The following is a 57671-nucleotide window of genomic DNA, read 5'->3' as shown; positions in this document are numbered from 1 at the left end:
ATCATATTTTATAGACCAAGAAAAAGATTTATCTGCTGAAGATTTTAAAACTATCAACAAATATCAAGATTTTTATATTAATAAAGATGGAAATCTTGTAATCAGTTTTGATGAATATGAAGTAGCACCTGGTTATATGGGAGCAGTAGAATTTGTAATACCATATAAAGTAATAAAAGATTTGTAAATTGAATAGTAGTTTATATATAAATACATTAAGGAGGTCAACATGAATACATGTAAAAAACTTAAAAAATCTATATTTAAAATTGCTATAGTTTCAATATGTTTATTAATATCATTAGTAAATATAAAACCTATATTTGCAAGTTCTTCTAATGAGACTCTAAACAATAATACAATAAAGGTTGTAGATGCTAAGAATCTCAATTTTAAGCAAGGTAATTATGAAGTGAAAATTAGTATTCCCAAAATAGAGGGTTTAAAAGATAAAGATTTAGAGAATAAATTAAATAATGAGTTTTTGCAAGATGGGAAAAAACTTTACAATCAATTTAAAAATGAAATGAAAAAAGAAAATAATAAAGGTCATAGATATTTAAATGCAAGTTATAATGTTAAAAACAATTCTAAGGACTTTTTATCCATAGAAATGAAAAAAGAAGAGATAGAAGCTTCTTCAACTGTAACTAAAAAGCACTATACTATTGATAAAAATAGAGAAATACTATTAAATTTGCCAATATTTTTTAAAGATAGTAGATATATAAGAGCTATAAGTGATAATATAAAAGAGCAGATGAGAAATCAAATTAAAAAGGATAATACAAAATCCTATTTTATTGACCAAGGAAAAGATTCACCAGTAAAGGATTTCGAATCTATAAATAAGTATCAAGATTTTTATATTAATAAAAGTGGAAATCTTATAATTAGTTTTGATGAATATGAAGTAGCTCCTGGTTATATGGGAGCAGTGGAATTTGTAATACCAAATAAGGTGATAAAAAACCTAAGATAGATATATAGAAGATTTTTAGATAGACTTGGTAAGGAGAATTATATGAATATATATGAACAAGCTATACAGTTAATAGAAAATAAGGAGGATTTTGCATTTGCTACTATAACCTCTCACTCAGGTTCAACACCACGTGAAACTGGAGCCATGATGATTGTAAAAAATGATGGTAAAATATTTGGTTCAGTAGGTGGAGGAAGTGTAGAAGCTACATGTATAAAACATGCACTTAATGTCATAAGAGATAGAAAATCAATGTTGTATAAATTTACTTTAAATAAATCTGATGTAGCAAAACTTGGAATGATATGTGGTGGCAATGGAGAGATACAAATAGATTTTATTGACAGTGAATTAGAGAGTAATATAGAAAGATTTAATAGAAGTTTAAAAGAGAATACAAGTAAAGCGTATATATTTGGGGCAGGTCATATCTCAAGAGATGTGGCTGTAATATTATCCCTTTTAGAATTTAGAACAGTAGTAATAGATGATAGAGAAGAATTTGCCAACTCTGAAAGATTTCCAGATTCAGAAGTAGTAGTTTTAGATTCTTTTGAAGATATACCAGATTTTTCAATTGATGAAAATAGTTATATAATTATTTTGACAAGGGGGCACTTATATGATTCAAGTGCTTTAGAATGGGCTCTTAAAAGAAATTCTGGGTATATTGGTATGATTGGAAGTAGAACCAAGATTGGGCTAACATATGAAAAACTTATGAAAAAAGGTTTCAAAAAGGAAGAACTTGAAAAAGTTCATGCACCAATAGGTATAAAATTGGATGCTCAGACACCAGCTGAAATAGCTGTATGTATAGCTGCTGAACTTATAAATTGTAGAGCAAATAAGGAAAAAAGAAACTGATGAATACAGTAAGTAAAGACACTGACATTTTAAATGTAACTTTTAGAGGTAATGAGATAAAGGTGATTTTGTTGTATAAAGATAGAAAAAATATTTCTATAAAAATAGACTCATTTGGTAAAATAATTGTAACAAGTCCTCCTAAAATCTCTAAAAAAATAATAAAAGACATAATAATTGAAAAGGGAGACTGGATACTTAAAAAGTCTGAAAAATATAAGAACAGAGAAGAATCATACAGACAAAGAATGTTTATAAATGGCGAGAAATTTCTTTATTTAGGTAAAGAATACTATTTAGTTATAAAAGAAATATTAGATGATTGTGTCTCAAAAAGTAACTGTACAATAAATCTTGATGAATCTCAAATAATTATTCAAACAAATGATACCAGTAAAGACTTCATTAGAACATCTTTGAAGGAATGGTATAAAACAGAAAGCCAAAGAATAGTTTTAGAAAGAATAGATTTTCTTAAATCAACTTGTGAAATAATGAAGCAATTGATTCCAAAAAGTGTTAAGGTAAAAGAGCAAAAAAAGAGATGGGGAAGTTGCACATCTCAAAAAAATATTTATATAAATTCAAAAATATCTATGGCAAGATTAGATGTAATTGATTATATAATAATACATGAATTTAGTCATTTAATACATATGAATCATTCTAAAAAATTTTATGATTTGGTAAAATCTATTATGCCAGATTATAGAGAAAAAGAAAATTGGCTAAAAATAAATGGATATAAAATAATAATATGAAAACGGTTATTCCAAAAGTTGTATTTAGAATATAGAAAACATATTATTGTGAAAAAAATAAATAATCTGAAAATTTTAAAAAAAGTCGTTGACATTATAAAAGATAGAGAATATAATCTATATTAACAACAAAACAGATAGAAAATATAAAATTAAAAAAATTAAAAGCGATGACAGAGACAATGATGCTAATGGTGTTATCCACAGAGAACCAATGTTGCTGAGAATTGGTGTTAACAGTAGTATAATTATCACTCTGGAGCTTTTGTACTGAATATTTTTAGTAAGTACAAACGTCTGCCAACGTTACATGGCTAAGGTTAAGGTAATCAATTACCCGACCTGAAAAAAGAGGGGTAGATGTATTTTTATATCTACAAATAAGGTGGTACCGCGGAATATAACTTTCGTCCTTATAAGTAATATTTATATTGCTTATAAAGATGAAAGTTTTTTTATTTTAAGCAATATAAAAAGTTCAATCCATATAAAATTAATAAAAAATAATAAAAATAAGGAGGAATTTTTATGGAAAATACTGTATATGCTAAATTAAACCAAGGGATAGATTCTTTTTTAAGAGTGGCTATGACTCTTAGAAGGAGAGAAGTTGATATACAATCAATAAGTATGACTGTAGATAACATGAATAATTCAGGAATAAAACTAATAGTAAATGAAGAAAAAACATCTCTAGATTGTGTTTTAAATCATATGAAGAAGCTACATGATATAAGAGAAATAACTGTTGAGAAAGTAAGACATTAATTAAATGTGTTTTATAAAAATAGAAACTAATGATAAATCTATTTATGTTAAAATGAAAAACTAAAGATAAATATTAAATGAGAAAAATCTTAGAATGAAAATACAAATATCATTGAATTTATTAGTTTTCTGCAATTTATAAAGACTGAAAATTCTAAAAATACAATTTTGAAATCATGTAAATTTAGAAATATAATCTGTTAAGTAGCATAGAATCAATGATAATGAGTATAAATTTCTAATAAAAATAAATATCATAAAAATGAGAGAAAGTATTGGGAGGAAATAAAGATGGCAAAGATGTATTATGAAAATGATGTAAATTTAGAGGTTTTAAAAAATAAAAAGGTTGCAGTTTTAGGTTATGGGAGCCAAGGACATGCACATGCACAAAATCTTAGAGATAATGGTGTAGATGTAGTAGTAGGACTTTATGATGGAAGTAAATCAGCACAAAAAGCAAGAGAAGATGGATTTGAAGTTAAAAGTGTAGCAGAAGCGACAAGAGAAAGTGATTTGACAATGTTACTAATGCCAGATGAAAAGCAAAAAAAAGTTTATGAAGAGAGTGTAAGGGATAACTTAAAAGAAGGTCAGACATTAGCATTTGCACATGGATTCAATATACATTATAACCAAGTACAACCACCAGAATTTGTTGATGTTGTAATGGTAGCTCCTAAAGGACCTGGTCACCTAGTTAGAAATGTATTTACAAAAGGAAGTGGAGTTCCTGCACTATTTGCGGTATATCAGGACTACACTAAAAAAGCTACAGAGACAGTTTTAGCATATGCAAAAGGTATTGGAGCAACAAGAGCAGGAGTTTTAGAAACTACTTTTAAAGAAGAAACAGAAACAGATTTATTTGGAGAGCAGTCAGTACTTTGTGGTGGAATAAGTGAACTTATAAAATTAGGATATAAAACACTTGTAGATGCAGGATATCAAAAAGAAGTAGCATATTTTGAATGTCTACATGAAATGAAACTAATAGTTGACCTTATATATGAAGGTGGATTTGAAAGAATGAGATATAGCATAAGTGATACAGCAGAATATGGAGATTATGTATCTGGTAAAAGAGTAATAACTGATGCAGCAAAGCAAGGTATGCAAGAAGTTTTAGAAGATATACAAAATGGAAAATTTGCGAAGGCATGGATTAAAGAGAATGAAGAAGGTCGTGAAAACTTCCTTAAAACTAGAGAAGCAGAATATGCTACAGAAATAGCAGAAGTTGGAAGAAATCTAAGAAGTATGATGTCATTCTTAAAATAAATATATTAAATGGATTAGTTTGAGGGAAAGAGTGGTGCATGGTAGTGCGTATGAATGGAGCAAAAGTAATTTTAGAATGCTTGAAGAAAGAGGGAGTTGACACAGTATTTGGATATCCTGGTGGAGCAGTGATACCTCTTTATGATGCTCTATATGATTATCAAGATGATTTCAAACATATAAGGACATCTCATGAACAAGGTTTAGTTCATGCATCAGATGGGTATGCAAGAAGTACTAACACAGTGGGGGTTTGCTTTACAACATCTGGTCCAGGAGCAACAAATGCTATAACTGGAATAGCAACAGCTTTTATGGATTCATCTCCTATGGTTGTGATTTCAGGGCAAGTTCCAACAAGTTTATTAGGCAAAGATTCTTTTCAAGAAATTGATATAACAGGAGCGACCTTGTCTATGACAAAACATAATTATCTAGTTAGAAGTACCAAAGAATTGATTCCTACAATAAAGGAAGCTTTTAAGGTTGCAAATTCAGGAAGAAAAGGGCCTGTACTTGTAGATGTACCAAAGGATTTATTTTTGGCAGAAATGGATTTTAACGATGAGGATTATGATTCATGCCAAATAGATGATTATATGGATTATAAGAATGATTTTGATTTAGAAGATGAAATAAATATTAAACTTTTAAGTGATGCAATAGATATAATAAAAGATTCTAAAAGACCTATAATATATGCTGGTGGAGGTGTTAAGTCTTCAGATAGTGAGGAAATTCTTGAAAAATTTGCATCCAAAATAGATACACCTGTATTAAATACACTTATGGGACTTGGTAATATAGATAGAAAAAATGAGTTATCTCTTGGTATGGTTGGAATGCATGGAAGTAGAGAAAGTAATTTAGCTCTTTCTAATTCAGATTTGGTTATAGCTATAGGTGCAAGATTTAGTGATAGAGTAATAAGTAAAAGTTCTGAATTTGCTAAAAATGCAAAAGTAATACACATAGACATAGACCCATCTGAAATAAGTAAAAACATAAAATCAAATGTATCTCTAGTTGGAGATGTGAAATTTATTCTTAGCTTACTACTAAAGAAAGTGGATAGTAAGAATAATAGTAACTGGAAAGAAGAAATAAAGACTTTTAGAAAGAGTGAGGGTGTACAAGAAGGTGAATTTCATCCACAAAATATACTTAGAAAAATAAATGAGAAGTATGAAAAATTAGATAATCCTACTGTAGTGGTAACTGATGTTGGTCAGCATCAAATGTGGGCTGCTAAATACTGGGATTTTAAAGGTAATAAAAGCTTTATAACATCAGCAGGACTAGGAACAATGGGCTTTGGTTTAGGTGCAGCTATAGGAACTAAAGTTGGTAATGTAGATAAAAATGTAGTTTTGGTTACTGGTGATGGAAGTTTTAGAATGAATTGTAATGAACTAGCTACAGTTTCAAACTATAATGTACCTATACTTATTTTATTGCTTAATAATAGAACACTAGGGATGGTAAGACAATGGCAGAAATTATTTTCTAATCAAAGATACTCTCAAACTGATATTGATGAAAATGTAGACTATGTTAAGCTTGTAAATGCCTATAATATTGATGGATATAAGGTATCTGATATGGAAGGGTTAGAGAAAGTTTTAGATATGATAGATTTTAATAAACCTATGTTTTTGCAATGTGATATAGATAAGGATTATGATGTTTATCCTATTGTAGCTCCTAATGATGCATTAGAAAATTTAATATGTAACTAAGATTTATACTGAATATTGATAAAGTTTTTTATTGAAACTTTATTGATGTTCAGTTTTTTATTTAGGTGTAGATTTTTTGTCTTTGTAAATAAATTACTCAATGTATAACTAAGTATTTATTAAATCTTAATTATAGAACTTAGAATAAGATTGTATTTTAAGCAAATAATAAATTTGAATAATAATTTACGGAGGTATTCATATGTTTAAACATGATAAAGCGTTATTAAAAGAAGTAAAAGTAGAAAGACCAAATCCTCAATATGCTGTTTTGATGCAAGAACAATTAGGAGGAGGAAATGGAGAATTAAAGGCAGCAATGCAATATTTGGCTCAAAGTTTTAGAATAAAAGACCCTCAAATAAAAGATTTATTTCTTGATATAGCAGCAGAAGAGCTTAGTCATATGGAAATGGTTGCTCAAACTATAAATTTATTAAATGGTCATGATGTTGATTATAATGCAGTTGATACAGGTGAAATAGAGACTCATGTATTAACTGGATTATCACCAGTATTAATAAACTCATCAGGAGCTCCATGGACTGCTGATTATGTTACAGTTACAGGTGATTTAGTAGCTGACTTACTTTCAAATATAGCTTCAGAACAAAGAGCCAAGGTGGTTTATGAACACTTATATAGACAGATTGATGATAAACATGTAAAAGAAACAATAGATTTTTTACTTAACAGAGAAGAAGCACATAATGCTTTATTTAGAGATGCTTTAAATAAAGTCAAAGATACAGGTTCAAACAGAGATTTTGGGGTTACAGAAGATTCAAAGTTATATTTTGACTTATCAACTCCAGGACCAAATCATGATACTAAAATAGATATTAATCCTCCTTCTTTTGAAAAACCTTTAAAAAAATAATTTGATATTTTTCATGTTGTTTTGTTTTAGTAAATATATAAAAAATTATTTGCCTAGAAGAATTAAGTAGATAAAAATCTAAATATATGTAGTTAAGATGGGTATACACTTAATATAAGTGTATATCTATTTTTTTATTGCAAAATATATAATAAAACAATAATGAGGTGGTATTGTGAAAAATAATAAAAAACCTAATAATCTAATAAATGAAAAATCTCCATATCTTTTACAGCATGCGTACAATCCTATAAATTGGTATAGTTGGAATGATGAAGCTTTTAGAAAAGCAAAAGAAGAAGATAAACCAATATTTTTAAGTGTAGGGTATTCAACATGTCATTGGTGTCATGTTATGGAAAAAGAATCTTTTGAAGATAAAGAAGTTGCTGAAATAATGAACAAAAACTTTATAGCAATAAAAGTAGATAAAGAAGAAAGACCTGATATAGATAGTGTATATATGACAGTTTGTCAAGCTATGACAGGCAGTGGCGGATGGCCAATGACTATAATAATGACACCAGATAAGAAACCTTTTTTTGCAGGAACATATTTCCCAAAGTATTCAAGATATAATAGACCTGGTGTTATAGATTTATTAGAAAGTGTATCTGATAAATGGAATACAAACAAAGATATACTTATAAAATCTGGAGATGAAATAATAGAAGCTCTTAAAGATGATTTTGGAGTGAAAAATACAGATGGTGAGTTATCAAAAGAGATGTTAAAGTCATCTGTTAGGATATTTAAGGCTATCTATGATGAAAAGTATGGTGGTTTTGGAAATGCACCTAAATTTCCAAGTCCTCAAAACCTTATGTTTTTGATGAAATACTATAGTATAGAAAAAGATGAAGATGTATTAAAAATGGTGGAAAAAACTTTAGATGGAATGTATAGAGGAGGTTTGTTTGACCATATTGGATTTGGTTTTTCAAGATATTCAACTGATAAAAAATGGTTAGCACCTCATTTTGAGAAAATGTTATATGACAATGCCATGCTTACAATAGCGTATTTAGATGCATATAAAATAACAAAAAGAGAATTATATAAAGAAATTGCTATAAAGACTATAGATTATGTAATTAAAGAGATGCAAGATAAAGAAGGGGGTTTTTATTCAGCACAGGATGCTGATAGTGAAGGTGAAGAAGGAAAATTTTATACATTTAATCCTCTTGAAATAATTGATGTACTGGGTGAAGAAGATGGAAAGTTTTTTAATGATTATTTTGATATAACTAATGGTGGAAATTTTGAGGGTAAAAATATCCCAAATCTTATAAAAAACAAAGAATATGATAGATATAATGAAAAAATAGCTAATCTTAGTAAAAAGGTATTTGAATATAGAAAAGAAAGAACATCTTTGCATAAAGATGATAAGATACTTACTTCATGGAATGCATTGATGATAGTAGCTTTGGCAAAGGCTTATAATACACTAAAAAATGATGTGTACTTAGAGTATTCAAATAAATGCCTTTATTTTATAAATGACAATCTTGTAAATGAGTCAGGTAGATTGTTAGCTAGATATAGAGAAGGAAGTTCTGCTTATTTAGCTTATTTAGATGATTATGCTTTTTTAATATGGGCATATATAGAGCTTTATGATTCAACATTTGATATGAGATATTTAGAAAAGGCGTTGAATTTAAATGAAAGCTGTATTGACCTTTTCTGGGATTATGAAAAAAGTGGATTCTATATATATGGTAAGGATAGTGAAAATTTAATAGCAAGACCAAAAGATTTGTATGATGGTGCTATTCCATCAGGAAATTCTGCTCAATTATACAATCTTATAAGACTTGCAAAGATTACTGGTGATGGTAAACTTGAAGAAATATCGTATAAACAATTAAAACTATATGTAGATAATGTAAAAAATTCTCCAACTGGGTATAGTTTCTATATGCTTTCATTGATGTATGAACTTTATCCTACCAAAGAAATTATATGTATTTTAAAAGAAGACTCTGATTTGATTGGATTTAAAGAATTAATAAGTAAAAATTTTATACCAAATGCAACTTTTTTAGTAAAGAAATACAATGAAGAAAATGCCAAGATAGATTTTTTAAAGGATTATAAATTAAAGAATAATAAGACTACTTATTATGTGTGTCAAAACAATAGCTGTAGCCAACCATTTAATGATTTACAAAAACTAAATGATATGCTTTTAAGAGTACAATAACTACAAGAAAAGAACTCTATATTTATACTTAATATAGAGTTCTTTTCTTATAACTAACAAATACCACTTTAATCATTTTGTTAGCAGTATTGAGAAATTAAAATTTTTATTTTTTAAAAATTAATTTTAAATCTATATACTTCTATAAATATTTATAATATTAGTAAGTTTTGTTTATCTCATTTCTTCTTCTTGAAAACTCTTCAAGTAGTTCAGATTTGATTTTATCTAGTTCTTCATCTTCCATAAAATTAGCATCTTCTTCAAATCCATCTTGTTCTTCACCATTAAAACGGTACATTTTTTTTAGTAAACTCCATAAAGTTTCCAGTTCATCTTTACTAAATTCATGAAACACATCAGCCATAAAATTTATTCCAATTTTACTACATGTTATCATAACTTCTCTTCCTAAGTCTGTAATTTTAACATTAATAGCTCTTTTATCATGAGGACTTGGAACTACTTTAACATATCCACTTTTTTCAAGATTAGAAACTAGTCTGTTTATGTTTTGTTTACTTGTACCCATTTTTCTTGCGATATTATTTAATGTTGTTTCTTCTTCTGGTAAATGGAGGATAGATAAAATAGTCATATACTGTCTTGAAGTAAGTATACCAAAATATTTATCTCCTTCTATTTGTATTTTGTTTGTAAGGGTAAAGAGAGTAGCATAAGTTTGATTCATTAGAAAGAGTTCTTTTAATTCATTTGAATAATCCATGAAATATCTCCTTTATCTTTGGATTGTATTTTAACGAAAACAGAATATCATGAATTGATTCTAATGTCAATATGATGTCCAAGTATATCTAGGTATTGTTTTTTATATTAATATTTAAGTTGTTAAATTATTATATAACTTTGTATAGTCATTTGTATCAATGGTTAGTAAATCATAAAGCATATAGAAAGATTTTGACTTGAAAATACTTGTAATATAATATATAAGTTAATATACTGAATAAAATCAATCTGGAGGGATAATTATGAAGTGTACAAACTTTACTTTCAAAGGAGAGGAAGATTTAGATATATATACATACAAATGGGAAGATAAAAATATAAACAATCCAAAAGCTGTTATCCAAATTTCACATGGAATGGCTGAAACAGCACAAAGGTATGAGCCTTTTGCTAAAGAACTTACTAAAAATGGCTATATAGTATATATTAACGACCATAGAGGTCATGGAAAGACTGCGAAGACAATAGAAAATGTTGGTCATTTAGCTGAAAAAGAAGGATTTAGATGTCTTGTAGAAGATATGCACACTTTAACAAATATTATAAAAAAGGAAAATGGGAATTTACCAATTTATTTATTTGGACATAGTATGGGTTCGTTTGCAAGTCAAAGATACATAATGGATTACCATGATAATTTGTCTGGTCTTATACTATGCGGTTCAAATGGAAAACAAGGGACTATCTTAAATTTTGCCCATATGATAATTAATCATGAAATTAAAAAACATGGAAGAAATTCAAGAAGTAATAAAATAAATGATTTGATATTTGGTGGAGAAATCATAAAAAGAAATAAAAACTCTAAATTTGATTGGCTGAGTAGAGATAGAGAACAAGTTGAGAAATATATAAATGACCCATTTTGTGGAGTAGTGTGTAGTTGTGGTTTTTTTTATGATTTGATTCAAGGATTAAAAGAAATTGAGGATAAGCAAAATCTAAAAAAAATACCTCTTGATATTCCTATTTATATAATATCTGGCGATAAAGACCCTATAGGAAAAAATGGAAAGGGAGTATTAAGACTTAGGGATAGATATATAAATTTAGGGGTAAAAGATGTATCTTGTAAGCTTTACAAAGATGGAAGACATGAATTATTAAATGAGATAAATAAGGAAGAAGTATTTGAGGATATAATCTGTTGGCTAAATAATAAAATAGACAGATTGTAATAAAGAAATGTATATAATGTAATATTAGTCTTATAGTATTAGCTCTATAAATGATTTATTTATATTAAATGTGCTCTTTATGATAATGTCACTTATAGTATAAATAAGTGTGATTACAAATAGGTTATTAATAGCAAGTATTATTATCATTAGATGTGGAATCTACTTTAAGTAAATGAAAGAAAATTTTAGACTAAAATATAACCAACTAAAATATAACCAATGGTTAAATTATGAACATTTTATTAACTTTGCCTCGATTTACTAGTAAATACTTTTTTTATATACTTAAATTACAACAGATGTACTAGGGAGGTATATATGCAAATTAAAATAGGTAAAGTCATACAAACTCTTAGGAAAGAAAGAAATCTAACTCAAGAGCAATTGGCAAAATTTATAGGGGTTTCAACACCAGCAGTATCAAAATGGGAAAGTGGAAATTCTTATCCTGATATAGAATTATTACCACTATTAGCAGATTTTTTTAATGTATCTATTGATAAGCTTATGAATTATAAGATTGATTTAAGTGAAGAAGAAGTAATGAAAATTTATCAAGAATTAGAAGCAATTTTTGCTGGGATTGAAGTTGATTTATCAACAGAAGAACCAAAAGAAGAATGTAAAGAAGACTTAGAATCTGTGAAAAAACTTTCTAATATGTACATAGATAAGTATCCTAAATGTTATTTATTAAAATTAAAGATATGCTCACTGTACCAGATGTATTCATATAAATTTGGTAAGAATGAGTTGAACAACAAAGTAAAAGAAACAACAAATATTCTTGAAGATATAGTAAGAAATACAGATGATATTCAAATTAAAGAAACAGCACTCATTATATTATCAAATGCATATTATATGTTGGAAGATTATAAAAAGGCAGAGTTGTACTTAAGTATGATACATGAACCAATAGGAGATACAAGTGTCAATTTAGCTATGATATATTTAAATCAAAATAGGTTGGAAGAAGCAGAAATATTGCTTCAAAATAAATTGTTCACTAATGTATTCAATGTAAGTATGGATTGTAAAGGAATAATTAATATATACAAATATCAATATAAGGAATTAAAGCAAAAATTGGAGGATGGAGATTCTAATAAAAAAGTAATAGAGAAAGAAATGGAATATATAAAAGATAAGTTACTAGGGTATGCAAACTTTTCTTTAGAAATAAAAAAAATACTTAGTGAAGATAAAGGTGCATTTTTTAATATATATATGGATTATATGGAATTATCTTTAACGTTTTTATTTTTTAATATGAAAGAAGAAGCTAAAGAAGCTTTATATAGTTTAAAAGAAATATTAGAGAAATATCCCATACATGAAAATTTGGATGTTAGCCAAATGAGATTTTTTGATAAAGTAAAATCTAAAAATTCCTATACTTTTAATGTATATACGAATTTGTTAATTGTGTTTAGTGATGATAGTTACAATGAACTTAGAGACGAGCCAATTTTTGAGTCTGTAATTGAAAATCTTTTGGAATTAGAGAAATTGTTAAAAGATAAATAATAAATAAAAATTTAATATAAGGCTTAAAGATTACTTAAGTTAAAGGGAGATGTTTCAACATAAAAATTTGAATTATCTCCTTTATTGTGCGAAAATAGAAAAGAATTTCATAATATAGTCTAATTTATGGAATAATTCTTTTGTTCAAGGAAAAGGAATCTTTTATTTTATAGCATTAATTAATATTAAAAAAGCAGCTAATTATAGTGAATCAACTGCTTTATATAATTGTTATGATATTTTGCAAAGTTCAATAGAGAGGGACTGTATCTAGAAATTCATTACATGGTTCCCTAAGTATTGATTAAACTTATCATATTCCCTTTTAGATAGAATTTCTGGATAAGACATTACAACTAGATTATGACCACTAAATTTATCTTGGTATGGTGGATGAATATGTTCATAATCATTTGCCTTATATTTTACTCTCTCATAGAAAGCCTTACGTTTGATTGAAATATCATCAATAGGAGGGTCAATTTCTAGAATAACAGTTTTTCCTCTTTTATTTAGAAGTTCCAATGTTCTTTGCCCATACATATTATTACGCATTTCTGGAAAAATACAAAAATGCTCTACATAAATAAAGCTTTCTGTTTCCCAACACAAAATTATGCCAACAAACTTGTCTTTATCATAAATTAAATTGAATTGATATTCTTCATTTTCCATAATTTCTGATTGCAAAGAAGACTTTCTCTGCTCATGAAATGGGAAACTAGTTTTATATAATTCCATAGCTTTATAGTATAATCTATCTTTACTGGTTCTTAAACGTTCAAATTTCATTTTGTTCCTCCCAATCATAAAAATTTCTAATCTGCATATGAATTCATTTTATCATAGTCAATATTGGTATACAATGTGTTTTAATTTGTGTATCATCTTTCCGTTTTGTTTCCTCTATGTCCATTTTTTTAGGATGAAAGATAAATTGTTTATGATATTATTTCAAATTATTATATTAATCACTGATTATTTAAAAATAGTATGTGTGATGGCTTTTAAACTGTCTAAAAATGATTTTAATGATTTTAGAAGTTACAAAAAAGTTACATAAATTTTGAAAGCTATAATATACATATATAATATAAGATTAAATCTGTAATGAATAATACTAATTTGAAGTTTGAATAGGGAAGGAGATTATTATGGAGAAAAGAGAAAAGAGGATAATAATATCATCTTTATTGAGTGTATCAATTTTGCTGAGTTTGGTAAGTATTTATTCTATATTAAATAAAGAAGATATAAGTTTAACAGTTAAAGGTAAAGAGCAAAAAGTCTCTTCATTAAAAAAAACAGTTGAAGAACTCTTGGATGAACAGGGTATTAAGTATAATTCTGAAGATAAAATTAATCCAAGTTTAGATACAGAATTAAAAGATGATATGCAAATAAAAGTTGTAAAAGTAACTAATAATCAAAAAGAAGAAATTGAAAAGATTCCATTTGAGACAAAGCATGTGAATGATAGTAATTTATTAAAAGGAAAATCTAAGGTCTATCAAGAAGGAAAAGAAGGAGAAAAAAAACTAGTCTATAAATTAACTTACCATGATGGAAAGTTAGTCAAAAAAATCTTATCAAAAGAATTAATATCTAAGGAGCCAACTACAAAAATTATAAAATATGGAACTAAAGAAAAAGTATTGATTGCATCAAGAGGAGCAAATATAAGAGGTGGAAAACATATGAAAGTGGTTGCTACTGCATATGCAGGAGATACAATAACATCAACTGGAACGACTCCAAGATGGGGTGTTATTGCAGTTGACCCTAGTATAATACCATATGGAACAAAAGTCTATATACCTAAATTGGGTATGACTTTTGTAGCAGAAGATTGTGGAGGTGCAATTAAAGGTAACAGAATAGATATTTTTATGAATAGTGAAGGAAGTGCATCAAATTGGGGAAGAAAGAGTATAGATATATATCTACATTAAATTAGTAACTATAATAACTTTACTTGAAAGATAAAAAAGTATAAAATATGAATTAACTAAACTGTTAGATTATTCTTGAAACATAAAAATATATCTAAGGGGGGATAAGATGAAAATAGTCTGCTTAGGAGACAGTTTAACATATGGGTTTGGAGTATCACGAAGTAATTCATGGACAAACATTGTGAATAAAGAGACTCGATTAGAAATAATAAATAAGGGTATAAATGGTGATACAACAAGTGGTATGTTAGTTAGATTTAATGAAGATGTTGTAAAAAATTCTCCTGATATAGTTTTTATAATGGGTGGTACCAATGATTTGATTGTTGGAGCAGGAAATGAAGTTATTAATTCTAATATAATGGCTATGGTGCATCAAGCATATTCAAAAAATATCATACCTATAATAGGTATACCATTGAAACCAGATATTCCAAATCTTAGAGAAGATTGGAGTCGTTTTACTGATTTTAATCTAGTATCCAAAAAGTTAGAATTATATAATTGTTGGGTAAAAAAGTTTAGTGTAACATTTAATACTGAGTTTGTAGATTTTTATTCGAGATATAATAAGTGCATGGAACAAAAAGGATATAAAAACTTGTATTTTGATGGATTACATCCAACAAAAGAAGGTCATAGAGTAATGGCAGATATATTTATTAACTCAGTTAATAAATATACAGAAGAAGTATAATTATATAAAAGATATTTGTTTATACAATTATAATAAATACATAAGATAGGGAGGATTTTATTATGGATTATAGGAAAACTTATGAAGAGTGGGTAAAAAGTTCATATTTTGATGAAGATACAAAGATAGAATTAGATAAGATAAAAGGTAATGAAAAAGAAATAGAAGATAGATTTTATAAGGACTTAGAATTTGGTACTGCTGGTCTTAGGGGTATAATCGAAGCAGGTACAAATAGAATAAACAAATATACAGTTAGAAGAGCTACTTTTGGATTGGCTAACTATATATTAGAAAATACGACAGCTGAAGAAAAAAATAGAGGAGTAGTGATAGCTCATGATAATAGACACAAGTCTAGAGAATTCTGTATAGAGTCTGCAAATACTTTGGCAGCATGTGGTATAAAAGCATATATATTTGATAGTTTAAGAACCACTCCAGAATTATCTTTTGCAGTTAGAAATCTAAATGCAATAGCGGGTATAGTTATAACAGCCAGTCATAATCCTCCTGAATATAATGGATATAAGGTATACTGGGAAGATGGGGCACAAGTTATGCCAGATATAGCAAATGCAATAACTGAGAAAGTAAATAGTATACATGATTACAGTATAATACCAACTTTAAGTGAAGATAATAAAAATTTAGTTATTTTATTGGATGAATCACAGGATACTGAATTTATAGAAGCAGTAAAGAGTCAAATTATAAGAACCGACTTAGTTAAAAATGTAGGTAAAACTTTTAAAATAGTTTATACACCTCTTTGTGGAACAGGTAATATACCAATAAGAAGAACATTAAAAGAAGTTGGATTTGAAAATATAATTGTAGTTCCAGAAGAAGAAAATCCAGACCCAAATTTTGCAGGTCTTGATTATCCAAATCCAGAAGAGAAAAAAGCTTTAAATAGAGGAATATTACTTGCAAAAGAAAAAGGAGCAGACCTTGTAATAGCAACTGACCCAGACTGCGATAGAGTGGGTGTAGCTGTAAAAACTACCACAGGAGAGTATGCTCTACTTACAGGTAATCAAATCGGTGGTATGTTGACACATTATCTAATAGAAGGTTTAAAAGAAAATAATAAGTTAAAAGAAAATTCTACAATGATAAAAACTATAGTTACATCAGAGTTTGGAGCAGATATAGCCAAAGCCAATAATGTTGATGTGTTAAATGTTCTTACAGGTTTTAAGTTTATTGGTGAGAAAATAAAACTATTTGAACAAAATAAAGACAGAAATTATGTATTTGGATATGAAGAAAGTTATGGTTATTTAGTTGGTACTCATGCGAGAGATAAAGATGGAGTAGTTTCTTCATTATTAATATCTGAAATGGCAGCATTTTACTATTCAAAAGGTATGAGTTTATATGAAGGTCTAATAGAACTTTATAAGAAATATGGATTTTTTAAAGAGCAGACTATATCTTTGACTTTAAAGGGTATAGAAGGAGTAGAAAAGATAAAAGAAATAATATCTTACTTTAGAGAAAATCAAATTGATTATATAAATGATATCAAAGTAGTGGATAAAAAAGATTATAAAAAAGGTATAGATAATCTTCCTAAGTCTGACGTTTTAAAATACTTCTTGGAAGATGAATCTTGGGTAGCAATACGACCATCTGGAACAGAGCCAAAACTTAAATTCTACATAGCTGTAAAAGGAGCTAGTGAGGTTGAAGCAGATGAAAAACTAAGTGGTCTAAAAGAATATATAGATATTATGGTTGAAAAATTAAAATAAAAGATGTTTAACTATCTTATAAGATAGTTTTATGATAATATTTATTTAGCTGAAAATTATAATTTACTTTCATTGATTAGAATATAGAAATGTTAGTAGAATTGTTATTTTCAGCTTTTATTTATGTTATTTTTACTTAAATAATTATATTATGGTATGAATCTGAGTATAATTAATATTGTATAATGAAATTAATTTGAGAGAAAAGGGGATATTTATGTTTGGGATAGATAAAAAATTGATTGAATATATAGTTGCAAAATCTAATTACAGTGAATTAAGTTCAAAGTCAGCAGAAGTATCTTTTTTCTTGATGCTGTCTATATTTCCTTTTTTAATATTTACTATAAGTTCTATAGCATATATACCAGTTCTTCATTTAAATAAATATATAGAACTTTTTAGAAATATGATGCCAGAAAGTGCTTTTGATGTATTATCTTCAATTATAGTTTCTGCAATAGATAATAGAAGTTTAAATTTTTTAGCTGTCAGTTTTGGACTTACTATGTGGACATTTTCAAGAGCAGTAAAAGCTCTTATTAAAGGGATGAATAGAGCGTATAAAGTTAAAGAAACTAGGTCTTTTTTAAAAATCCTATCTATATCATTTTTATTTACAATTATGCTTTTAGTGTTAATTTTTTTATCTATGATATTTCTGGTTTATGGAGAGAAAATAGGCTATTTTATTTTTAATTTTATAGGATTAGATAAGATATTTATAAGGATATGGGATATTTTAAGATACTCTGTGGGTATTTTAACAATAATAGTTATATTTACAGCTTTGTATAAGTATACACCAAATAAAAAGTTGACTCTGAAAGAATCTGCACCAGGTGCTATTTTTGCTACATTTTCTTGGTTTTTAGTGTCATTTTTGTACTCTTATTATACAAATTATTATGCTAACTATGAAGTAATCTATGGAAGTATAGCTGAAATAATTGTACTTATGACATGGATGTATTTTAGCAGTTGGTCTATTGTTATAGGCTATGAAGTAAATTCAAGACTGTATTTTAGAAAGATAAGAAATGAAAGTTTAAAGTAAACTTTAAAAAAAGAAACATTGTTTAATATAACAAATGTAAATTTTGTAAAAACGTTTTCTAAAAATAATTTACATTTGTTATTACATATGATAATATTGAATCAAGATATTAATAAGGAGATGGTTCAATGTTATCAACTACTACATGGAAAAAAATGTTGATAAGTGCAGCGGAAATATTAAAGGAAAATAAGATATATTTATGTGAATTAGATAGTGTAGTTGGAGATGGTGACCATGGGGTTACTATAGATAGAATAGCAGATTGTATGAAAAAAAGAGCATTAGAAGAAAATAAAAATGATAGCATAAAATCAATTAATGAAGATTTAAGTACTTTATGTATGAATGTAAATGGTGGTTCAGCAGGACCTTTATGGGGGACTATATTTGAGGGAATGGCTGAAGGAATAGATGATAAAGATGAACTTGAAATAGAAGAAATAAAAGGTATGTTTAATGAAGCAAGAGAAAATTTATCTCTTATTTCTACTGCTAAAATAGGTCAAAAAACTTTGGTAGATGCATTATATCCAGCCATAGATGCTATTTATAATGTACAGAGTAATGACATAGTAGATATCTTTAGATTAGCTTATGAAAAAGCAGTAGAAGGTGCTGAGAATACTAAAACTTACATAGCAAAATTTGGACGAGCAAAAAGTATAGGAGAAAGAAGTCTAGGACATATGGACCCAGGTGCTGTTTCTATATCACTGATGTTTAAAGGTTTATATAACGCATTATAAATTAGATTAACAAATTAAATAATAAATATAACAAATTTAATAGGGGGAATTTATCATGCCAATGAAAAAATTTATTAACCAGTCAGAAGATTTAACTAGAGAAGTTTTAGAAGGTTTAGAACTTGCAAATTCAGACTTACTGAGAGTTACAGATTCAAATTTAGTAATAAATAAAAAATTAGAAGAAGCAGAAAGAGTAACAATAGTCACTCTAGGTGGAGCAGGTCATGAACCAGCATTGAGTGGATTTGTTGGTGATGGAATGGTCGATATAGCTGTAGTTGGAGATGTATTTGCAGCTCCAGGTCCAAATTCTTGTTTAGAAGCTATAAAAATGGCTGACAGAGGCAAAGGTGTACTGTTTGTAGTCCTTAATCATGCAGGAGATATGTTGACAGGAAATCTTGTTATGAAACAAGTTAAAAAAGAAGGACTTAATGTTAAAAAAGTTGTTACTCAAGAAGATGTAGCAAATGCACTAAGAGAAAATAGTGATGATAGAAGAGGTTTGGTTGGTTGTATACCTTTATATAAAATAGCTGCAGGAGCTGCTAAAGAAGGAAAATCTTTAGATGAAGTTGCAGAAATAGCACAAAAATTTGCTGATAATATGGCGACTATAGCTGTTGCATGTAAGGGAGCTACTCATCCTTCTACAGGAATGGTTATTTCTGAGCTTGGAGAAAATGAAATGGAAATAGGAATGGGGCAACATGGAGAAGGTGGAGGTGGACGTATGGAAATGAAGTCTGCTGATGAAACTGCTGAAATAATGACACAAGCTTTGATTAAAGATTTAGACATTAAAGATGGGGAAAAAGTAATGTTAATAGTTAATGGCTCAGGAGCTACTACTTTGATGGAAATGCTAATAGTGTATAGAAAATGTCATAAAATATTGCAAGAAAAAAATATAGAAGTACTTTCAAATCATGTTGGAGAGCTTTTAACTACTCAAGAAACAGCTGGATTCCAACTATTTATAGCTAGAATGAATGAGGAATTGTTAAGATATTTCAATTCACCATGTAATACACCTTACTTTAAAAAAAATTAGATTGAATTAAAGGGAGATAAAAAATGGCAGATAAAGATGGAATAATACTACCAAAAGATTACGGAGTAGGTATAAAGCCTCCAGAACAAAGCTTTTATTTAAAAGGAATGGATAATGTGGATTGGGGAATGAAAAATAGATTGTCAAAAATATTCAATCCTAAAACAGGAAAATCACTTATGTTAGCCTTTGACCATGGGTATATCATGGGTCCTACTCAAGGGTTAGAGAGATTAGACCTTTCAATACCTGACCTTATAGAAGATGCAGACTGTCTTATGGCTACAAGAGGAGCTTTGAGAACATGTATAAGTCCAATTCAAGATAAGGCTATAGCGCTTAGATGTTCAGCAGGAAGTTCAGTTCTTAGAGAAGATATGAGTAGGGAAGTAATTGGAGTTGATATAGAAGATGCTATAAGAATGAATGCATCTTGTCTAGCTATACAGACATTTATGGGTGCTGAAGGTGAATGTAAAGCTATAGAAAATTTAGTTAAAACAATAGATATGGGAAATAGATATTCTATACCTGTTTTGGGTGTTGTTGCAGTAGGTAAAGAAATGGAAAGAACAGCAAAATACTTCTTGTTAGCCACTAGGATGCTAGCTGAATTTGGAGCAAGTATAGTAAAAAGTTACTACTGTGAAGATTTTGAGAAAATAACAGCTGCTTGTCCAGTACCTATAGTTATAGCAGGAGGAAAAAAAGTCCCAGAAAAAGAAGCATTAGAGATGGCTTATAGAGCTATAAACGAAGGTGCAGCAGGTGTTGATATGGGAAGAAATGTATTCCAATCAGAAAGTCCAAAAGCAATGATAAAAGCAATAAAAGCTATTGTTCACGAGAACAATACACCAGAACAAGCATATAAGTTATTTGAAGAATTAAAGAAGGAGTATAAGTAATATATACTAAGTTAAGTATATAAATATCAATATAATACATAAATTTCAATATATTGGAGGTAAATTTATGGAATTTGTACATATAGGTGTTATAACAGACAAACCACAAGAACATGAGGAATTTAATGAAGAATTAAAGGTTTATATAACAGACCCAAAATATACAGAGTTTAAATATGAATACTTGAGATTTGTTGAAGGAAGTCCACTTCCAGAAATAATGCAAAAGAATCCTCATGTTGCATATAAAGTAAAAAATATGGATAAATACTTGAGTGAGAATGAAGTAATTGTAGAACCTTTTAATGTAGGAGATAACTTGAAATGTGCATTTATAATTAATGGTGGTTTTATAATTGAATTAATGCAAGAATGTTGATATTTAAGCTAAAAAGTCTAGGATTTTTCTAGACTTTTTTTATTATTAATACAACTTGACAAAATTTATTTAATGATATAATTTTAATTTATAATCAACTTTGAAAGGATGAAAATATGACTATTGATAATGAAATGTTGAAATTGGTAGAAGTATCAAAAATGTATTATGAAGAAAATAAAACTCAAGCAGAAATTGCAAAAATCTTAGGTGTATCAAGACCCTTAGTAAGTAAGATGCTAAATAGAGCAAAAGAGATTGGAATAGTAAAAATAGAAATTAGAGAATTGTTTTCTAGTAATGATTTATTGATGAATCAAATAAAAGATATTTTTAGTATTAAAGGCGGGTTAATAGTTCCTGAAGCTAAAACTGAATATATAACTCAACAAACTATACTAAGTCATGGAATAAAGTATATAAAAGAAGAATTAAATAAGGTCAGTAATGTAGGAATAGGGTGGGGTTATATTATAGGTAATATAATGGAAGAAATGCAAAAGAGTGATGATAATTGTATTTTTAAAGGAGAGGTATATCCATTAGTTGGGATGGCAAATATACCAAACAAAGGATATCATCCTAATGAGTTAATATCTGTATTTTCAAATAGTACAGGATTTAGTCCTGTATTTTTATATGCGCCTGCATTCCCAACTAGTAGTGAAGAAAGAGATATATATTTGAAAACTGAAAATTATCAAAGTATGGAGAAAAAATGGGATAATATTGACACAATAATTTTATCCATAGATAATTACCCACAGGTACCAGACCAAGCTACTGCAATTAGATTTGGGAAAAAGCTTACAAAAGAGAAGGTAGTAGGTTCATTTTTATCTTATTATTTTAATAAGTATGGGGAAATAATTAAAAGTGATAATGACTATGTTATACAAATACCTCTTGAAAAATTAAAAAAAGCAAAAAAAGTTATAGCCATATGTTCAGATTCTAGTGTAAGTGCAATAACAGGTGCATTGAAGACTGGATACATAACACACATAATAACTGATGAGAAAAAAGCGACACAAATAATTATAAACAAATAATAAATTACATAAAATTAAATTTATTTACAAGAAAATTTTATAAAATATGTTATAATTAATAGAAAATTGTCATATAATTACTTAAAGAGTACTATTGTAAATAACATTGAGAGGTAGTGGTTAGGATATGGATACCCATAATAAATATGTAAATTTTATAAAAAATATACCTGTTCCTTTTTTATATTGTAAAGTTATAAAGGAACAAGAAAATATAGAGTATCGAGTAGAATATATAAGTAAAGGTATGGGGAAAATATTAAAATTAGAAGAAGGACTTTGTGACGAAAATATATTGGATTTATTACCTGTATTTAAAGCCAAGAAATATTTTAATGAGTTATTTTCAGATAATGTAAACTGTGTAAAAAGATATATACCAACACTCAAAAATTGGATAAACATAAAAAAACAAATAATAGGAGAATCACATATAATTTTGTATTTTTGCAAGATTGTATTTGATTACAGACAAGTAATCGATTCTTTTAATAAAAAAGAAAAAATAGCCTATATAAAAGATGAAGAAGGCATATACATAGATTGTAGCGAAAATTTAGTTCCAATATTAAATAATAATATTAAAACAACAAAAGATATATTTGGGAAGAATGATGTAGAAGTATGGGGAGAAAGCACCGGAAAATTATTTAGGAATGATTATATAGAGGGTGTATCGAGTAAAAAAAGATTTTTACAAAATCTATTTGAATACAAAGAAACATTCTTCATGGTTGAAAAATATTTTTTGTATGATGAAGATGAACTTTTGGGAACTATAGGAATAATAGATAATATAATATATAGTGGAAATAGTAACAAAAACTATAATTCAAAAAACTTAATGAAGATGATTGAACATTCAATTCCAGAGAATATGTTTTATAAAGATGTGTATGGAAATTACATTGGATTTAATTCAGGTTTTTTAAATTTAGCTTGTATGAATAAAGAAGAATTATTAGGAAAGAATAGTTATAAAACATCAACAGAAGAATCTTTAATAGATACGATACTTAAAAGTGATAAAGATGTAGTTGAAAATAAAAAGGTGGTTACATTCGAATCAAATATAAGTATGAACAATGAAAATAAGTGTATTGAGATTACAAAAAGACCATTTTTTGATAGTTATGGAAGTGTTATTGGAATAATTGGAACAGCAAGAGATATAAGCAGAAGAAAAAAATTAGAAGAAGAAATGGATAAAAATAAAATGGAGTTCTTTGCAAATTTGTCTCATGAACTTAGAACCCCCATAAATTTAATCTCGTCTTCATTACAATTAATAGAAAGAAAAGAAGCAGATTTAATAGAATCAAATGATACTTTAAAAAGAAATCTAGGTATGATAAAACAGAATGGAAATAGAATATTAAGATTGGTTAATAATTTTATAGACTTTACAAAAATGCAGTCAGGATATTTAGATTTCAAACCAGAAGAATCCGATATAATTTCATTTATAGAGGATATATGTATGTCTGTAGCTGATTTCGCAAGTCAAAATAACATACAACTTACATTTGATACAGAAATAGAAGAATTTACTATGTTATTTGATTCAGAAAAATTGGAAAGAATAATATTAAATTTGCTCTCTAATGGAATTAAGTATAATAAAGAAAATGGAGAGATAAATATATTTCTATGTGTGAAAGATGATATGTTTAAAATGAAAATATCTGACAGTGGAATAGGTATACCAAAAGAAAAAATAGATAAGATATTTAATAGATTTGAACAAATTGATAATGAACTTTCTTATAGGGTTAAAGGAAGTGGAATTGGCCTTTCACTAGTGAAATCTTTAGTTGAATTACATGATGGAAGTATATGTTTAAAGAGTCAACTTGGGATTGGAAGTGAATTTATTGTTTCATTGCCAATTAGAAGAGAAAATAATACTGAAAAATGCAATTATAAAAGAGAAGTTAGCGATGAACTAAGTAAAAAATTAGAAATAGAATTTTCGGATTTATAATTTAAGTGTAAATAGATAAAATTTTAAAAAACTATTGACAATTGTTTTAGAAGGGTTTAAAATAAATTACAACATAATAAATAAAAAGCGATGAATAGGAAGAGTAAATCTAATTCGATTGCCAGAGAGAAGAGTCCATCGGCTGAAAGACTTTTTAAATTAGAGAGATTGAAAACTACCTAGGAGCTACTTTCTGAAGTTATCTATATTAATAGATTTTAGTAAGAATAGTCGTTAACTGCGTTAAAGTGTAAAGTGAGTTTTCATAATATATGAAAACTAAGTTAGGTGGAACCGCGGGAATAATACTCTCGTCCTTATGTTATAAGGATGGGAGTTTTTTGTTATTTAAAAATATAAATAGTAATTATAATAATCATAAAAAATATAAAAGCGATGAATAGGAAGAGTAGATTTAGTTCGACTATCAGAGAGGAAAGTTCAAAGGCTGAAAGACTTTCTAAGTTTGAAAAATTGAAAACTACCTAGGAGCTGTGGTCTGAAGTTACCTTGAAAGGTTTTAGTAAGATTAACCGTTAACTGCGTTAAAGTATAAAGTGGATTTTATCAATAAATGATGAAATTAAATTGGGTGGAACCGCGAGCATAGACTCGTCCCTTTATCTAGGGATGAGTCTATTTTTATTGCAATAAAAGATTGAAAATAAAAAAAAATCGGAAAATTATAAATTTTAGGAGGATAATAAAATGGAGAATAAAGTGAAAATTGGAGTACTAGGATATGGAACTGTAGGAAGTGGACTTATAGATATAATAGATAATAATAAAGAAAAAAGAAATATAGAAATAGTTGGAATTTTAGTTAACAATCTAGAAAAACATAAAGGTAAAAAATACTCTAATATAATAACTAATAATATAGATGATATATTTGAAAAAGATATAGATATACTTGTAGAAGTTATGGGTGGTTTAGAACCAACATTATCTTATATTAAAAAAGCTTTAAATAATAAAATTCATGTTGTTACAGCAAATAAAGATTTGCTAGCTGAATGTGGAGATGAGCTTGCAAAATTAGCAAGTGAAAATAAGGTAAGTATAAAATTTGAAGCTTCAGTTGCTGGAGGGATACCAGTATTAAAACCAATAATAGAGTCATTAGAAGGAAATAACATAGATAGTATAAATGCTATTTTAAATGGAACTACTAACTTTATATTATCTAAAATGTATGACGAGAATTTATCTTATGATATGGCGTTAAAGCAAGCTCAGGAATTAGGTTTTGCTGAAGCCAATCCAGAGTCAGATGTATTAGGATATGATGCTGCTAGAAAACTATCAATATTATCAACTCTAGCTTATGATAATAGAGTGTATTGGAAAGATGTATATTTAGAGGGAATTACAGATATAGATGAAAAAGATATTGAATATGCAAAAAAATTAAATTGTAAGATAAAATTAATTGGTCAAAGTAAGTATGAAAATGATAAAGTAAGTGCTTTTGTTAGACCTGTCCTAGTAGAAAAAGATAATATACTTGCTAGAATAGACAATGAATTTAATGCTGTTATAGTAAATGGCGATTCAGTAGGAGAAGTTTCTTTTGTAGGTAAGGGAGCTGGAAGTCTAGCAACAGGAAGTGCAGTTTATTCAGATGTGATTGATATAATAGATAATAGAGTTTCAAGTATAGATTCTTTTACTAAAGATAAAATACAGGTTAATAAGATAGTTAGAGAAAAATGTGGAGCACTTCTTAGATTTAAAAAATGTAATAAAGATGAAATATTGAATATAGTTGAGAATTGCTTAGTAAATTATGATGTTTTAAATGATGATGATGAGCTTGCTATTATGGTTTATGCTGATTCTGAGTATGAAATAAATAACAGTTTATGTCTAATAAAAGATAAGGGATATTGCGAAAAAATGAATAAAATGTTGAAAATAAGTTAAAAAAGGGAAAAAATAAGTTTATATGTAACATATTTTGATAATTTTAATACTATATACTATGAGATAAAACAAAACATCTCATAAAAAATTAAAATTAAAAGGAGAGATATGTTATATGGAAAATAAAAAATATGCAAATGGTGGTTATCCAGAAGATTGGTATGAAAGAGGAGAAGCTACAGCTAAATGGTTCCAAAATGATGGAGAAGAATATGAAAGAGCAGCATACGATGAAGATAGAGAAAGAAGAGGTTCAAACTGTGGATGTTCAAATCAAGAAGAAAATAGACCTAGAAACTGTGAAAGATTTAGAAGAGAAGCTGAAATAAGAGAAAGAGAAGCTAGAGAAGCATTCTGCGAATCTGCAGAAAGAAAAAAAGAAGCATTAGCATATGAATGTGAAGCTAGAAAATTATGGGAAAAAGCAGAAAAATACTGGGATGAATATTCTGAGTTCAATTATAGAGGAATAGAATATTTAGCAGAAGCTACTAGATTATTTGATAAAGGTATGGAATGTGAAGCTAGAAGAAATGGAAATAATGGTGGAAACAACAATTGTTGCCATAAATGCCATAAACCTAACTGTAACTGTGGTAGAAAATAAAAGAATTTCATTGACAAATCAATAGTTAAAATATATCATATTATGTATAATAAAGAGAAAATTCAGAAAAAAATTAATGATTAGAAGAAATATAAGTATAGTTATTAGACAAATAGTGCTCAGTTAGTGAGGTGAGTACAATATGATTAGACTCCCATCCTCTAGCTTTTAATAGAGGGTGGGAGTTTTTATTTATTGATGTATCTTAAATGAGAATAATATTGTAAAACTAGGAGGTAAAAAATGAAAAGCATCAAAACATCAAGCACAAAAGAAAAGGTAGATGAAAAGGTTTTAAGAGAGCAAGTAAGTTCTATAATAGAAGATATAAGAAGAAATAAGGATGTTGCACTTAGAAAATACAATGATAAGTTTGATAAAAATACAAGATATGAATTTAGAATTACTAAAGAAGAGATAAAAGAAGCTTATAAACATGTAGATAATGAATTTATAAATAATCTGAAGATTGCTGCTGAAAATATAAGAGAATTTGCTAAAGCTCAAAAATCAAGTTTTGAAAATTCTTTTGAAAAAGAAATTTATCCAGGTGTAATCTTAGGTCAAACTAATATTCCAATAGAATCATGCCTTGCATATGTTCCAGGTGGGCAATATCCATTATTTTCAACAGCACTTATGCTTATAATACCTGCAAAAGTTGCAGGTGTAAAAAGAATAGTAGCATGTTCGCCAACTATGAAAAATACTGAAGATATAAATCCTAAAACGTTGGTAGCTATGGACATAGCAGGGGCTGATGAAATATATGCAACTGGAGGTGTCCAAGCTATAGCAGCATTTACATATGGTACAGAAAAGATTAATCCAGTTGACATAATTGTAGGACCAGGAAATAAATTTGTAACTGAAGCTAAAAGACAGTGTTATGGTCAAGTGGGAATTGATTTTGTAGCTGGTCCAAGTGAAGTTCTTATAATAGCTGATGAAACTTCAAATCCAGTTTATATTGCAGCTGATTTATTAGCACAATGTGAGCATGATTTAAATGCAAGAGGTATATTATTGACAAATAGCTTAGAAATAGCAAATGAAGTTGAGAAAAATATAAAAATTATGTTAGAAGATTTACCAACAAAGGATATAGCATATAGTTCATGGGAGAATAATGGAGAGATAATTTTAGTTGATGATATTGAGGAAGCTATTAAAATAAGTAATTTTTATGCACCAGAACATTTAGAAGTTGCAGTAGAGAAGTATGATGAGATTTGTGATAAATTAATTAACTATGGTTCTCTATTTATTGGAAATCTTTCTGCAGAAGTATTTGGTGACTATGTTTCAGGTACAAATCATACATTACCAACACTTAAAGCATCAAGATACACTGGTGGTGTTTGGGTTGGTACATTTATAAAAACTTGTACAAAGCAGATATTGAATGAAAAGGCTATAAAAGCATTAGCTCCTGTTGCAGAAAAGTTAGCAAAAGAAGAGGGACTGTATGCTCATGCAAAGGCAGCTGAAGTTAGGTTAAAAAAATAGATTTTAAAAGACTTGTTTTTAAATCAGCTATTTCAATAGAAACGTCATTTCATAATAATTTTGGATTATATTGAAATGGCTTTTTTATTGAAAATTTATTGACAAACTTGTATTACAGATATTATACTAAACTTAATAAATAAAGTTTATAAAGTAAGGTGTTGTTTATGAAAAATATAGTTGGAAAGCCACAAACGATAAAAAAAGTAAATGAAGATTTAATAAAAAACATTATAAAAAATGAAGGTCCTATAACGAAGCCAGAAATTTCAAGTATTACTGAATTGAGTTTAGCTACAGTTAATAAAATTGTAGAACAATTAGCTTTAAAAAATGAGGTCAAAGTAAGTGGATTAAGTGAGTCTACTGGAGGAAGAAGAGCACAATTATTTGAAATAAATGCAAATTTGGAACACATAATAGCTTTATATTATTATAGAAATAGCTGTATAGGAGTAGTTGCAAATTTATTAGGGGAGATAACTTATCAAGAGGAATTTGACATAAGAATGGATACCTATGAAAACGTTAACCAAGATACTTTTTTTGTTATAGATACTTTAATAGAAAAAGTAAGAGAAAACAGTATAAGAGCTATTGGGATTGGAGTTCCAGGAGTTGTAAAAAATGGTGTGGTTAAGAATATACCAACTATAAAAAGTTGGGAAGGTATAAACCTAGAGACTTTAATAAAGAGTAAATACAATACTAAAGTATTTATAGAAAATGATACAAATATTACTACTATTGGAATTTACCAAAAACAGTATAAAGATGAATATAAAAATATGGCTCTTATGTATTTAGAAGATGGTATTGGTTCAGGGATAGTTATAAATGGCGAGTTATATTTAGGTTCCACAAATTTTGCTGGAGAATTAAGTTATTTAAATATGGAGTTTAATAAGTATAATTATGAAAACTTAAATATTGAAGATTATATTTTAAGTTTAAGAAAAAGATATTTGGAGAGCAAGGATAATAATTTTAAAAAAGAAGTCTTATCAATAATATCAAATTTTGTAAGAACTCTTGTATGTGTCTTAAATCCACAAGCTATGATTATACAATGCAGTATATTAACTGAGGCTGATATGGAATTTATAGAGAAAGATGTAAGTAAGAGTGTGGGAGAAGAAAATTTCCCTAAATTAATAAAAGTAGAGTCACTGAGAGAAGGAAGTATAAATGGAGTAATTAGTATGTGTTTAAAAGAAACTGACTATCAATATTCCTTGTCTAATAAAAAAGGAGGATATTAATGTGAGATATTTGATTTCAATAGATGGAGGAGGAACAAAAACAAAATTTTGTGTAAGTGATTTAGATGGAAACATACTTAAAGAGTACACTACTGGTTCAACTAATTACAAGTCAGTTGGAATACAAAAAACATATGAAAATATTAATAATGGGTTTGAGAAAATATTAAAAGATTTGCATATTAATTATGATGATATTGAGTACACTGTATTTGGGATATCAGGATGTGATTCTCCTAATGATTATAAAATTATAATGGATGAAATATTAAAAATTGGACTTAATAAAGAAAAAATGTATCTAGTAAATGATGCAGTGTTAGCCTTTTATGCACAAACTGATACTCCTGGTTTAGTAATTGTAGCTGGGACAGGTTCGATTGTATTAGGAATTAGAGAAGATGGAGAAATATATAGAGTTGGTGGATGGGGATATAATTTTAGTGATTTAGGCTCTGGATATGATATAGGAAGAAAATTATTAAAGAAGGTCTTACTTTATTGTGATGAGTGTCATGAGTATAGTGATTTATTTAATTGTGTCTTATATTTCTTTAATGCAGATAGCTTTGAAAAACTTACATATATGATTACTGAAATAAATAACAATGTTGAAATAGCAAATTTAGCTTCATTAGTGATTGATTGCGCTGAACAAGGAGATAAATTAGCTATTGAAATATTAAGAGAGTCATCAATTGAATTATCTAAATTAGCTCAAGTAATATTAAGTAAAATCTATAATTCAATGAAAAAGGATAAAAATGAAATAAATATAGTCTTGTCTGGTGGAACATTAAACAGAACTATATATGCTCAAATGTTAATGAATAATTTAAAAGCAGAAAACATAGATAAAAAATTAAACTTTATACTTCAAGAAAATCAGCCTGTATATGGAGGTATAAGACTTGCTATGGCATTAGCTGATAGGAGGGTCAAACATGGATAGAAAAAAAGTGATAGTACAAATTTTTACAGGTGGATTTAAAAATAAAGAAATAAAATTTAATGATATAAAATGTAAGCTATTAGAATTGATGGAATATATTGATGTAGAAAAGGTTATCATGGGTTGGAATGTAGATAAAGAGTTATATATAAAAACTAAAAAATTGTTAAATAAATATAGTGTTGAATTATATCTTTGGTTACCATGCTTTTCGGAAATAGGATTGCTTGAAAAAAGTAATTTACTAATTGATTATACTGGAAAAGAAGTTAAGGGATATACTTTACAAGAAGATGAGAACTTTGAATTTTATTGCCCAAATAATAAGGAAAATATAGAAAATGTAAAGAAAATATATAGTACTTATTTTAGTGAAATTGAATTTGATGGAATTTTTCTAGATAAGATAAGGTATGCTTCTTTTTCGAATAAGTTAAATGGTGTTTTTAATTGTTTTTGTAAAGATTGTTTAAATATATATGAAAAAAATAATATAGATAAAAAGTCATTAATAATAGAAATGAATAATGTATCTAACAAAGTGATAAGTAATAAAGATACTCCATTTGGCATAACAGAATACATTAATGGAAAATACAAATTTAAAAATAAAATATGGGAAAATTTTTTCGAAATAAAAAATCAAAGTATATACAATGCATTAGTAGATATAAGTAGTTATTTTAAAGATAAAGGATTGAAAATAGGCATAGATACTTTTTCTCCCTTTATTTCTTACTTTACAGGTCAAGATTTAGAAAGGCTACAAGAGGTAGCTGATTTTATAAAACCGATGATGTATAGAATTACAAAAGCTCCAGCAGGTTTACCATTTGAATTTGAAAAACTTATTGATGAATCTGTACAGGAAAATAAAGAGATTGTAAAACAAAAATTCTTAGATATTTTAGGGATTACAGAGTATGAAGGGGATGTATATCCCATAAAATTTGTACTAGAAGAAATAAATTTTATGACAAAAAATCTTACTAAAGATATATATGTAGGCATTGAAATTAATAAAAAAGAAATTATAGCTCCTGTTACACCTAAATATATAAGTGAAAATATTTTAAATATAAATAAGACAGCAGTAAAAGGATATGTTTTATCTTGGGACTTGTTATCAGCACCAAAAGAAAATATTGATGAAATTATAAAATGGTTTAGGAATTAGTGGGGTGATATAGTGAGTAAAATATTGGAAATGCAACAAATATTTAAAAGTTTTGGAAAAGTAGATGTTTTAAATGGTATAGATTTCGAATTAGAAAAGGGAGAAGTAAGAGCTCTTTTGGGAGCTAATGGTGCAGGAAAATCTACACTTATTAAAATTTTAGGAGGAGTTCATGCTCAAACTAAAGGTAAAGTAATCCTAAAGGGTAAAGAAATTATGTTTAAAAATCCACATCATTCTAAAGAAAATGGTATTAGTATAATTTATCAAGAATTAAGTTTAATACCAACACTTACAGTTATAGAAAACGTTTTTCTTGGTAGAGAAACTTTAAAGGGAATTGTGTTTTTAAATAAGAAAGATATGCTAGAAGAATATATGAAGATTTGTGAAGATTTTGATTTTAATATAGACCCACATATAGTAGTGTCCAATTTGAGCGTAGCAAATCAACAAATGGTTGAGATAATGAAAGCAGTTTCATGTAATTCTGAAATTATCATAATGGATGAGCCAACAACATCACTTACTAATAATGAAAAAGAAGGATTGTTTAAAATAATAAACAGATTAAAATCTAAAGGTAAAACTATAGTTTATATTTCTCATATATTAGAGGAAGTGTTTAAGGTATGTGATAGTACAAGTATAATGAAAAATGGAGTTATGATTGGAACTTATGATGTAAAAGATTTAAATAAATTAAAAATAACTCAACTTATGACAGGTGATGATAATCACAAATTTATTGAGAAAAAGGATTATACATTTGCAAAGTATGAAGAACCCCCAGTACTAGAAGTTGAGAATATAAGTTGGTCTAATAAAATAAAAGATGTTTCATTTAAAGTTTATAGAGGTGAAGTTGTAGGTCTTGCAGGTCTTGTAGGTTCAAGAAGAACTGAAATAATAAATTTGATATTTGGGATAGAGAATAAAGATAGTGGAGATATATTTATTAATGGTAAAAAAGTAGATATAACATCTCCTAAAATTGCTATAAAGAATAAAATAGGATTGATTCCTGAAGATAGAAAAAATCTGGGGTTAATTTTAGAGCAGGCTATATATACTAATTCAGCATCAGTACAAATTGACAAATTTAAGAAACTGTTGTTTATAGATAGAAATAGAGAAATTGAATTTTCTAAAAAAGGAGTTAAAGAACTAGGAATAAAAATTAGTGATGTAAAACAAGAGGTAAAGGAACTTAGTGGTGGAAACCAACAAAAAGTAGTAGTTTCTAAATGGCTGGACAAAGATTTAGATTTAATAATATATGATGAACCGACAAAAGGAATAGATATTGCTGCGAAAGAAGATATTTTTAATACAATAAAGGAATTTTCAAGTAAAGGAATAGGAGTAATATTTATATCTTCTGATTTAGAAGAAGTAATAAGAGTAAGTGATAGAATTTTAGTAACTAGAGAAGGTTCTATTGTAAATGATTTAAAAAATGAAAATATAAAGGTTCAAGACATAATGAACAGTATATTTAATGTATAAAAAATGAAAATGGAGGACTGAGATGAAAAAGGCTTTTGAGAAATTGAATTTAAGAGATTATGGAGTATTGCTAGGTTTTTTGGCTTTATGTATAGCCATAAGCATTGCAACTCCATCATTTTTAGGTAAGCAAAATATACTTAATCTTTTACGACAATCTTCTATAATTGGAATAATTTCAGCAGGTATGACTTTTGTTATAATATCTGGCAACTTTGATATATCAGTTGGAGCAGTAGCAGCTCTTGCAGGTGCTATAACAATGAAATTTGCAACTGGTGGAACTAACTTGCTTGTATCTATGTTTTTAGGTATAGCAATTTGTGCAGTAATAGGATTAATCAATGGGATAGTAGTTGCCAAGATAAATGTACCATCGTTAATAGCCACTATGGCTATGGTCACTATTGTAAGAGGATTACTATTGATGCTTACAGGAGGATATCCAATTACTGAAAATATACCAATACTTGATTACATTGGAAATGGATACTTGTTTAATATACCAATACCAGTAGTAATTTTCTTTATAGTAGTGTTAGTTTCATTTATTGTACTTAATAAAACTAAGTTTGGTAGATATGTTTATTCTGTAGGGGGAAATCAAGAAGCAAGTAAACTTAATGGTATAAATGTAGATTCTCATAAAATAAAAGTATTTATTATTAATGCTATACTTGCAGGGATAGCTGGTATTGTACTAACTGGAAGACTTGGGACTGCAACTGCAATTGCAGGTGAAGGGTATGATATGGATGCAATTGCATCTGTAGTAATAGGAGGTACATCAGTAGCAGGAGGCTCTGGCTCTGTACTTAAAACTGTTATAGGTGTGTTACTTATGAGTGTTATAAACAACAGTTTTAACCTTCTTGGAATAGATGTATATTTCCAATACATATTTAAAGGATTAATAATTTTAGCAGCAGTTGGATTTGATTCTTATAGCAAGAAGAAGCTTGCTTCAAGATAAAAAATAAGGAGGGATTTTTTTATGAAAAAATTAATGAAACATTTAGCATTGTTGCTATCACTTGTTATGATATTTGGTTTGGTTGGTTGTTCAAATGGTGGTGACAAAGAAAAAAATGGAGAAAAGAAAATAGCAGTATTACTACCAGGTTCAACGGGTTACTTTGTAGCAACTAAACAAGGTATAGATGCAAAATCTAAAGAATTAGGTGTAAATGTAGAATATGCAGATGCTCAATGGGATGCTAGTAAACAATTGTCACAAGCTGAAGATTTTATGGCTAAAGGTGTAGATATGATTGCATTGTGTGGAGTTGATTCTGCTGTGAGCGAGAGAATAGTTAAAGCTGCTAATGATTCAGAGGTTCCTATAATAGCATTTACAAATTCTATAGGAAGTAACCCAACAGGAGAATTCAAAGGTTTAGTTACATATATAGGACAAAATGAGGAAGAGACAGGAGCTTTAACAGGTAAAATTGCTAAAAACTTGTTAGGAGAAGCTGGTGGAAAAGCTGTGTTAATAGAAGGTGTTCCAGGGACTACTCCACAAGTATTAAGAAAAAAAGGTCTTGAAAAAGAATTAAAAGATAGCAATATACAAATAATTTATAATCAAACTTCAAATTGGGAAAAAGAACAAGCTTTAAAAGTAACAGAAGACTTAATTCAAAAGAAAACTGATTTTAATGTTATAATATGCCAAGACGATAACTCTGCTACAGGAGCAGGACAAGCCTTAAAGGATGCTGGTCTTAAAGATAAAGTTAAAGTTATAGGTTTGGGTGGAAGTAAAGATGGATTAAAAGCTATAACTGATGGATTAATAGATGGAACAACATATATGTCTGCAGTGGAAGAAGGAGCATTAGTTGTAGAAAAAGCATCTAAGATTTTAAAAGGTGAAAAAGTAGAACCTGTTACACAAATTAAGCAAGTTGAAGTTAACAAGGATAACATTTCAGAATTTAAAGGTGAGTGGTAAAAGCTAGTAAATAAAATTTGTAGAGTTACTTTATATAGTTTCTAAAGTAACTCTTTTTTTGTGGACTTAGTTATAGATTGTTGGATAGTATTTCTAAACAAATAAAAAATTAATATAAACAAAGACTTAATTATACTAAATTATAAGTCAAATTAATATAAACTTTTGTAAAAAAGGAAAACGTCTGAGGTGTTGGAATGACTGTGTTATATACATAGGTTGAAAAAAACATAAAAAAACATAAAAAAATTGTTGAAAAAAACATAAAAATTTTGTATAATTAAAGATTCGAAAAGTGCGGTATACAAAGCCATTTCTTTTGTATATAATATATATAAATTAAGAAAAAGGAAGGGATATGTATGGCCAGGCGGTTATTTTTAGAAAGGATTGGACTTATATTTTTAGGTTCAGCAATATTGGCATTTGGAGTTTACAATTTTTATTATTTAAACAACATAACAGAAGGTGGAGTGTTAGGTATTTTACTACTGCTAAAAAATTTATTCAATATACAGCCAGCAATAGCAAATGTTGTAATAGATGGTTTACTACTTTTAGTAGGATATAAATTTTTCGGTAAAAAATTCCTTATATATTCAATAGTAGCTTCTATAACTTTTTCAGTGTTATATGATTTATTTGAAGCTATAGGACCTCTGGTACCACAATCACAAAATATGCTTTTATCAACTGTTTTAGCAGGTGTAACTGTTGGAACTGGTGTAGGTATAGTAGTAAAAGCAGGTTGTGCATCAGGAGGAGACGATGCTTTAGCATTAGTAATTTCTAAGACTACATCTTTGAACATAGGGCAAGTTTATTTAGCAACAGATGTTATTGTATTGTTGTTATCATTATTTTATCTATCAGCATTTGATATATTTTATTCGTTAATTGCTGTTACAATTAGTGGTAAAGTAATTGATTTTATTTATTATCATGGCAAAAGTTTAGATATGGATATAAGTAATGACATAGTTCCAGAATGTTAATATAAATTAAATAACATTAGCTTTTATTAAAGATGGCAAATTTGCCATCTTTTTTTGCGTTTATATATTTGTAGTAGGTATTTCTTAATCGAGATTTTTATAAATTTAGGATAAGAAATTGTATTGAAATTGCTAGGAATACGGTTGCTAGATGTATATTTTAAAAACTCAATTTTATATTTATGAAATACTAATCAGTAACAGATGTTTCTTAATCCTATCTTTATACCTAAAATGATAAGATAAATGAAGTAGCAATACAAAGCTAAAATTTGTAAAAGAAATTAAAGTAAATGGAGGAGTTAAAATGTTGGATATAGTTATGATAGCATTGTTACTCATAGGATTTATTTCCATGAAGTTGCTTGCTGATTGGTGTGGGAAACAAACAGAAAAAAAATAATGTAATGTATGGAGGGATTACCTATGTGGTTTCTGGCAGTTGTAATTATAATGTTAATAATATATTTGGTGTATGCGCTTATTAATCCTGAAAAATTTTAAACAGTATAAGGCTAATAAGTAAGCTGAATTGGGGGGAACAATTTTTATGGTGCAGATAGTAATAGTGTTAGCGATTTTTATGATTTTAGTAATACCTATGGGCAAGTATTTATACCATATAGCTACTAATCAAAAAACATTTGGAGATAGACTATTTGATAAAGTAGACAATTGTATATATAAGGTATGTAGTATAGATAAGAAAAAAGAAATGAACTGGAAACAGTATGCCTTAGCTTTAGTATTTACAAATGCAGCTATGGTATTTATAGGATATATCATACTTAGAACTCAAAGTATGCATATATTTAATCCAAGTGGAATTAAAGGTATGGAACAAGGTTTATCATTTAATACAATAATAAGTTTTATGACAAATACAAACCTTCAACATTATTCAGGTGAATCAGGTCTTTCATATTTTAGTCAGATGACAGTAATAATATACATGATGTTTACATCAGCAGCAACAGGATATTCAGCAGCTATGGCATTTGTAAGAGGTTTGGTTGGCAAAAAGAAAACATTGGGAAATTTTTATGTAGATTTAATTAGAATAACAACAAGAGTACTTTTACCAGGAGCTTTAATTGTTGGAATTATATTAGTTACACAAGGAGTACCACAAACTTTTGCTGGAACAGAAACAGTGACTACTATAGAAGGAAAGCTTCAAGATATAGCTAGAGGGCCTGTAGCAGCTCTTGAATCAATCAAACATTTAGGAACAAATGGTGGTGGATTCTTTGGTTCAAATTCATCACACCCATTTGAAAATCCAACTATTATATCAAATATAGTAGAAATGTTGTCTATGATGATATTACCAGGAGCTTGTGTTGTTGCATTTGGGCATATGATAAAGAATAAAAAACAAGGTTGGGTTGTGTTTGGTGCAATGTCAATCATATTTTTAATAGGTCTAGTAGTTTGTTTTAAAGCAGAGAGTGCAGGAAATCCTATTTTATCACAATTAGGACTTAGTCAAAGTATGGGAAGTATGGAAGGTAAGGAAGTTAGATTTGGTATAGCACAGTCTGCATTATTTACAACAGTAACTACTTCGTTTACAACAGGTACAGTTAATAATATGCATGATACCTTAACTCCTTTAGGAGGTTTAGTACCACTTTTGAATATGATGTTAAATGTCGTGTTTGGTGGTAAAGGTGTAGGTCTTATGAATATGTTGATGTACGCTATAATAGCAGTATTTTTATGTGGATTGATGGTAGGAAGAACGCCAGAATTTTTGACTAAGAAAATAGAAGGAAAAGAAATGAAGCTTATTGCTTTACTTATTATATTACATCCACTTTTGATACTTATGTTTTCTGGTCTTTCAGTTGCAGTACCAGCAGGGCTTGAAGGAATTTCAAATCCTGGATTTCATGGATTATCACAAGTATTATATGAATTTGCATCTTCAGCAGCTAATAATGGTTCAGGATTTGAAGGTCTAGGAGATAATACTATGTTTTGGAATATAACAACAGGCATAGTTATGTTCTTTGGAAGATATGTATCTATTATAATACTACTTGCGATATCAAGTTTATTGGCATCTAAAAAAGCTGTAAGTGAAAGTATAGGAACACTTAGAACAGATAATTTCACATTTACAATAATTTTAGTACTGGTTGTTTTAATTGTTGGTGCTTTAACATTTTTCCCAGCCTTAGCGCTTGGACCTATTTCAGAGCATCTAGTGTTATGGCACTAAAAAATTGGGAGGGAGTAAAGTTTTATGGAAACTAAAAAAACAAAGTTTATTACAAAAGATATATTCAAAACTTCCATTATAGAAGCTTTTAAAAAGTTAAATCCTAAATATATGATGAAAAATCCAGTTATGTTTGTTGTAGAGATTGGATTTATAGTAACATTGATACTTACAATAATACCTAGCTTGTTTGGTGATGAAGGTAATAATTTAAGAGCATATAATGGGATTGTGACAATAATATTATTTATAACAGTTCTTTTTGCGAATTTTGCTGAAGCTGTAGCTGAAGGTAGAGGAAAAGCCCAAGCAGATACATTGAAGAAAACTAGAAAAGACACAGTAGCAAGGGTTTTCGATAAGCTAGGAAATGAAAAAATGATAAGTGCAAGTGAATTAAAACTTGGCGATATTGTTTTGGTAAATGCAGGAGAAGTTATTCCAAATGATGGAGAAGTTATAGAAGGAATAGCTTCTGTGGATGAATCAGCAATAACTGGAGAATCCGCACCTGTTATGAGGGAATCTGGTGGAGATTTTGCTTCTGTTACAGGAGGTACTACAGTTGTAAGTGACTGGTTAAAAATAAAAATAACAACAAAACCAGGAGAATCGTTCTTAGATAAAATGATAGCTCTTGTGGAAGGTGCTTCAAGACAAAAAACACCAAATGAGATTGCCTTAAATACTTTGTTAGTAGGGTTAACACTTATATTTATGGTTGTTTTAATCTCTCTTTATCCAATGGCAAATTATGCAGGTGTAAAGATTCCAATTTCTACTATGGTAGCACTTTTGGTTTGTTTAATACCAACTACTATAGGAGGCCTATTGTCAGCCATTGGTATTGCAGGTATGGATAGAGTAACTAGATTCAATGTAATTGCAATGTCAGGAAAAGCAGTAGAAGCTTGTGGTGATGTTGATACTATGATTTTAGATAAGACAGGTACCATTACTTATGGAAATAGACTTGCGTCAGAATTTATAGCAGTTGGAAATGCAGATTCAAAAGATTTAATAAATTATTCTGTTATGTGTTCATTAAAAGATGATACACCAGAAGGAAAGTCTATAGTTGATTTAGGTGTGAAATTAGGTTCAACAGGTAAAACAAAAGAGGCAGCTGAAGCTGAATTCATAGAGTTTTCTGCACAGACTAGAATGAGTGGAATTAATTTAGCTGATGGTAGAGCTATAAGAAAAGGTGCTTATGATAGTATAATAAAACGAGTAAAAGAATCTGGTGGGGTAGTACCAGAAGATTTAGAAGAAAATGTAAACAGAGTGGCTAAATTAGGAGGAACACCTTTAGTAGTGTGTGTGGATAATGAGATATATGGGATTATCTACTTAAAGGATACTGTAAAATCAGGGCTTGTAGAAAGGTTTGCTAGACTTCGTGAGATAGGAATAAAAACAATAATGTGTACAGGGGATAATCCCTTGACAGCAGCTACAATTGCAAGAGAAGCTGGAGTAGATGGATTTATTGCAGAATGTAAACCAGAAGATAAAATAGATGCTATAAAGAAAGAACAATTAGAAGGTAAAATAGTAGCTATGACAGGTGATGGAACAAATGATGCTCCTGCACTTGCTCAGGCAGATGTAGGTCTTGCTATGAACAGTGGTACAACATCTGCAAAAGAAGCAGCAAATATGGTAGACTTAGATTCAGACCCAACTAAGATATTAGAAGTTGTTGAAATAGGAAAACAACTTTTGATAACTCGTGGAGCTTTGACAACTTTTAGTATAGCAAATGATGTTGCAAAATATTTTGCAATTATACCAGCTATATTTACTCTTGTGATACCTCAGATGGAGATATTAAATATAATGAAACTTTCTACATCATTTAGTGCGATATTATCAGCTTTAATATTTAATGCTATAATAATCCCTTGTTTAATACCTCTTGCAATGAAAGGTGTAAAATATAGACCTATGAAGTCACAAGCTATGTTAATGAGAAACATGATTATATTTGGTCTTGGTGGGGTTATAGTACCATTTTTAGGAATAAAATTAATTGATTTATTAATTACACCTTTAGTAATGGTTCTTAATTTAGGTTAATAAATGGAGGATATAAAAATGAAAACATTAAAACCAGCATTGCTTGTAAGTCTTGTATTGTTAGTTGTTTGTGGACTTGTATATCCACTTGCTTTAACAGGTGTAAGTCAAGTTGCATTTAGAGATAAAGCTAATGGAAGTATGATAGAAGTAAATGGTGTAAAAGTAGGTTCAGAACTTATTGGTCAAAACTTTACAGATGCAAGGTTCTTTAAGGGAAGAGTATCATCAATAAACTATAATACTTATACAAAAGAAGAGTTAATACCAGATAAAGATGGAAATACATCTTATGGAGGTGTTTCATCAGGTTCTTTTAACTATGGAGCAACAAATCCAGAACTTCATGATAGAGTACAAAAAGATATAGAAAAATTTTTAAAGGATAATCCAACTATTAAAAAAGAGGATATACCAACAGACTTGCTTACAGCATCAGGTTCAGGACTTGACCCTAATGTAAGTCCAGCTTCTGCAAAAGTTCAGATACCTGCTGTAGCAAAAGCATCAGGAATATCAGAGAGTAAATTGCAAAAAATTGTAGATGATAATACTTCTAAAAAACTTTTTGGAGTATTAGGTGAAGATAGGGTAAATGTGTTAAAGGTTAATGTAGAGGTTGCAAAGATATTAGGTCTTATATAGTATTTTGTAGGGGTTTTGTAGCAAAGTACTGCATATGACTTAGTTTAAAGCTTTATATTTAAAAGGTGAAAATCGATAATGATTTTCACTTTTTTTGTTTGAACATTACTAATATTTGGAATAAAACGATTGTAAGTATAAAATCCAAAAAAAGGTTGCATTATCAAAATGATAATACTATAATATATTTATCGTTATCAATTTGATAATAGATTTAGACATATAGGAGGAAGTAGTATGTTATATAATAACGCATTAGAGTTGATAGGAAACACACCTGTAGTAAGGTTGAACAATTTAGGATGTACTAACGGGTGTTCTAACATATATGTAAAATTAGAAAAAGTAAATCCAGCAGGAAGTATAAAAGATAGAGCAGTGTATGAAATGCTAGAAGGATTAGAGAAAAGAGGAGAATTAAAAAAAGGAGATGTATTAGTAGAAGCAACTAGTGGAAACACTGGTATTGCATTATCTATGATAGGAAAATTAAAAGGATATGAAGTAGTAATAGTAATGCCTGAGACTATGAGTGTTGAGAGACGAGATTTGATGAAGGCTTATGGAGCAAACTTGGTACTTACAGATGGAAAAGCTGGTATGGCAGGTTCCATAGAAAAAGCAAATGAGCTTTTAAGAGAAAATCCAAACTATAAGAGTTTAAAGCAATTTGAAAATAAAGATAATCCAAACGCACATTATAAAACAACGGCAGTTGAAATTATGAATGATGTTAAAGATTTAGATATATTTGTATGTGGAGTTGGAACTGGGGGCACTTTAATAGGAACTGCGAGATATTTAAAGGAGCAAAATCCAAATATAAAAATAATCGCGCTTGAACCAAAAAAATCTCCAGCTATATCAGAAAACAAAACTGGACCTCATAAAATACAAGGAATAGGAGCTAATTTTGTTCCTGAAAATTATGATTCCAGTGTAGTTGATGAAGTAATATTAGTAGATGATGAAGATGCATTTGACACAGTTAAATTACTTGCAGCAAAAGAAGGAATTCTGGTAGGTATATCTTCTGGAGCTAATATATTTGGTGCTATGGAAATGGCGAAAAAATATCCAGATAAAAAGATAGTAACAGTAGCTCCAGATGGAGTAGATAAGTATATGTCCATGGGACTATTTTAAAAATTTTATTTGAGGGAGTGAATACTTTGTTTAAGAAAATAAATAAAGATATTGAATATATAATGAAAAATGACCCAGCAGCTAGATCTAAAGTAGAAGTCTTTTTACTTTATCCATCAGTACATGCAATGATAATGCATAGGATGGCTCATGCTCTTTACAAGAAAAAGATGCTTTTTACAGCAAGATTAATATCTCAGATATCCAGATTTATGACTGGTATAGAAATACATCCTGGAGCTAAAATGGGAGAAGGTATATTAATAGACCATGGAATGGGTGTTGTAATTGGAGAAACAGCAGAAGTAGGTAACAGAGTAACAATATATCAAGGAGCTACTTTAGGAGGCACAGGAAAGGATACTGGAAAGAGACATCCAACTGTTGGTGATGATGTATTGATTGGAGCTGGAACAAAAATACTAGGACCTTTAAATGTTGGTTCTAATTCAAAAATTGGTGCAAATTCAGTTGTTGTCAAGGATGTACCTAATGGAGCAACCGTTGTTGGAATACCTGCAAAAATAGTAAAAATAAGAAATTTAGAACCTGTAAAAAAGAATAAAAAAGAAGTGTCCTATGAGTATGATGAGTTAGATAATGTGTATTATATATAGATTTGATATGACTATAAAATAAATTTTATGAAAATTATTTTAAAAGGTATTTTTTTCAAATCTGAGGACATAATAAAAAAGAACTAAATGTTAAAGTTTTGGTTCATAAATCTTTGACAAATAAGATTTTAAATTTGTAGCGTTTAGGAGGATTTTATTATGAAAGCAGATGTTAATCAAGATACTTGTATAGGTTGTGGATTATGTCCATCAATATGTCCAGAAGTATTTGATATGAATGATGATGGTAAATCACATGTTATAGTTGATGAAATACCAAGTGATGCTGAAGAATCAGCAAAAGAAGCTAGAGAAAGCTGTCCAGTTGATGCAATAGATGTGCATTAATAAAATAAATGCCTATAAAAATTGAATTTTCGATTTTTATAGGCATTTTTCTTTTATTGGGTTAAAATTTCAAATCCTGTTTCTGTAATTAAAACCATACATTCCCATTGAGCAGATAATTTACAATCTTCTGTATAGATAGTCCAATTATTTTCTTCATCAACAAAAATTTCATGAGTACCCTCATTTACCATTGGCTCTATTGTAAATATCATTCCAGGAACTAATAACATTTCAGTTCCTTTTTTAGATACATAACTTACAAATGGGTCTTCATGGAAGCTTAATCCAACTCCATGACCACCAATTTCTCTGACAACAGAGTATCCATTTTCTTGAGCATAGGAGTTAATAGCATCACCTATATCACCTAAGAATCCCCATGGTTTAGTAGCCTCAAGGCCTTTTTGAACACATTCTTTAGTGACCTCTACTAATTTTCTTGCATTTTCTTTAACATTTCCTATCATAAACATTCTTGAAGCATCTGAGTAGTATCCATTAAAAATAGTAGAAACATCTACATTGATAATATCTCCATCTTTTAAAATAATATCTTTACTAGGAATACCATGACAAACTTCATTGTTTATAGATGTACATACACTCTTAGGAAATCCATTATAGTCTAAAGGAGCAGGAATAGCTCCATTTTGTAGTGTAAAGTCATGGACTAATTTATTTATATCTTCTGTAGACATTCCAATTTCAATTTTATCTGAAATATAATCTAAAATTTTTGTATTTATTACTGCACTTTTTTTTATTTCTTCAATTTGCGTTGGATTTTTTATAATGTCATGGGTTGGTACAATATGACCTAACCTTGCAAATGAATCTATTTTATTATCCATATCCATATGGCATTTTTTATATTTTTTAGTACTTCCACACCAACAACTATCATTTCTATTCAACTTCATAGCTCTTCATCCTTTTTCTATTATTTATTTAAATTATGGGTCACATAAACTATTTTAAAACATAGCCACCATAAATATTATAACATAAATAATAAGAATCTTTTAATGATAGCACTTTATTAAAAATATAAATCGTATCATTGTGTCATTATTGATAAAGAGAATATAGTTAAATGTATTATTGGAAGTTAGAGTATTTAATATTCTAATTCAAGCTGTTCAAGAAAATCATATGTTAAAGGACAATTTTCTTTTAAAGTATTTCTTGAAACATCATCGAGATAGTAGTGTACAAATGATTCTGCAAAAAATTCTTCTATAAACTTACTAATGTAGGCATGTGCAACTTGTTTTGGGTCGTAAAGTTTATATCTTTCTTGAGCAAATATTTCCATAAATTCCTCTGAACTAGATTTTTTGTTTAAAACATTTTTATCTATAGCATGTGCAGTCTCATGTAGTTCTAAATTTTTAGCTGAATGTACATTTGCATAACTAGGATTACTGTAGCCTATTTTAACTACTATAGAATTGTTTCTATATATACCAGGAACATCTTTCCAAGTTTTACCTGATTTTACCCAGCATGGTGGTAATTGATGCTTTAAATCTTTAAATTCTGGCTCATCAGTTAAGTTTGAATTTATCAATTTTATTTTTATATCCTTTTCTTTAAGTGTTTGCAAATACTTAATATTTATATTTGCAAGCCTATTTTTTATATTTTCGACTTCATCTTTATCATAGTCTAAATCGTTTGGAAGTATAAGCATTTGTTCAATTATGCCTAGGTTATTTTCTTTTATATCTTCATCTTTTTCACCAAATTCAGATTGAAGAGTATCATTTTCATATATAGTTATGTTTGTACGGTTTTCTATAGTATAAGAGTGGATATTTTCTAAATCTAAAATATTCATTTGATGTAAAATATTTTTTGTTTCACCACTCCAAAATACTAAAGAAAGTGAATTAAAGTCAATCAAAGGATTTTCTTTTAGTTTTGTCTCATTACTTATATCAACATCAAATACATATTCAATACAGTCTTCTACACTAAGAACATCTGTATTCTTTTTAATGTATAAATATGCTTGTTTTAATTCTATATAAATGTCATCTAAAGATTCGTCATAAAATTCTGATAAATTTTTTCTGAAGAGTTCTTCACTTAAAAGTTCATTTTTATCAGTTATACTTTCGATTAAAGTGTTAATTTCTTTTATCATATCAGAGATACTTATTTTTCTATTTGCTTTTTCATTAGATACATTGCATGGCGCAAGAGCAATGCAATAAAAATCTTTTTCTTTTTTGTAAAAGGCTTTAAGTGGTTTTGACAAAAGTGTAAAATCTACACCTATCTGTAGATTAACTTTAATTAATTCCTTTTGAGTTAATTTAGTATTATTGCTTTTAGCTATAATTAAATTGTTTTCCATAATCATTGCCCCCTTTTTATTAGGGTATCATAATTTTTTTATATGTGTCAATTTATTTTTTTGAAAATTATAATTTTTTTGAAAATTTTATTTTTTATAATTTGTGAATTTTTTGTTACAAAAATAAATACGTTATTATTATGTCAAAATTTAGCGTTAGACTTATATAGAATAGATTTTATACACATGTATTAGATAAAATTAGTCCTAAGAAGATTGCATATGCAAAATACATGCCATTTCATCAATTTTATAATATAATGTTTATATATTTAATAAGGATGTGATTTGAAATGTATTTTACATATATTATAAGATGTAAAGATGACTCTCTATATACTGGATATACCAGTAATATAATCAGAAGAATGAATGAACATAAGTCGGGAATTAATTCAAAATATACAAGAGCAAAAGGATTTAAAAAACTAGAAGTTTATTTTGTAACCAACACGAAAAGTAATGCAATGAAATTGGAATGTTATATAAAGAAATTAACTAGAAATAAAAAATTATATATAATAAAAAATCCAGAAACGTTTATAGATTCAATTGATAATAAAGATGCTTATCTTGTTGGAAAAGAAATAGAACAATTAATGTAAACATTAATATTATAATAAGTGTATATTATGTAAAAACTTGACAATAAATACTATTGTACTATAATGAAGTTATAAATATAATAAATTAAAGTAGCTAGGGGAGCCAAGAGCTGAGAGGTATACCGACCCTTACACCTGATCTGGATAATACCAGCGTAGGAAAGCTTAGTATAAAACTTAAGTGTATATTATTTACTATATATGCGATTTCTAAGCTATACCTATTGTAGGTATAGCTTTTTTAATTAAGTTATTTAAATTAAACTTTAGGAGGGAATAAATGAGTAATTATAAAATACCAACACTTACAGTAGCTGGGTCAGATTCATCTGGAGGAGCTGGAATTCAAGCTGATTTGAAGACTTTTAGTGCAATTGGTACTTATGGTATGAGTGTAATAACAGCTATAACAGCACAAAACACTCAAGGGGTTCTTGCAGTAGAAGATTTAAGTAAGGACATAATAAAAAAACAGATAGAGGCAGTATTTGAAGATATACCTCCAAAAGCTGTAAAAATAGGAATGGTTTCAAGTCCTGAGATTATACTTGAAATAGTTGAAAATATAAAGAAATACAATCCAAAATATTTGGTAGTAGACCCAGTAATGATATCTAAAAGTGGATATTATTTATTAAAGCCAGAAGCAAAAGAAAATTTAATTAAATACTTGATGCCACTTGCATACATAATTACACCAAACATCCCAGAGGCAGAAGAAATCACAGGAATAAAAATAAATAATATAGATGATATGAATAGAGTAGGAAAAGAAATACTAAAGCTTGGTCCTAAGTTTGTCCTTATGAAAGGAGGACATTTAGATGGAGAAGCAGTTGATATTTTAGTTGGTAAAAATATGTTTAAAGTTTATAAAAGTGAAAGAATTGATAAAAAAAATACACATGGAACAGGATGTACATTATCTTCTGCAATAACCTCTTATTTAGCTTTAGGTTATGAAATAACAGAAGCAGTAAATTTAGGCAAAATCTATATAACAGAGGCAATAAAAAATAGTTTTGATATAGGTCATGGAGTAGGGCCAGTGCATCATTTTTATAAATTTGAATAATAAAAAATTGTTGGAGGTAGACTATGTATAATTTAATTGAAGATGTAAAAGAATCAAATCCACTGGTAATTCATTACACTAATAATGTAACCATAAATGATTGTGCTAATGTAACCTTAGCCATAGGAGCAAGTCCTCTTATGAGTTTTTCATATGAAGAAGTAGAAGAAATGGTGAGTATAGCGAACTCTGTAGTAATAAATATAGGAACAATGAATTCAAATATGTTAGATTTATTTTTATTAGCAGGAAAAGCGGCAAATAAGTACAATAAACCTGTTATATTAGACCCAGTTGGAGTATTTGCAAGTAAAGCTAGGGCAGAACTTACAAGCAAACTCTTGAATGAAGTCAAATTTAATGTAGTTAAGGGTAATATGGCAGAAATAAAGTTTATAGGTGGTTTTGATGTAAGGGGAAAAGGTGTAGATTCATTTGATGAAGAAGAAGACTCCACTGATATAATAAGAAAAGTTTCTGAAAAACTTGAATGTATCGTAGTAGCAACTGGAAAAATAGATATAATAACAAATGGTAAATATACATATAAAATAAACAATGGAACTGATAAATTAAAAGGCATTACAGGAACGGGATGTATGACTGCTAGTTTAATTGCGAGTTTTATGGCTGTTACTGAGAATACATTAGAAGCAGCTACAATGGGTGTTCTTACGATGTCTTTAAGTGGAGAGTTGGCAAATTTAGACAATCCACCAATAGGAACATTTAAAGAAAATCTTATGAACACTATTTATAAAATGAATATAGATACTTTAAGCAAAAATTCTAATATTGAATTTTTAAACGAATAAGGCTTTAAGAGGAGACTTAAAATGATAGATAAAGAAAACTTAAAAAAAGACTTAAAATTATATTTAGTAACTGATTCTGAAATGCTTGAAGGTAGAGATTTCTATAAGTGTATCGAAGATGCAATAGCTTCTGGAATCACAACCGTACAACTTAGAGAAAAAAATGCTCCTGGGAGAGAGTTTTTAAAAAAAGCTATGAAACTTAGAGAAATAACTAAAAGATATGGAGTTAAGTTTATAATAAATGACAGAGTTGACATAGCACTTATCTGTGATGCAGATGGAGTACATGTAGGTCAAAGTGATATTGATGCGAGAGAAGTTAGAAAGCTTATAGGAGATGATAAGATACTAGGAGTATCAGCAAGAACTTTAGAAGAAGCTATATGTGCAAAAAATGATGGAGCGGATTATTTAGGTATAGGGTCTATATTTACAACATCTACTAAATTGGATGCAAAATCAGCTTCATTTGAAACTGTCAAAGAAATTAAAGAAAAGGTAGATATACCATTTGTACTAATTGGAGGCATAAAACTAGACAATGTAGATAAACTTAAGAGCTTAGACAGTGATGGATATGCTATAATCTCTGCAATATTAAAGGCTAAGGATATATCTAAAGAAGTGGAAAAATGGACATTAAAAATATAAAATTAGTTCTAATAGTGTAAAAAATGGAAAAATTTGATATAATTTAAGAGTGAAATTTAAAAAGTTATAAATGATAAACTTTTCTACATATACTTTTTAATCAAGATATATGTAGATTTGATTAAAAGGAGTTATGAATGATTAGGATATTGTTAGTATGTGTTGGAGGTATGTCTTCTACTCTATTGGTAAATAAAATGGAGAAAGATGCAAAAAAAAGAAATATAGATTGTAGAATATGGGCAATTGGAGAAGGAGATATAAAATCAGAACTTGATAATTTTGATATTTTACTTCTTGGACCACAGCTTAGATTTATGTTTGATGATGTAAAATCTATAGTAGGAGATAGAGCTCCAGTATCTGTAATAGATATGGTGAACTATGGAACTTGTAATGGACACGCTGTGTTAAATTCAGTTTTAGAAATATTAAAATAAAGCATCTAAAGTGAACTCTATATAATAGAGTTCACTTTTTATTATAGATTAGTAAATTAACTTACCATTTCCTTTTTTAGCCTCCACATAGCAAGTGAGAAACTTGCACAGCATAATATTAAGAATAGTAGAATAACAGGTAATATATCTCCAATAAGAATAGTCTCACCAAATATTAAACTACGTAAAGCATTAATAATATGAGTAAATGGATTGAGCATAACGGCTATTTTTAATCCTCCAGATAAGTTTTCTATAGGGAAAAGAGCTGAGCTTAAAAAGAAAATAGGAAGTACAATTGCAGTCATAATTGTTTCATAAATTATTTCATTTGGTAACAATAGACTTATAGAATATGCTAGACTTGATAAAAAAAATGCAGTCATAAATATTAGTATTATCATAAGCATAATTCCTCCAATACCAGATTCTATCCTTACTGAGAAGAATATACTTACTACACATAAAATAGTTACTTCTAAGAAAGAAACTAAGATAGCTTCTAGTAATTGACCCAAAACAATTGAATATCTACTAATCGGTGCAATCAAAACCCTATAGAAACTTCCACTGTTCTTCATTATGAAGTTGATGATACCACCACTACTACATGAGGAAAATACAACTAGTATAATAATACCTGGTAGTATAAAAGCGGTATAATTACTAATATTCATATTATTCATAGTTTGATTTGCAATAGAGCTATAAAGTACAAGCCAAAGAAAAGGTTGTAATATAGTAACTATAAATGATATTGGATTTTTAAAACGCCATTTCATACTACGCCATAAGATATTTAACATTCCCATTCCTCCTTTAAGTCTTTTTTAGAACTTGTTAATGCTAAAAAAACATCTTCAAGACTTGGTTCTACAATTTCTATTGCATCAAATTTTATGTCATGTTCTAAAAGCCACTTATTTATTGAAGTAAAAGCAACTCTACTATCCTGTACACTTATAAAAATCGAGTTTTCTCTTATACTCATAAACTTGACCAATCCAGTATTTTTAATTTCATCTTTATATTTTTTTATATCTTTTATATCATGAAAAACTATGCGCAGTATATTTTGTCTAATGTAACTACGTAAACTGGATGGCGTTCCATGTGCCAAATCTTTTCCATTTTTCATAATACAAATGCTATCACTCAATTGTTCAGCTTCTTCAAGATAATGAGTAGTTAGAAATATAGTTGTGCCATATTCATCTCTAATTTTTAATAACATATCCCACATAGCTTTTCTTGAGTCTACATCCATACCAACAGTTGGTTCATCCAGAAATAGAATCTTAGGAGATGATACCATATTCATAGCTATATCTAATCTACGCTTTACTCCACCAGAATATGATGAAGTGGGATATTTTAAGTAGTTAGATAACTCAAATTTATCAATTAAAGATTCTATTCTTTGTTTTGCAATTTGTGGTTCTACTTTATACATCTTGCTTTGAAATACCATATTTTCCATAAGAGACAGGTGTTCATCAATAGAGACTTGTTGTGCTACACAAGCAATTTGAGTACATATCCAAGAAGGATTATCTACTAAATCTTTTCCAAAGACTGTTACATTTCCAGATGTAGGTTTATAAAAGGTGGTCAAAATGTTGATAAGAGAAGATTTACCAGCTCCATTAGGACCAAGTAAAGAAAAAATCTCTCCAGCATTTACATTAAAACTTAGACCATTTAAAGCTTTTACACCATTTTTATACTCTTTTACTAAATTGTCTATTTTAATCGCTAGCATATGTTATTCCTCCTCTTTAAGTGGAAATATGATTTCTGTAATATATTTATCTGGATTTCCTTTTATCAGCATACCTGGTCCTTTAATGAATACTTCTCTCCAAGGAGTTTGTATTTCTATATTATTTTCATGAATATATTTAAATATCATTTCATACGTTTTTGGCAAATTACTATAGGCTCCTATGTGAGTAAAAAACAAAGCTTTTGTTTTAGGAAATTCTTTTATGGTTACACCAATACGATTTGGAGTTTCTGAAGTCGGAACACATAGTTCCATTTCTCCAATACCAGTTTTTTGGTCAACATTATAGTAGCAAAAGAAAGGAGCTCCATTAGATTTTCCTTTTATAGATTTAAATACATTTGGAAAGTATTTTGTTGCTTCAGTCATAGGGCCATTATAACGCATAGTAGCTACTGTGACTGGTTCAATATTTTTAATTTCAATTTTATAACTCATTTGTTTACCTCCTAATATATACCAATATTCTTATTAGATTTTTAATTGTTAATACATATAAAACTTTTAAATGATTGATAACATATAATCTTATCTCATTCACTTGTTTTCAAGTCTAACATAACATAAAATATATATCCTCTCATTTGATGCTCCATTTTGTAAAGTTATAATTCAAGCTTTACTTTTAATGTCTTAATAAATTAAAATAAAATGTAAATTATAAAAAGGTGTTTACAAACTAAGTGTATTAATCGTATAATACACTTAATAGAATATTAAATAAAATACGAGCTAAAGGTGTATTTTTTTAAAGCAAGTGTACTAACGTATTAATACACTAGAATAGGAGGAAGCATGAATTTTGAACTAGATAATACAACACCCATTTATTTGCAGATAATAAAATATATAAAAAGACAAATAGTAATTGGAGCTTTGAGACCAGGAGAGACGATACCATCGAGAAGAGAAATGGCACTTAATCTAAAAGTAAATCTAAATACTGTTCAAAGAGCATATAAGGAGATGGGTGATATGAATATAATAAATACTTTTAAAAACTATCAAAGTAGTGTAACAGTTGATGAAGATATACTAAAAAACTTAAAATTAGAATTGATAAATGAATCTTTATCTATTTTTATAGAAAATATGAAAGCAATAAAGGTTACTAAAGAGGAAGTTTTAAAGATAATAGAAGAAGAATACTAGTCTTTTAACAATTATAAAACTTAATTAAAAAAATTTATTGTACAAGCATATTAAATATGGAGGGTACTAATTATGATAGAAGTAAAAAATGTCAGTAAAACATATAAAAGGATGCAAGGTCTTAAAATAAGAAAGATAGATGCTTTAAAGAATGTAAGTTTCAATATAGAAAAAGGTAAAATAACTGCATTACTTGGGATAAATGGTGTTGGTAAATCAACAATGTTAAAAGCAATAGCAGGTCTTATAAATATTGATAGTGGAGAGATTCGTATAGATGGAGAAAAAATAAATGAAAAGATATATAATAAATTAGCATTTGTTCCAGATGTAGAATCTCACTTTAGTAATACGACAATAAAAGAAACCTTTGAATTTATGGAGATTTTTTATCCAAAATGGAATAGAGAGAAGTCAAAAGAAATGATGAACATATTCAAATTAGATGAAGATGAAATAATAGATAATTTATCAAAAGGAAATATTGCAAGAGTAAAATTAATTCTTGGATTTTGCCAAGACCCAGAATATATACTACTTGATGAACCATTTACAGGAATTGATTTATTTAAGAGGGAAGAATTTATAGGAGTAATAGCACAATATATGGAGGAAAATCAGGCTATTATCATTACTACTCATGAAATAGTAGAAATAGAAAGTTTAGTTGATGAGGTTGTAATTCTTGATGAAGGTAATGTTATAACTTCATTTAATGCAGAGGAATTAAGAGAAATAGAAGGTAAATCTATATTAGATAAGATGAGGGAGGTATATAAGAATGAATAAACTTCTATATCTAATAAATGTAGATTTAAGAAGAAGTAATAAATTTTACATAGCTTATATATCATTTTTTTCATTAATTACGCTTAGTTTAAATTTATACGAAATGAATAAACTTAAGAATTCTAAATTTATTCTAAACTTAGCAGTAGAGAATTTTGGTGGTATATTTTATGGAATAGGGATACTTAGTAATATTAGATTTATCCAACATATTCTACTCTTTGGGATGTTGGGAATGTTTGTATACTATGTTTTTATGTGGAAAAGAGAGTTTTTTTCCAAAAATCAAAGTATTTACACTCTTATGATGCTACCTCAGAATAAGTTTAAGATTTGCATATCTAAGTCAATTGCTTTGATAACAATGATATATGGTTTTTTGATAAGTCAGATAGCGACATTGTTTGTATGTAAGTGTATATTTAATTTTATCTTTAAAAATGTGCCAATAATAAAGGTGCCTTTTGCGCAAGATTTATATTATTCAACTTTGAGGAGTATACCTGTTGATTTTATATCTTTCATGGTGATTTATGTATTTTTATTACTTATAGCCATTTCTCTTGTAAATTGTTGCATATTATTTATATTTTCTTATATAAATAAGTTTTATGTGCTTTTAGTTACTTTTGTAGTTCTAATAGGTCTATATTTTTCAACAGTATATATAAATATAATCAATTTATTTAGGAAATATTATGTGTTCATTGGAACACAATTTAATACTTTAGTAGCTGGTGTGCTAAGTTTTTTAATTATAATGTTTATTCTAAATGGAATATCTTATTTACTAATTAAAAAGAAAGTATCTCTTTAGGAGGGGTGGTATGAAATTAAAATCTAAAGCACCTATACTTATTATATTTTTGACCTTAGTAATATATTTTAGTATAGGTTTATTAAATAATGAAGACAATTTGAAGATAAAAACTATAAAAGGTGACCCAGATGAATTAGACTATATAAACATAAAGTTTGGATATGATTTTAATGGATATATAAATTCATATTATACAATAAATGGAGGTAATAAAATTAAAAAGACTGAATTAGTAAAACCACAAAAAGAGAGTGAGAATATAAATAATTTAATTGATGTATCTAGTGGTTCCGATTTAATTACTCATGTTGGTTTTGAAATGAATGATAATTCAAAAGATATAAATTTTGTTATAGATGAGAAAAAAGAAGATTTGGATAAAGGAGTATTTGCATCTGAAGGAAGTGATAAAGACATTGAATATGAAAAATTAGATATGAATAATTTTAAAAGAACAAAATATAAGGTAGATAAAAGTACTGATGATTATTATACAAAGGTACTATCATCAAAAAGATATAAAAGAGACTTATATGTGTCTGTATTTTATGGTGCTATAGGCGATTCGTCAGAAATCAATAAAAAAGGCTTAAGCACCATAGATATAATAAAAATTAACCCAAAAAATAAAAAAATACAGATGGTAAAAAGTATAAATTTAAGTAATTATTTTTTTGAAAAATACTCAGATGTTGATACTATTCGTGTAGGTTATGCTAGTAAAGGACAAGATAAAATGTATATTTTAATAGAAGTATTAAAGGCAGATATGGATGGTAATAGTAACTCTGAAATTACTTTACTTGAGCATTTACTTGAGTATAATGTTGAAGAAAATAAAGATAAAATAATAGAATTAAAAACTGATGATAGAATGAATAATTTAGTAAAAGCAAGTCTAAAAGATAATAAATTATATATGGTAATGTCAAATGATTATGATGACAGTCCAGGCACAAAGTTAAGTTTATTTACCTATAATGTGCTTGATAACAGCATGGATGAAGATAAGTATGTTTTAGAGGACAAAGAAAAAAGAGGTATTAAAAATGTTGAAATTGACTCAAATAAAATCATTGTATATACATCAAAACTAGACCCTGTGTTACCTTGGGATGATAAATTTATGTTGTATATAATAAATAAAAACTCTAAGGAAATAGTATACGAAGGAAAATTACAGTTTAACACTTCAAATAGTAATTTAGAATTTGAAATAAAGTAGGTGAATTAATGAAAGATTTAATGAGATTATTCGAATTTGAATTAAAAAGAAATATAAAAAATTATATACTTATAATTATTTGTTGCTGTTCTTTTGTAATTTTAAATATAGTAAAGAATTTAAATGACTATAATTATATAATAGAAAATGCAGTTAAAGATGAGCAATTAACGAAAGTAGGAAATACAATAGAAACAATAAATTTTACAGGTTTCTCAAGCTTTAGAAATATAATGAGTTCTACAGAAGCATGGTTTATGTTTGGTATAATTGCATGTATTTGCTATGCTTTTTTTATTTGGTATAGGGATTTTGATGGTAAAAGTAAATCTATATATACACTTATAATGCTTCCAAAAAATAGAATTAATATTTATACATCTAAGTTATTAAATATATTATTTCTAGTGTATAGTTACACAATAATATTTACAATAATTTTATTTGCTTTAAATAAATTATTACCTAATTATATGCTTGGAAATATTGCAAGCTACGGTTTTGTGCAAGATACAATATATAAGTTGAAAATGTTACTTCCATATAGTTTTAAAATACTATTTGTGGAGTATATATTTTTACTGATAGGATTTGTGTCTGTAGTGTTTACATCAATTCTTATAAATAAATCTATTTATAAACTAAGAACTTTAATAAGTTTCATGTTTTTAGCCTTGGAGATTTTAGTATTTATAATCTCTGTGGAATTTGTTATACCTTATGAATATAGTAATATATTTATTATCCTGTATTCAAGTATAAACATATTTATATGTAGTTTTATATCCAATAAACTTTTGAAACAGAAGATTGATTTTTAGGGGGTGTATTATGAAAGAAAAAAATATAGGAAAATATACAATATGTCTTATAATAGTGTGTTTATTGATGATTATAATGACTTCAATATTGAGTTATTTTAATAAGGACAAACTATCTGTAAATACTTTAAATGGTAATATAAAAGATATAGGAAAAGTAAGTTTAGTATATACACCTAATATAAATAAATTTTCTTATGAAGAGGTAATTGTAAGTAAGAATGGAATAAAAAATGATACAAGTCCTAAATCAAGAATTGGAAATGATTATTTGAATATCGATAAAAAATACAGTGATTTTATTAATAATAAAGGATATGAATTTGTATATAAAGATGATTTAAATATAGGAGAAGCATATACCTATATTAAGCCTAGTTTGGGACAAGAGAATAATAATTTAAATGATTGTATAAAGATTTCAAATAAAAATTTAAAAAATGGTGTAGAAGAAAGTTTTGATATTAGTTTAAAACAATCTGATTTTAAAAAAAATAGTTGGCAAACTGTGTTTAATAAAATATATAAAGGAAACTTATATATGGTAGTTAGTGAAACTAATCTTTCAGGCTCTAAAGTCAATAATATTTGCATATTAAAGATAGATATAAAAGATAAGTCTTATAAATTATTAAATAGATTTGATTTAAACTTACATAATGACTATAAACAAAATATACATGAAATTAAATTTTCTATAGGAAGCAAAATCTATTTGGAAATGGTAAGTAATAAGAGTACAAACGGAGATATTGAAGGGCATGATAATTATTCTAACCTTATTATATATGATATAGAAGATGATACTTTTAATATTAGTAATAAATTTATGGATAATCTAAATCAAGAAAAAAATGCCAATTCAAAAGAAATGGGTTTATTAAGCAAAACGAAGTTAGATTATATTGTTAAGAACAATAAGTTAAATCTTATAGCTACAGATAGGAGTAATTTTGTAATCAATCTTGTTTATGATATCAACTCAAATGATATTAAGCTAGAGGATTATGAGATACTTGATTTTAAAGTAGATTATAGTGATACATCATCTGGAATTAGGAAAGTTAAGTTATTAGATGATAAGATATATTCTATTTCAAGCATAAAAGATACTCTATCAGGAGGAAGAAAGGGAAGTAAAGAGGTTTTTGATGTAATTGGAACGAAACCAGTAAAATTTCAGGTATTCGATAAGAAACTTAAAAAGACATTATATGAAGCTGAGCTAATAAATGGAGATGTAAATATACACGATAAGTTATTTTTTGTTGCAAATTAGATGATATTATTAATTGCATTTCTTTAGATTGATATATATTTGCTATATATTAAATAGAAATAAGATGGGATAATCTTTGATTATTTCGTCTTATTTTTAAATTTAATATAAAGGTGCTTTTTAATATTTTTTTATATTGTATATCATCATTTAACTTGTATTTAATTTACTTAGATTTGAAATAGGATGAGTATAGTGGTAAAATTAATTATTAGAATATTAAAAATAATAAATAAATAATACATTATACTTAAAAAGGGGGAGCACTTTAAAATGAACAAAAAATATATTAAAGCAGGAAATCTAATTGATTAAAAAATAGCTACGCACACTT

56 protein-coding genes, 1 riboswitch and 3 other annotated features (1 of these 60 running past the window's edge) are annotated in these 57671 nt (G+C 27.8%); of the genes, 49 read left to right on the top strand and 7 right to left on the bottom strand.

Annotated features, from left to right (window positions below):
* The 9 genes from Q3304_RS04415 to Q3304_RS04375 all read left to right on the top strand — a co-directional run.
* Window positions 1–187, top strand: partial view of an anti-sigma-V factor rsiV gene (locus Q3304_RS04415; protein ID WP_054276530.1) — the 3' end only. Its footprint begins 683 nt before the window's first position; only the last 187 of its 870 coding nucleotides appear in the window; the start codon falls outside the window, past its left edge; its stop codon occupies window positions 185–187.
* Window positions 188–229: 42 nt separating this feature from the next.
* Window positions 230–982, top strand: a complete 753-nt coding sequence (locus Q3304_RS04410) for a DUF3298 domain-containing protein (RefSeq protein ID WP_407814365.1) — start codon at window positions 230–232, stop codon at window positions 980–982.
* A 42-nt stretch (window positions 983–1024) separates the two neighbouring features.
* Window positions 1025–1852, top strand: coding sequence for an XdhC family protein (locus Q3304_RS04405; RefSeq protein ID WP_054270049.1), 828 nt, complete (start codon window positions 1025–1027; stop codon window positions 1850–1852).
* Window positions 1852–2613: a M48 family metallopeptidase gene (locus tag Q3304_RS04400; protein WP_407814364.1), complete on the top strand. Its 762-nt coding sequence runs from the start codon at window positions 1852–1854 to the stop codon at window positions 2611–2613. The genes Q3304_RS04405 and Q3304_RS04400 overlap by 1 nt, the downstream gene beginning before the upstream one ends.
* Window positions 2614–2774: 161 nt before the next feature.
* Window positions 2775–3031 (top strand) — a binding site (T-box leader).
* Window positions 3032–3141: 110 nt separating this feature from the next.
* Entirely contained in the window at window positions 3142–3381 is a 240-nt protein-coding gene (locus tag Q3304_RS04395; RefSeq protein WP_021384344.1) for an ACT domain-containing protein, read from the top strand.
* Window positions 3382–3615: 234 nt separating this feature from the next.
* Window positions 3616–4662, top strand: a complete 1047-nt coding sequence (gene ilvC, locus Q3304_RS04390; RefSeq protein ID WP_265327124.1) for a ketol-acid reductoisomerase — start codon at window positions 3616–3618, stop codon at window positions 4660–4662.
* Window positions 4663–4712: 50 nt separating this feature from the next.
* The gene (gene ilvB / locus Q3304_RS04385; protein WP_407814363.1) at window positions 4713–6401 is read left to right on the top strand and encodes a biosynthetic-type acetolactate synthase large subunit; all 1689 of its coding nucleotides are present in this window, start codon (window positions 4713–4715) and stop codon (window positions 6399–6401) included.
* Between the two features lie 202 nt (window positions 6402–6603).
* Window positions 6604–7281 carry a manganese catalase family protein gene (locus tag Q3304_RS04380; protein WP_054270052.1) on the top strand — a complete coding sequence of 226 codons (678 nt, stop codon included), beginning with the start codon at window positions 6604–6606 and terminating at the stop codon, window positions 7279–7281.
* A gap of 175 nt (window positions 7282–7456) precedes the next feature.
* Complete coding sequence (locus Q3304_RS04375) at window positions 7457–9493, top strand: thioredoxin domain-containing protein (protein ID WP_407814362.1); 2037 nt, start codon at window positions 7457–7459, stop codon at window positions 9491–9493.
* A 160-nt stretch (window positions 9494–9653) separates the two neighbouring features.
* Here the strand turns inward: Q3304_RS04375 and Q3304_RS04370 are convergent, their stop codons facing one another.
* Window positions 9654–10220, bottom strand: coding sequence for a MarR family winged helix-turn-helix transcriptional regulator (locus Q3304_RS04370; RefSeq protein ID WP_054270054.1), 567 nt, complete (start codon window positions 10218–10220; stop codon window positions 9654–9656).
* A 265-nt stretch (window positions 10221–10485) separates the two neighbouring features.
* On the opposite strand from Q3304_RS04370, the gene Q3304_RS04365 reads away from it, so the two are divergent.
* Window positions 10486–11421 carry a lysophospholipase gene (locus tag Q3304_RS04365; RefSeq protein ID WP_407814361.1) on the top strand — a complete coding sequence of 312 codons (936 nt, stop codon included), beginning with the start codon at window positions 10486–10488 and terminating at the stop codon, window positions 11419–11421.
* Between the two features lie 321 nt (window positions 11422–11742).
* Window positions 11743–12954, top strand: a complete 1212-nt coding sequence (locus Q3304_RS04360) for a helix-turn-helix domain-containing protein (RefSeq protein ID WP_407814360.1) — start codon at window positions 11743–11745, stop codon at window positions 12952–12954.
* 270 nt (window positions 12955–13224) lie between these two features.
* Here the strand turns inward: Q3304_RS04360 and Q3304_RS04355 are convergent, their stop codons facing one another.
* Window positions 13225–13746, bottom strand: coding sequence for an N-acetyltransferase (locus Q3304_RS04355; protein ID WP_407814359.1), 522 nt, complete (start codon window positions 13744–13746; stop codon window positions 13225–13227).
* A 362-nt stretch (window positions 13747–14108) separates the two neighbouring features.
* On the opposite strand from Q3304_RS04355, the gene Q3304_RS04350 reads away from it, so the two are divergent.
* From Q3304_RS04350 to Q3304_RS04220, 27 genes are all read left to right on the top strand, one after another.
* The gene (locus Q3304_RS04350) at window positions 14109–14906 is read left to right on the top strand and encodes a G5 domain-containing protein (RefSeq protein ID WP_407814358.1); all 798 of its coding nucleotides are present in this window, start codon (window positions 14109–14111) and stop codon (window positions 14904–14906) included.
* Window positions 14907–15015: 109 nt separating this feature from the next.
* Window positions 15016–15606 carry an SGNH/GDSL hydrolase family protein gene (locus Q3304_RS04345; protein WP_407814357.1) on the top strand — a complete coding sequence of 197 codons (591 nt, stop codon included), beginning with the start codon at window positions 15016–15018 and terminating at the stop codon, window positions 15604–15606.
* A gap of 62 nt (window positions 15607–15668) precedes the next feature.
* Entirely contained in the window at window positions 15669–17366 is a 1698-nt protein-coding gene (locus Q3304_RS04340; RefSeq protein WP_407814356.1) for a phospho-sugar mutase, read from the top strand.
* Window positions 17367–17583: 217 nt separating this feature from the next.
* Window positions 17584–18423, top strand: coding sequence for a YihY/virulence factor BrkB family protein (locus Q3304_RS04335; RefSeq protein ID WP_407814355.1), 840 nt, complete (start codon window positions 17584–17586; stop codon window positions 18421–18423).
* Window positions 18424–18551: 128 nt separating this feature from the next.
* On the top strand, window positions 18552–19172 hold the full coding sequence (gene dhaL / locus Q3304_RS04330; protein ID WP_054270062.1) for a dihydroxyacetone kinase subunit DhaL: 621 nt from the start codon (window positions 18552–18554) through the stop codon (window positions 19170–19172).
* Window positions 19173–19227: 55 nt separating this feature from the next.
* Window positions 19228–20229, top strand: a complete 1002-nt coding sequence (locus Q3304_RS04325) for a dihydroxyacetone kinase subunit DhaK (protein ID WP_407814354.1) — start codon at window positions 19228–19230, stop codon at window positions 20227–20229.
* A gap of 23 nt (window positions 20230–20252) precedes the next feature.
* Window positions 20253–21137 (top strand): 3-hydroxy-5-phosphonooxypentane-2,4-dione thiolase, encoded by an 885-nt coding sequence (lsrF, locus tag Q3304_RS04320; protein ID WP_054270064.1) that lies wholly within the window; start codon window positions 20253–20255, stop codon window positions 21135–21137.
* Between the two features lie 67 nt (window positions 21138–21204).
* A complete protein-coding gene (locus tag Q3304_RS04315; RefSeq protein ID WP_054270065.1) occupies window positions 21205–21516 on the top strand; it encodes a hypothetical protein in 312 nt (103 codons plus the stop codon).
* A gap of 116 nt (window positions 21517–21632) precedes the next feature.
* Complete coding sequence (locus Q3304_RS04310) at window positions 21633–22568, top strand: sugar-binding transcriptional regulator (RefSeq protein ID WP_407814353.1); 936 nt, start codon at window positions 21633–21635, stop codon at window positions 22566–22568.
* A gap of 127 nt (window positions 22569–22695) precedes the next feature.
* Window positions 22696–24552 (top strand): ATP-binding protein, encoded by a 1857-nt coding sequence (locus Q3304_RS04305; protein ID WP_407814352.1) that lies wholly within the window; start codon window positions 22696–22698, stop codon window positions 24550–24552.
* An 81-nt stretch (window positions 24553–24633) separates the two neighbouring features.
* Window positions 24634–24874 (top strand) — a binding site (T-box leader).
* Window positions 24875–24939: 65 nt separating this feature from the next.
* Window positions 24940–25175: a binding site (T-box leader), on the top strand.
* An 85-nt stretch (window positions 25176–25260) separates the two neighbouring features.
* Window positions 25261–26478 carry a homoserine dehydrogenase gene (locus Q3304_RS04300; RefSeq protein ID WP_054270068.1) on the top strand — a complete coding sequence of 406 codons (1218 nt, stop codon included), beginning with the start codon at window positions 25261–25263 and terminating at the stop codon, window positions 26476–26478.
* A gap of 115 nt (window positions 26479–26593) precedes the next feature.
* Entirely contained in the window at window positions 26594–27085 is a 492-nt protein-coding gene (cdeM, locus tag Q3304_RS04295) for an exosporium morphogenetic protein CdeM (protein WP_407814351.1), read from the top strand.
* 243 nt (window positions 27086–27328) lie between these two features.
* On the top strand, window positions 27329–28594 hold the full coding sequence (gene hisD / locus Q3304_RS04290) for a histidinol dehydrogenase (protein ID WP_407814350.1): 1266 nt from the start codon (window positions 27329–27331) through the stop codon (window positions 28592–28594).
* A 167-nt stretch (window positions 28595–28761) separates the two neighbouring features.
* Window positions 28762–29856, top strand: coding sequence for an ROK family protein (locus Q3304_RS04285; RefSeq protein ID WP_054270071.1), 1095 nt, complete (start codon window positions 28762–28764; stop codon window positions 29854–29856).
* Window position 29857: 1 nt separating this feature from the next.
* A complete protein-coding gene (locus tag Q3304_RS04280; RefSeq protein WP_054270072.1) occupies window positions 29858–30808 on the top strand; it encodes an N-acetylglucosamine kinase in 951 nt (316 codons plus the stop codon).
* The gene (locus tag Q3304_RS04275) at window positions 30801–31985 is read left to right on the top strand and encodes a hypothetical protein (RefSeq protein ID WP_407814349.1); all 1185 of its coding nucleotides are present in this window, start codon (window positions 30801–30803) and stop codon (window positions 31983–31985) included. The genes Q3304_RS04280 and Q3304_RS04275 overlap by 8 nt, the downstream gene beginning before the upstream one ends.
* A 12-nt stretch (window positions 31986–31997) precedes the next feature.
* A complete protein-coding gene (locus Q3304_RS04270; RefSeq protein WP_407814348.1) occupies window positions 31998–33494 on the top strand; it encodes a sugar ABC transporter ATP-binding protein in 1497 nt (498 codons plus the stop codon).
* A 22-nt stretch (window positions 33495–33516) separates the two neighbouring features.
* Complete coding sequence (locus Q3304_RS04265) at window positions 33517–34467, top strand: ABC transporter permease (RefSeq protein WP_054270075.1); 951 nt, start codon at window positions 33517–33519, stop codon at window positions 34465–34467.
* 21 nt (window positions 34468–34488) lie between these two features.
* The gene (locus Q3304_RS04260) at window positions 34489–35451 is read left to right on the top strand and encodes a sugar ABC transporter substrate-binding protein (RefSeq protein ID WP_223195520.1); all 963 of its coding nucleotides are present in this window, start codon (window positions 34489–34491) and stop codon (window positions 35449–35451) included.
* Window positions 35452–35813: 362 nt separating this feature from the next.
* The gene (locus tag Q3304_RS04255) at window positions 35814–36446 is read left to right on the top strand and encodes a YitT family protein (RefSeq protein ID WP_021384339.1); all 633 of its coding nucleotides are present in this window, start codon (window positions 35814–35816) and stop codon (window positions 36444–36446) included.
* 411 nt (window positions 36447–36857) lie between these two features.
* Entirely contained in the window at window positions 36858–36950 is a 93-nt protein-coding gene (kdpF, locus tag Q3304_RS04250; protein WP_071585680.1) for a K(+)-transporting ATPase subunit F, read from the top strand.
* 46 nt (window positions 36951–36996) lie between these two features.
* On the top strand, window positions 36997–38673 hold the full coding sequence (kdpA, locus tag Q3304_RS04245) for a potassium-transporting ATPase subunit KdpA (RefSeq protein WP_054270077.1): 1677 nt from the start codon (window positions 36997–36999) through the stop codon (window positions 38671–38673).
* 24 nt (window positions 38674–38697) lie between these two features.
* The gene (gene kdpB, locus Q3304_RS04240; RefSeq protein ID WP_407814347.1) at window positions 38698–40755 is read left to right on the top strand and encodes a potassium-transporting ATPase subunit KdpB; all 2058 of its coding nucleotides are present in this window, start codon (window positions 38698–38700) and stop codon (window positions 40753–40755) included.
* Between the two features lie 18 nt (window positions 40756–40773).
* Entirely contained in the window at window positions 40774–41400 is a 627-nt protein-coding gene (locus Q3304_RS04235; protein WP_407814346.1) for a K(+)-transporting ATPase subunit C, read from the top strand.
* Between the two features lie 237 nt (window positions 41401–41637).
* Window positions 41638–42546: a cysteine synthase A gene (cysK, locus tag Q3304_RS04230; RefSeq protein WP_054270080.1), complete on the top strand. Its 909-nt coding sequence runs from the start codon at window positions 41638–41640 to the stop codon at window positions 42544–42546.
* Between the two features lie 26 nt (window positions 42547–42572).
* Complete coding sequence (gene epsC, locus Q3304_RS04225) at window positions 42573–43163, top strand: serine O-acetyltransferase EpsC (protein WP_074179035.1); 591 nt, start codon at window positions 42573–42575, stop codon at window positions 43161–43163.
* 159 nt (window positions 43164–43322) lie between these two features.
* Window positions 43323–43511: a ferredoxin gene (locus Q3304_RS04220; RefSeq protein ID WP_021384372.1), complete on the top strand. Its 189-nt coding sequence runs from the start codon at window positions 43323–43325 to the stop codon at window positions 43509–43511.
* A 53-nt stretch (window positions 43512–43564) separates the two neighbouring features.
* On the opposite strand, the gene Q3304_RS04215 is transcribed toward Q3304_RS04220, so the two are convergent.
* Window positions 43565–44434 (bottom strand): methionyl aminopeptidase, encoded by an 870-nt coding sequence (locus tag Q3304_RS04215; RefSeq protein ID WP_407814345.1) that lies wholly within the window; start codon window positions 44432–44434, stop codon window positions 43565–43567.
* Between the two features lie 197 nt (window positions 44435–44631).
* Window positions 44632–45876 (bottom strand): anthrax toxin lethal factor-related metalloendopeptidase, encoded by a 1245-nt coding sequence (locus tag Q3304_RS04210; protein WP_407814344.1) that lies wholly within the window; start codon window positions 45874–45876, stop codon window positions 44632–44634.
* Between the two features lie 293 nt (window positions 45877–46169).
* On the opposite strand from Q3304_RS04210, the gene Q3304_RS04205 reads away from it, so the two are divergent.
* The 5 genes from Q3304_RS04205 (at window position 46170) to Q3304_RS04185 (ending at window position 49465) form a co-directional block, all read left to right on the top strand.
* Entirely contained in the window at window positions 46170–46481 is a 312-nt protein-coding gene (locus Q3304_RS04205; protein ID WP_407814343.1) for a GIY-YIG nuclease family protein, read from the top strand.
* Window positions 46482–46567: 86 nt separating this feature from the next.
* Window positions 46568–46660: riboswitch (TPP riboswitch) on the top strand.
* A 101-nt stretch (window positions 46661–46761) separates the two neighbouring features.
* A complete protein-coding gene (thiD, locus tag Q3304_RS04200; RefSeq protein WP_407814342.1) occupies window positions 46762–47556 on the top strand; it encodes a bifunctional hydroxymethylpyrimidine kinase/phosphomethylpyrimidine kinase in 795 nt (264 codons plus the stop codon).
* Window positions 47557–47579: 23 nt separating this feature from the next.
* Window positions 47580–48371: a hydroxyethylthiazole kinase gene (gene thiM, locus Q3304_RS04195; RefSeq protein WP_219673486.1), complete on the top strand. Its 792-nt coding sequence runs from the start codon at window positions 47580–47582 to the stop codon at window positions 48369–48371.
* A gap of 21 nt (window positions 48372–48392) precedes the next feature.
* Window positions 48393–49025 carry a thiamine phosphate synthase gene (thiE, locus tag Q3304_RS04190; RefSeq protein ID WP_054270086.1) on the top strand — a complete coding sequence of 211 codons (633 nt, stop codon included), beginning with the start codon at window positions 48393–48395 and terminating at the stop codon, window positions 49023–49025.
* Between the two features lie 137 nt (window positions 49026–49162).
* Window positions 49163–49465 carry a PTS sugar transporter subunit IIB gene (locus Q3304_RS04185; protein WP_054270087.1) on the top strand — a complete coding sequence of 101 codons (303 nt, stop codon included), beginning with the start codon at window positions 49163–49165 and terminating at the stop codon, window positions 49463–49465.
* A 56-nt stretch (window positions 49466–49521) separates the two neighbouring features.
* Here the strand turns inward: Q3304_RS04185 and Q3304_RS04180 are convergent, their stop codons facing one another.
* Genes Q3304_RS04180 through Q3304_RS04170 form a run of 3 tightly spaced genes read right to left on the bottom strand, consistent with a single transcriptional unit; the run spans window position 49522 to window position 51689 of the window.
* On the bottom strand, window positions 49522–50271 hold the full coding sequence (locus Q3304_RS04180; protein ID WP_200905556.1) for an ABC transporter permease: 750 nt from the start codon (window positions 50269–50271) through the stop codon (window positions 49522–49524).
* A complete protein-coding gene (locus Q3304_RS04175) occupies window positions 50265–51227 on the bottom strand; it encodes an ATP-binding cassette domain-containing protein (protein ID WP_407814341.1) in 963 nt (320 codons plus the stop codon). Before Q3304_RS04175 ends, Q3304_RS04180 begins: the two co-directional genes overlap by 7 nt.
* A 3-nt stretch (window positions 51228–51230) precedes the next feature.
* Window positions 51231–51689 carry a GyrI-like domain-containing protein gene (locus tag Q3304_RS04170; protein WP_054270090.1) on the bottom strand — a complete coding sequence of 153 codons (459 nt, stop codon included), beginning with the start codon at window positions 51687–51689 and terminating at the stop codon, window positions 51231–51233.
* Between the two features lie 357 nt (window positions 51690–52046).
* Between Q3304_RS04170 and Q3304_RS04165 the strand changes: the two genes are divergently transcribed.
* From Q3304_RS04165 to Q3304_RS04140, 6 genes are all read left to right on the top strand, one after another.
* Window positions 52047–52403, top strand: a complete 357-nt coding sequence (locus Q3304_RS04165) for a GntR family transcriptional regulator (protein ID WP_054270091.1) — start codon at window positions 52047–52049, stop codon at window positions 52401–52403.
* Window positions 52404–52475: 72 nt separating this feature from the next.
* Window positions 52476–53192 (top strand): ABC transporter ATP-binding protein, encoded by a 717-nt coding sequence (locus tag Q3304_RS04160; RefSeq protein ID WP_407814340.1) that lies wholly within the window; start codon window positions 52476–52478, stop codon window positions 53190–53192.
* The gene (locus Q3304_RS04155) at window positions 53185–54009 is read left to right on the top strand and encodes a hypothetical protein (protein ID WP_054270093.1); all 825 of its coding nucleotides are present in this window, start codon (window positions 53185–53187) and stop codon (window positions 54007–54009) included. Before Q3304_RS04160 ends, Q3304_RS04155 begins: the two co-directional genes overlap by 8 nt.
* Window positions 54010–54019: 10 nt before the next feature.
* Window positions 54020–55237, top strand: coding sequence for a hypothetical protein (locus tag Q3304_RS04150; protein WP_407814339.1), 1218 nt, complete (start codon window positions 54020–54022; stop codon window positions 55235–55237).
* 8 nt (window positions 55238–55245) lie between these two features.
* Entirely contained in the window at window positions 55246–56058 is an 813-nt protein-coding gene (locus Q3304_RS04145; RefSeq protein ID WP_407814338.1) for a hypothetical protein, read from the top strand.
* A 10-nt stretch (window positions 56059–56068) separates the two neighbouring features.
* Window positions 56069–57337 carry a hypothetical protein gene (locus tag Q3304_RS04140; protein ID WP_407814337.1) on the top strand — a complete coding sequence of 423 codons (1269 nt, stop codon included), beginning with the start codon at window positions 56069–56071 and terminating at the stop codon, window positions 57335–57337.
* The last annotated feature ends 334 nt before the right edge of the window (window positions 57338–57671 follow it).

The sequence above is a fragment of the Clostridioides sp. GD02377 genome, assembly GCF_045899875.1.
Lineage (GTDB): Bacteria > Bacillota > Clostridia > Peptostreptococcales > Peptostreptococcaceae > Clostridioides > Clostridioides difficile_A.
This window is presented reverse-complemented; position numbering and strand designations above follow the sequence as displayed.

Coding starts and splice junctions, on each gene's coding strand:
- Q3304_RS04410 (WP_407814365.1), top strand. CDS start 230: ATGAATACATGTAAAAAACTTAAAAAATCTATATTTAAAATTGCTATA.
- Q3304_RS04405 (WP_054270049.1), top strand. CDS start 1,025: ATGAATATATATGAACAAGCTATACAGTTAATAGAAAATAAGGAGGAT.
- Q3304_RS04400 (WP_407814364.1), top strand. CDS start 1,852: ATGAATACAGTAAGTAAAGACACTGACATTTTAAATGTAACTTTTAGA.
- Q3304_RS04395 (WP_021384344.1), top strand. CDS start 3,142: ATGGAAAATACTGTATATGCTAAATTAAACCAAGGGATAGATTCTTTT.
- ilvB (WP_407814363.1), top strand. CDS start 4,713: ATGAATGGAGCAAAAGTAATTTTAGAATGCTTGAAGAAAGAGGGAGTT.
- Q3304_RS04380 (WP_054270052.1), top strand. CDS start 6,604: ATGTTTAAACATGATAAAGCGTTATTAAAAGAAGTAAAAGTAGAAAGA.
- Q3304_RS04370 (WP_054270054.1), bottom strand. CDS start 10,220: ATGGATTATTCAAATGAATTAAAAGAACTCTTTCTAATGAATCAAACT.
- Q3304_RS04365 (WP_407814361.1), top strand. CDS start 10,486: ATGAAGTGTACAAACTTTACTTTCAAAGGAGAGGAAGATTTAGATATA.
- Q3304_RS04360 (WP_407814360.1), top strand. CDS start 11,743: ATGCAAATTAAAATAGGTAAAGTCATACAAACTCTTAGGAAAGAAAGA.
- Q3304_RS04355 (WP_407814359.1), bottom strand. CDS start 13,746: ATGAAATTTGAACGTTTAAGAACCAGTAAAGATAGATTATACTATAAA.
- Q3304_RS04350 (WP_407814358.1), top strand. CDS start 14,109: ATGGAGAAAAGAGAAAAGAGGATAATAATATCATCTTTATTGAGTGTA.
- Q3304_RS04345 (WP_407814357.1), top strand. CDS start 15,016: ATGAAAATAGTCTGCTTAGGAGACAGTTTAACATATGGGTTTGGAGTA.
- Q3304_RS04340 (WP_407814356.1), top strand. CDS start 15,669: ATGGATTATAGGAAAACTTATGAAGAGTGGGTAAAAAGTTCATATTTT.
- Q3304_RS04335 (WP_407814355.1), top strand. CDS start 17,584: ATGTTTGGGATAGATAAAAAATTGATTGAATATATAGTTGCAAAATCT.
- dhaL (WP_054270062.1), top strand. CDS start 18,552: ATGTTATCAACTACTACATGGAAAAAAATGTTGATAAGTGCAGCGGAA.
- Q3304_RS04325 (WP_407814354.1), top strand. CDS start 19,228: ATGCCAATGAAAAAATTTATTAACCAGTCAGAAGATTTAACTAGAGAA.
- lsrF (WP_054270064.1), top strand. CDS start 20,253: ATGGCAGATAAAGATGGAATAATACTACCAAAAGATTACGGAGTAGGT.
- Q3304_RS04315 (WP_054270065.1), top strand. CDS start 21,205: ATGGAATTTGTACATATAGGTGTTATAACAGACAAACCACAAGAACAT.
- Q3304_RS04310 (WP_407814353.1), top strand. CDS start 21,633: ATGACTATTGATAATGAAATGTTGAAATTGGTAGAAGTATCAAAAATG.
- Q3304_RS04305 (WP_407814352.1), top strand. CDS start 22,696: ATGGATACCCATAATAAATATGTAAATTTTATAAAAAATATACCTGTT.
- Q3304_RS04300 (WP_054270068.1), top strand. CDS start 25,261: ATGGAGAATAAAGTGAAAATTGGAGTACTAGGATATGGAACTGTAGGA.
- cdeM (WP_407814351.1), top strand. CDS start 26,594: ATGGAAAATAAAAAATATGCAAATGGTGGTTATCCAGAAGATTGGTAT.
- hisD (WP_407814350.1), top strand. CDS start 27,329: ATGAAAAGCATCAAAACATCAAGCACAAAAGAAAAGGTAGATGAAAAG.
- Q3304_RS04285 (WP_054270071.1), top strand. CDS start 28,762: ATGAAAAATATAGTTGGAAAGCCACAAACGATAAAAAAAGTAAATGAA.
- Q3304_RS04275 (WP_407814349.1), top strand. CDS start 30,801: ATGGATAGAAAAAAAGTGATAGTACAAATTTTTACAGGTGGATTTAAA.
- Q3304_RS04265 (WP_054270075.1), top strand. CDS start 33,517: ATGAAAAAGGCTTTTGAGAAATTGAATTTAAGAGATTATGGAGTATTG.
- Q3304_RS04260 (WP_223195520.1), top strand. CDS start 34,489: ATGAAAAAATTAATGAAACATTTAGCATTGTTGCTATCACTTGTTATG.
- Q3304_RS04255 (WP_021384339.1), top strand. CDS start 35,814: ATGGCCAGGCGGTTATTTTTAGAAAGGATTGGACTTATATTTTTAGGT.
- kdpF (WP_071585680.1), top strand. CDS start 36,858: ATGGAGGGATTACCTATGTGGTTTCTGGCAGTTGTAATTATAATGTTA.
- kdpA (WP_054270077.1), top strand. CDS start 36,997: ATGGTGCAGATAGTAATAGTGTTAGCGATTTTTATGATTTTAGTAATA.
- kdpB (WP_407814347.1), top strand. CDS start 38,698: ATGGAAACTAAAAAAACAAAGTTTATTACAAAAGATATATTCAAAACT.
- Q3304_RS04235 (WP_407814346.1), top strand. CDS start 40,774: ATGAAAACATTAAAACCAGCATTGCTTGTAAGTCTTGTATTGTTAGTT.
- cysK (WP_054270080.1), top strand. CDS start 41,638: ATGTTATATAATAACGCATTAGAGTTGATAGGAAACACACCTGTAGTA.
- Q3304_RS04220 (WP_021384372.1), top strand. CDS start 43,323: ATGAAAGCAGATGTTAATCAAGATACTTGTATAGGTTGTGGATTATGT.
- Q3304_RS04215 (WP_407814345.1), bottom strand. CDS start 44,434: ATGAAGTTGAATAGAAATGATAGTTGTTGGTGTGGAAGTACTAAAAAA.
- Q3304_RS04210 (WP_407814344.1), bottom strand. CDS start 45,876: ATGGAAAACAATTTAATTATAGCTAAAAGCAATAATACTAAATTAACT.
- Q3304_RS04205 (WP_407814343.1), top strand. CDS start 46,170: ATGTATTTTACATATATTATAAGATGTAAAGATGACTCTCTATATACT.
- thiD (WP_407814342.1), top strand. CDS start 46,762: ATGAGTAATTATAAAATACCAACACTTACAGTAGCTGGGTCAGATTCA.
- thiM (WP_219673486.1), top strand. CDS start 47,580: ATGTATAATTTAATTGAAGATGTAAAAGAATCAAATCCACTGGTAATT.
- thiE (WP_054270086.1), top strand. CDS start 48,393: ATGATAGATAAAGAAAACTTAAAAAAAGACTTAAAATTATATTTAGTA.
- Q3304_RS04185 (WP_054270087.1), top strand. CDS start 49,163: ATGATTAGGATATTGTTAGTATGTGTTGGAGGTATGTCTTCTACTCTA.
- Q3304_RS04180 (WP_200905556.1), bottom strand. CDS start 50,271: ATGTTAAATATCTTATGGCGTAGTATGAAATGGCGTTTTAAAAATCCA.
- Q3304_RS04175 (WP_407814341.1), bottom strand. CDS start 51,227: ATGCTAGCGATTAAAATAGACAATTTAGTAAAAGAGTATAAAAATGGT.
- Q3304_RS04170 (WP_054270090.1), bottom strand. CDS start 51,689: ATGAGTTATAAAATTGAAATTAAAAATATTGAACCAGTCACAGTAGCT.
- Q3304_RS04165 (WP_054270091.1), top strand. CDS start 52,047: ATGAATTTTGAACTAGATAATACAACACCCATTTATTTGCAGATAATA.
- Q3304_RS04160 (WP_407814340.1), top strand. CDS start 52,476: ATGATAGAAGTAAAAAATGTCAGTAAAACATATAAAAGGATGCAAGGT.
- Q3304_RS04155 (WP_054270093.1), top strand. CDS start 53,185: ATGAATAAACTTCTATATCTAATAAATGTAGATTTAAGAAGAAGTAAT.
- Q3304_RS04150 (WP_407814339.1), top strand. CDS start 54,020: ATGAAATTAAAATCTAAAGCACCTATACTTATTATATTTTTGACCTTA.
- Q3304_RS04145 (WP_407814338.1), top strand. CDS start 55,246: ATGAAAGATTTAATGAGATTATTCGAATTTGAATTAAAAAGAAATATA.
- Q3304_RS04140 (WP_407814337.1), top strand. CDS start 56,069: ATGAAAGAAAAAAATATAGGAAAATATACAATATGTCTTATAATAGTG.